This is a genomic window from Streptomyces sp. NBRC 110028 (assembly GCF_001417735.1).
Lineage (GTDB): Bacteria > Actinomycetota > Actinomycetes > Streptomycetales > Streptomycetaceae > Streptomyces.
This window is the reverse complement of the sequence record NZ_BBUZ01000024.1, coordinates 577,045-633,863: the sequence shown is the minus strand read 5'-3', so window position 1 is coordinate 633,863 and position 56,819 is coordinate 577,045. Positions and strand designations below refer to the sequence as shown.

Below are 56,819 nucleotides of genomic sequence, written 5' to 3'. Positions count from 1 at the left end.
AGAACCTCGCGGACGCGCTCGCCGCCCTGGAGGGCGAGGGGCTGCCGCTGCCGCGCGTGGACAAGCTGCGGCACTACTTCAACCATCCCGGCTTCGTCCGGCCCATGGTGGACGCGACGCTCGCCGCGCTCGCCGAGCTGCCCGAAGGGGTGCGGGCGGGGGCGCACCTTGCCTTCACCACCCACTCCATCCCGACCGCCGCCGCGGACACCTCAGGCCCGGTCCCGGAGCACGGCGAGGGCGGTGCGTACGTCGCCCAGCACCTCGACGTCGCCCGGCTGATCGCCGAAGCGGTGCGCGAGGAGACCGGCGCGGTGCATCCGTGGCGGCTGGTCTACCAGTCCCGCAGCGGCGCCCCGCACATCCCCTGGCTGGAGCCGGACATCTGCGACCACCTTCAGGAGCTGCACGGCGAAGGGGTGCCCGCCGCGGTGATGGTCCCGGTCGGCTTCATCTCGGACCACATGGAGGTCACGTACGACCTGGACACCGAGGCGGCCGCCAAGGCGGCCGAGCTGGGCCTGCCGGTCGCCCGGGCCTCGACCGTGGGCGCCGATCCGCGGTTCGCGGCGGCGGTGCGCGAACTGCTGCTGGAGCGCGCGGCCACCGAGCGGTTCGCCGCCGGGGACGGCCCGGCGCCCGAGCGCTGTGCGCTGGGCGCGCTGGGCCCCAGCCACGACGTGTGCCCGGTGGGCTGCTGCCCGGCCCGCTCGCCGCGGCCCGCCGCCGCCGGGGCCGACTAGGGGGTGTCTTGCGGGTCAGGCCAGGCGTCGGGAGCCCGGCATGATCCACAAGACACACCCTGGGCCATCCGGGCCGTCACACGCGCAGACGCAGTACACACGGGGCAATCCGCTAAGGAGCACGATGACCGACTCGCTCAACGCCGAACTGCTCGATCTGGCCCTGGAGGCCGCCCGCAGGGCCGGGGACCTGCTGCGGGACGGCCGCCCGGCCGACCTCGGCGTGGCCGCCACCAAGTCCAGCCCGATCGACGTCGTCACCGAGATGGACGTCGCCTCCGAGAAGCTGATCACCGACTTCCTCGCCACGCACCGCCCGGAGGACGGGGTGCTGGGCGAGGAGGGCGCGAGCAGCGAGGGCAGCAGCGGCGTCCGCTGGGTGATCGACCCGATCGACGGCACGGTGAACTACCTCTACGGCCTCCCGTCCTGGGCGGTCAGCATCGCCGTCGAGCGGGACGGCGAGCCGGTCGTCGGAGTGGTGGCGGCGCCGATGCGCGGCGAGACGTACCACGCCGTGCTCGGCCAGGGCGCGTACGCGAACGGAGAGCGCGTGCGGGTGCGCCCCGCGCCCCCCTTCGAGCAGGCGCTGATCGGCACGGGCTTCGGCTATGTGCGCGAGCGCCGCATCGGGCAGGCCAGGGTCCTCAACGAGCTGGTGCCCCAGGTGCGCGACATCCGGCGTGGCGGATCGGCCGCCATCGACCTGTGCGACGTGGCCTGCGGGCGGCTCAACGCGTACTACGAGCGCGGGCTCAACCCCTGGGACTACGCGGCCGGCGCCCTCATAGCCCGCGAGGCGGGCGCGCTCACCGGCGGACGGCCGGGCGTACCGGCCTCGACGGAGCTGACCATCGCCGCCGCCCCGGGGCTCTTCGAGCCGCTGCGAGACCTGCTGGAGGAGCTGGGCGCCTGGCACGACTGAGCCGGGACCCCGCGCACGCGAAGCGCCCCGGTGGCCAGGAGGACACCGGGGCGCTTCGGCGTGGATTGTGCCGGTCGTGCTCGGGAATCGGTGTACCGGAGCTGGATCGGTCTCCGTCACACCGGGTGATCAAACAAGCGGATCAAGCGGCGCTTACTTCCACACCATGCTCGGCGGCGAGCCGACGGAGGTCTTCCAGCTCCGCCAGCTCCACGTCGGCGAGGAAGTCGTCACCCGTCTCACGGGCGCGGCTGAGGTCGGTCTTGGTGGTCTCTATACGCTGCAGAATGCCTGCGGTGAACGCGTCCATGGTGCGCCCCCTCGTCGTGGGTCGGTGGCACGGGGGTGTGCCGACGGCGGGAGCGATCACGTATGTGAATCCCTGAGGGTGGCAGCGGCATCAATGGATAGCCACATACAGGGCGTGATCGCGGGGTGTGCAGTCGTCCTCCCCACCCCACTCGGAGCGGAAACCTCCGGCACCAAAAGTTTCTCAACGATCTTGGAATGACGTTGAAGCGATCGTGAAGTGGGCCCTGGGACCCCCGGGACCTCTTACCGCCGGTTTATGAGACTTCGAGGCAGGATGGAGGCGCCGAACGCTCATCGAGTTCGGCGAGATCACGCCCGCTGCGGCGCATGAGAGCCCACCGCGGCCCACCAAGCCGCCGCGGCCACGAGGGAAGGACGAACGACGTGCGTGTACTCGTCGTCGAGGACGAGCAACTGCTCGCCGACGCGGTGGCCACCGGACTGCGCCGGGAGGCCATGGCCGTCGACGTCGTGTATGACGGTGCCGCCGCCCAGGAGCGCATCGCCGTCAACGACTACGACGTCGTGGTCCTCGACCGTGACCTGCCGCTCGTCCACGGTGACGACGTGTGCCGCAAGATCGTCGAACTCGGCATGCCCACCCGCGTCCTGATGCTCACCGCCTCCGGCGACGTCAGCGACCGCGTCGAGGGGCTGGAGATCGGCGCCGACGACTACCTCCCCAAGCCCTTCGCCTTCAGCGAGCTGATCGCCCGGGTGCGGGCGCTCGGCCGCCGTACCACCGTCGCCCTGCCGCCGGTCCTGGAGCGGGCCGGGATCAAGCTGGACCCGAACCGCCGCGAGGTGTTCCGGGACGGCAAGGAGATCCAGCTGGCCCCGAAGGAGTTCGCGGTGCTGGAGGTCCTGATGCGCAGCGAGGGCGCCGTGGTCTCCGCCGAGCAGCTGCTGGAGAAGGCCTGGGACGAGAACACCGACCCGTTCACCAACGTCGTCCGGGTGACCGTCATGACGCTGCGCCGCAAGCTCGGCGAGCCCGCGGTGATCGTCACCGTCCCCGGCTCGGGTTACCGGATCTGACCGGGCATGGCCACGACTCCGCTCCCGCCGGCGGCCCCGCCCAAGCCCAGCTGGGACCCGCAGCACACCTCGCCGCCCAACCCCTGGCTGCGCCCCACCATCCGGATACGGCTCACCCTGCTGTACGGCGGGATGTTCCTGATCGCCGGTGTGGTGCTGCTGACGATCATCTATCTGCTGGCGGCGGACGCCATCCGCCGGGGCAGCGAGTTCCCGCTGCAGATCGTCCGGATCGACTACAAGCCCTCCGACACGTGCCATCTGCCCAGTCAGGGCAACAACGACGCGTTCAACCGGGCCGTGGCCCAGTGCATGTCCCAGCAGCGCGACTTCGCCCTGGACGGGCTGCTGCGCCGCTCGCTGCTGGCGCTGCTGGGGCTGGCCGTGGTGGCGTTCGCGTTCGGCTACGCCATGGCCGGGCGGGTGCTCTCGCCGCTGGGCCGCATCACCCGTACGGCGCGTCAGGTGGCGGGCTCGGACCTGTCACGGCGGATCGAGCTGGACGGCCCGGACGACGAGCTGAAGGAGCTGGCGGACACCTTCGACGAGATGCTGGAGCGACTGGACCGGGCGTTCACCGCGCAGCAGCGGTTCGTCGCCAACGCCTCGCACGAGCTGCGCACCCCGCTGGCGATCAACCGCACCCTGCTGGAGGTGCAGTTGTCCGATCCGCAGGCGTCCCCGGAGCTGGTCCAGCTCGGCAAGACGCTGCTGGCCACCAACGAGCGCAGCGAGCAGCTGGTGGAGGGTCTGCTGCTGCTGGCCCGCAGCGACAACGAGATCGTGGACCGCAAGCCGGTGGATCTCGCCGAGGTCGCCTCCCAGGCCCTGGAACAGGTCCGCTCCGAGGCCCAGGCCAAGGGCGTGGAGATCCGGGGCGACCGGGCGGCCGCGGTGGTCCAGGGCAACGGGGTGCTGCTGGAGCGGATCGCGCTGAACCTCGTGCAGAACGCGGTGCGCTACAACGTCGAGGACCACGGCTGGGTGGAGGTGACCACCGAGGTGCGGCAGGGCCAGGCGCTGCTGGTGGTCGCGAACACCGGGCCGGTGATCCCGGCGTACGAGATGGACAACATCTTCGAGCCCTTCCGCAGGCTGCGCACCGAGCGCACGGGCAGCGACAAGGGCGTGGGCCTGGGGCTGTCGATCGCCCGCTCCGTGGCGCGCGCCCACGGCGGCCGCATCGCGGCCGAGCCGCGGGAGGGCGGCGGCCTGGTCATGCGGGTGGTGCTCCCGGTCTGAGCGCGGAACGGCGGAACGGCGAAACGGCGAAACGGCGAAACGGCGAAATGCTGAAAGGGGGAGTACCCTCGTGGGGTGTTCGCTTTGGGCGGAATTTTCGTGATCCGCCCACCGCCAGTATCGTGTGTGATCGATCACATGGGCGATTTTCAAGCCATACACTCTGCGTGATCGTGCCGGTTGCCGGAAAGCCGTAAAATCCGGGTTTTCAGGCACCGTGATCACGGGAAGTACACGTCATGGCGCATGAGAGTGCGACATTCGGACCGTGTACGGTCCCGATGGCCATCCAACCCGATCACCTCTTCAGGGGTGCGGTTGGGTGTCGATTGAGTAACAGACCTTGATGTGAGGCAAAATCTCCGCCTCAGGTCGGGCACAAGTCCGGCCTCTCACGCGTTACGAGCGCTGAGACACCGCAGACACCCAGAGGGGGAGAGCGACATGGCAACGGATTACGACACCCCACGCAAGACCGACGATGACGTCAACGAGGACAGCATCGAGGAACTCAAGGCCCGCCGGAACGACAAGTCGGCGTCCACCGTCGACGTCGACGAGTTCGAGCAGGCCGAGGGCTTGGAGCTGCCCGGCGCGGACCTCTCCAACGAGGAGCTGTCCGTGCGGGTGCTGCCCCGCCAGGCCGACGAGTTCACGTGCATGAGCTGCTTCCTCGTGCACCACCGCAGCCAGCTGGCCGCCGAGACCAAGAACGGCCAGCCGATCTGCCGCGACTGCGCGGCCTGAGCCGCAGGCCAGGCGTGGACGCGGAGTCCGGCGACGGGGACGAGGCGACGCATGTCGAGCGAGGCCGGGTGGCCTCGCTCGTGGTCGCCCTCGGCCGCGGCGTCCGGCGGAGCGGTGGCCGTGCCAGGGCGGGGGTGTACGCGGTCGCCGACCGGATCGCGGCGAACGCGCCGCGCATTCCGGTCCGCGACCTCGCGGCCCTGCGCAAGCAGTTCCCCGGGCTCGGCCCGGAGGAGATCGCGGACAAGCTGGTGGCCGGTGCGGCGAACGCCACCTCCACCGTGGGCGCGGGCGTCGGTGCCGCGGCGATGCTGCCGACCCCGCCCGCCATGCCCGCCGAGCTGGCCGCCGAGATCGTCGGTGTGGCGTCCATAGAGTTCAAGCTGATCGCCGAGCTGCACGAGCTCTACGGAGTGCGGGCGCCCGGGTCCGTGCGGCAGCGGGCCGCCATCTATCTCGGCGCGTGGTCCGAGGAGCGGGGTGTCGACCCCACTGTCCCGGCCGGCGTCAATGCCGCGCTGCACGTCCAGATGAAGCGCGAGCTGCGCCAGCGGGTGCTGAGACGGAGCTTCCGGAATCTGCCGGTCCTCGCGCCCTTCATGGTCGGCGCGGCCGTCGGCGCCTCGATGAACCGGCGCGACACCAAGAGACTCGCGCGCAAGATCCGCAAGGACCTGCGCGACCGCCAGGTGCCCTGGGACGCCCTCCCCCCGTCCCCGGACGCCCCCGGCGAACCGCCCGGCACCAACGTGCCCGGACAGCACACCTAGGACGCCTCCTCAGGCGCGTACGGCCGTCAGGGCCGCGGCCAGTCCCTCGGGGTCCCGGGTTGAGACGTACACGTACGGTGTCGGATCCTGCGGATCGGTGACCTCGACCCGCAGCGCGGTCGGGATGTAGCTCCGCAGCAGCATGTAGGCCCGTGGATCGGCCTTGTACGTCCGCCAGGCGGCCGCCTCGGCGGCGTCCAGCACCTCGGCGGCCCCGAGCGCCGACACCGGGATCCTGGCCTCTCCCGCCACCAGCGAGCCCGCCACCACCCGCACCCGGGCCGAGCCGTACGAACTCACCACCACGCAGGCCAGCGCCGCGCCGCCGATCAGGCCGCCGAGCATCGGCAGCGTGCCGAGCGGCAGCAGGGCCAGCGCCGTGCCGACCCCGATCAGAATCGCGATGAACCACCATGAACGGGGCGCGGTGAGACGTTCGTCGTAGGGCTGCATGCGTATCAGCTTGGCATGGCCGCCTGCCCGGGCATCTCTCGCGGGTAAGGTCAGCCGTTGTGAGTGGAAGAACGACAGCGCTGAAGCCGCCGGACGGCGCCACGGCACCCGTGCGCCACCCCGACGCGCCCGCGCCCGGGGAGCCCCTCGGCGCGCACTACGAGCAGTGCTTCGGCTGCGGCGAGCAGAGCGGCGGCCTGCGCTTGCGGGCGCGGGCGGGCGAGGGCGTCGGCCTCACCGCCGAGTTCACCGTGGACGCCGCCCACCAGGGCGCGCCCGGCCTGGCCCACGGCGGGGTGCTGACCGCCGCGCTGGACGAGGCGCTGGGGGCGCTGAACTGGCTGCAGCGTGTGATCGCGGTGACCGGGCGGCTGGAGACGGACTTCGTCCGGCCAGTGCCCGTCGGCACCGTGCTGCACTTGGAGGCACGGGTGACCGCCGTGCACGGCCGCAAGATCTACTGTGCGGCCACGGGCCGCATCGGGGGTCCCGAGGGGCCCGTCGCGGTGCGCGCGGAGGCCCTCTTCATAGAGGTGCGGGTCGACCACTTCATCAAGAACGGCCGGCCGGAGGAGATCAACGCGGCGCTCTCCGACCCGGATCAGGTGAAGGTCGCGCGCGCATTCGAGGTGAATCCGTGACTCCCGTACCGGTGGACGTGTTGATCCGCAGGGTGGACCCCCAGGTGCCGATCCCGGGGTATGCCCACCCGGGGGACGCCGGCGCCGATCTCGTCACGACCGAGGCGGCGGAGCTGGCCCCGGGGGAGCGCGCGGTTCTGCCCACCGGAGTGTCTATCGCGCTCCCGGAGGGGTATGCCGCCTTCGTGCATCCGAGGTCCGGACTCGCCGCCCGCTGCGGGGTCGCCATGGTGAATGCCCCGGGGACCATCGATGCCGGGTACCGTGGAGAGATCAAGGTGATCGTGGTCAACCTGGACCCGCGCGAGAGCGTGCGGTTCGAGCGCTACGACCGGATCGCCCAGATGGTCGTCCAGCAGGTCGAGAAGGTGCGCTTCCAGGAGGTGGCGGAGCTTCCCGGGTCGGCGCGGGCCGAAGGGGGCTTCGGGTCCACCGGCGGTCATGCCGCCGTGGACGGCACAACGGGTGGGAATGGATACGCTTCGGTCGGTTCCGACCGGGAAGGACGATGACGTGTTCGGACGTCGCCGCAAGCGCAGCGAGGAGGACGTCGAGTCGCTCGACGTGACCTCCGAGGAGTTGGCCGAGGACGCGGAGGACGCGGCGGGCCTCGTCGACGACGAGGGCGACGCGGAGGCTCCCAGGGTGAGCCTGCCCCCCGCGCCGCGCCCCGACGGCCCGTGGGACGTGTCCGAGGTGCGGGAGCCCGGCGAGGGCCGGGTGGACCTCGGCGGCATGTTCGTGCCCGGTGTCGAGGGCATGGAGCTGCGGGTGGAGGTCGCGGGGGACGCGATCGTGGCCGCGACCGTGGTGCTGCGGGACAGCGCCGTGCAGCTGCAGGCGTTCGCCGCGCCGAAGAAGGAAGGCATCTGGACCGAGGTGCGGGACGAGATCGCCACTGGCATCACCCAGCAGGGCGGTGTGGTGGACGAGGTCGAGGGCCCGCTCGGCTGGGAGCTGCGGGCCCAGGTGCCGGTGCAGCTGCCGGACGGCAAGAACGGCGTCCAGGTGGTGCGCTTCATCGGCGTCGACGGGCCGCGCTGGTTCCTGCGCGGGGTGATCTCCGGGCAGGGCGCCGTGCAGCCCGAGACCGGCAGCCTGCTGGAGGCGATCTTCCAGGACACGGTCGTGGTGCGCGGCGAGGGCCCGATGGCCCCGCGCGACCCGATCGTCCTCAAGCTGCCGAACGACGCGCAGATGGTGCCCGACGGGGTGCAGCAGGAGGAGGCGCAGGGCTCGCGGTTCGCGGGCGGCGCCGACCGGCTCCAGCGCGGTCCCGAGATCAGCGAGGTGCGCTGACCGGAGGCCGCGCCGAGCGCATGAGGCCAGGTCCGAAGGGGCCCGGGGAGACTTCCCGGGCCCCTTCGATTTTTTTCGCACCGCGTTGAACACGCGTGCCGCCCGGGGCGTATTGATGGGCGAGAGACCCCCGGCGCGCCCGCGGCAGTGGAAGAGCGGGCGCGAGGGGGACACCCCCTGTCCGACCTCAACGAGGTGAGTGATCAATGTCCCGAGGCCTTCCGTTACTTCACCGTCGGCGGATTGTGGTCGCCGGTGTGATCGGCGGTATTACCTGTGCGTCCGTCGCGGTGGGAGCCGCCATGGCAGGTCAGGACGACAGCAGCGACACGGGGAAGGCGTCGGTCAAGGCCGCGTCCTCCATCAGCTGCCCCGCCGTGGAGGGATCCCTGCCGGAGATTCCCGCGGAAGCCAAGGCGGAGGTGGACCGCAACCTCGCCCTTCTGGACACCCAGCTCGCCGAGGCGAACAAGCGGCTGAGCACCAGTCAGGGCGAGGGCGGCCCGAACTTCGTGCAGAACGCGATCCTCGGTCCGCTGGCGGACAAGCGGAAGTCCACCCTCGATCGCATCGCGACCTCCATCGGGCGCCGGGCCGAGAAGCCGACCGGCCTCGACGCGCTCGCCGAGTGCACGCTGTCCGGCGGCGACGCCGGTGGTGCCGGGGCGGGAACCGGGGCGGCCCCGACGGCCGCCGCGAGCGCCGCGGCCTCGGCCGACCCTGCGGCGGAGTCCGGCGCCGGTGCGGACACCGGCGCCGGTTCCGGTCAGACGATCAGCTGCCCGGACGTCGCCGGTCAGGTCGGCAACGTACCGGCCGCCGCCCAGGCGGAGGTGGACCGCAACCTCGCGCTTCTGGACACGCAGCTCAGCGAGGCGAACAAGCGGCTGAGCACCAGTCAGGGCGAGGGCGGCCCGAACTTCGTGCAGAACGCGATCCTGGGCCCGCTGGCGGACAAGCGGAAGTCCACGATCGACCGCATCAAGATCTCATTCTCCCGTCAGGGCTCGACCGCCCCCTCCGGTCTTGACGCTCTGGCGGGCTGCTCGCTCGCATCCGGCTGAGTCCCCGGCGTAAGGCTCGGCTGATGTGAGCGTTCTACCGGTGGGCCGTACTTTTCTCTGCGGAGTACGGCCCACCGGCTATGTCGCGTCGTGCGGGCACCCCTGGGCGTCAGGGAGGCGTCAAGAGGGTGCTCGCCGCCGTAAGGGAGCCGTCAACGGCGGCTCCGGCCCCCCGAACACGGGTTTTGCTCTAGAGGTCAGCTCTCCACCGATCCTCTAGGAGCCCACGATGGCCGATCTGGCCTTCGTCGTTGCCACGCTCGCGGTGTTCGCGCTGGTGGCCCTCGTCGCCAAAGGGGTGACGAAGCTGTGACCGCCGAGAACGTCGTCGGCCTGGTCGTGGCCGTCGCGCTGCTGGGCTATCTGGTCCTCGCCCTCCTCTTCCCCGAGCGGTTCTGAGGGCGTCATGAGTTCAGAACTCGCCGCGGTGCTCCAGCTCGCCGCGCTCATCGGCGCGCTCGCCCTGGTGTACCGGCCGCTCGGCGACTACATGGCGGCCGTCTACCGCTCCGGGAAGCATCTGCGCGCCGAGCGGTGGATCTACGCCTGCGTCGGCGCCGATCCGGACACCCGGATGCGCTGGCCCGCGTATCTGCGCGGAGTGCTCGCCTTCTCCGGCGTCAGCGTCCTCTTCCTGTACCTGCTGCAGCGCCTCCAGGGCGCCCTGCCGCTGTCCTACGGCTTCTCCTCGATCAGCCCGGCGCAGGCGTTCAACACCGCCGCGTCCTTCGTCTCCAACACCAACTGGCAGTCCTACGCGGGCGAGCAGTCCATGGGCCATGTGGTGCAGACGGCCGGGCTCGCGGTGCAGAACTTCCTGTCCGCCGCCGTCGGCATCGCGGTGGCCATCGCGCTCGTCCGGGGCTTCGCCCGCTCCCGCACCGGCGAGCTGGGCAACTTCTGGGCCGATCTGGTGCGCACCGTCGTACGCGTCCTGATCCCGATGGCGGTGATCGCCGCGATCGTGCTGGTCGCGTGCGGCGCGATCCAGAACTTCGCGGGCATCCACGAGGTCGGGCAGCTCACCGGCGGCACCCAGCAGACGAACGGTGGCGCGGTCGCCTCGCAGGAGGCCATCAAGGAGATCGGCACCAACGGCGGCGGCTTCTTCAACGCCAACTCCGCCTACCCGTTCGAGAATCCGAACGCCTTCACCAACCTCTTCGAGATCTTCCTGATCCTGGTCATCCCGTTCTCGCTGACCCGCACCTTCGGCGTGCTCGTCGGGAACGTCCGGCAGGGGTACGCGATCCTCGCCGCCATGGGCCTGATCTGGCTCGGCTTCACGGCGCTGATGATGTGGAGCGAGTTCCACCACGGCGGCCCCGCGCTCCAGGCCGCGGGCGGCGCGATGGAGGGCAAGGAGCAGCGGTTCGGCGTCGGCGCGTCGTCGATCTTCGCGACGAGTACGACGCTGACGTCCACCGGCGCGGTGGACGCGATGCACTCCTCCCTGACCGGCTTCGGCGGCGGCATCGCGCTGCTGGGCATGATGCTCGGCGAGATCGCCCCCGGAGGAGTGGGCTCCGGCCTCTACAGCATGCTCGTCATGGCCGTGATCGCGGTCTTCATCGCGGGGCTCATGGTCGGCCGTACGCCCGAGTACCTGGGCAAGAAGATCGGGGCCCGCGAGATCAAGCTCGCCGCCTGCTCCATCCTGGTCACCCCGGCACTGGCGCTCTCCTTCACCGCCCTGTCCGTGGTGCTGTCCAGCCCGCAGCACTCGATCCTCAACACCGCGGGGAACGCGGCGGGCCACAGCGGGGCGCACGGCTTCTCCGAGGTGCTGTACGCCTTCACCTCCGGCGCCAACAACAACGGCTCCGCCTTCGCGGGCCTGAACGCCAACACCGACTGGTACAACACCACGCTGGGCCTCGCGATGCTGCTCGGCCGCTTCCTGCCGATGGTCCTCATCCTGGCGCTGGCCGGTTCGCTCGCCGAGCAGAAGCCCGTCCCCGAGACGGCGGGCACCCTGCGCACCGAGAAGCCGCTCTTCGCGGGGCTGCTGGTCGGCGCCGTCCTGATCATCACCGGCCTCACCTACTTCCCGGCCCTGGCCCTTGGCCCGATGGCGGAGGGACTCTCATGAGCACGACCACACCCGTGCGCCCCGCCCCCGGCGGCGAGCGCCCGCACAGCCACGACGCGGGCGGCGGCCGGGTCTCCGGTGGCCTCTTCGACCCCCGCCGGCTCCTCACCTCGCTGCCGGACGCCCTCCGGAAGCTCGACCCGCGCGTGATGGCGAAGTCCCCGGTGATGTTCGTCGTGGAGATCGGCTCGGTGCTCACCACCGTGCTGGCCGCGCTGAACCCGGGCGACTGGTTCGGCTGGGCGATCACGGTCTGGCTCTGGCTGACCGTGATCTTCGCCAATCTCGCCGAGGCCGTCGCCGAGGGCCGGGGCAAGGCCCAGGCCGACACCCTGCGCAAGGCCAAGACCGACACCGAGGCCCGGCGGCTCGCGGCCGCCGGCGAGGAACGGGTGCCCGGCACCGCGCTGTGCGTCGGCGACCTCGTGGTCTGCGAGGCGGGGGAGGTGATCCCGGGCGACGGCGATGTCGTCGAGGGTGTGGCGTCCGTCGACGAGTCGGCCATCACCGGGGAGTCGGCGCCGGTCATCCGCGAGTCCGGCGGCGACCGGTCCGCGGTCACCGGCGGCACCAAGGTGCTCTCCGACCGCATCGTCATCAAGATCACGACGAAGCCCGGCGAGACCTTCATCGACCGGATGATCAGACTGGTCGAGGGCGCGGCCCGGCAGAAGACCCCCAACGAGATCGCGCTCAACATCCTGCTCGCCTCGCTCACCATCGTCTTCCTGCTCGCCGTCGTGACCCTCCAGCCGTTCGCGATCCACGCGGGCGCCGAGCAGACGATGGTCGTGCTCACCGCGCTGCTGGTCTGCCTCATCCCCACCACCATCGGCGCCCTCCTCTCCGCCATCGGCATCGCGGGCATGGACCGGCTGGTGCAGCGCAACGTCCTGGCCATGTCCGGCCGCGCGGTGGAGGCGGCGGGCGACGTGTCGACGCTGCTGCTCGACAAGACCGGCACGATCACGCTCGGCAACCGGCAGGCCGCCGAGTTCGTCCCCGTCGGCGGGGCCACCGAGGAGGAACTGGCGGACGCGGCCCAGCTGTCCTCGCTCGCCGATGAGACGCCCGAGGGCCGCTCCGTCGTCGTCCTCGCCAAGGAGGCGTACGGCCTGCGGGCCCGCCACGAGGGCGAACTGGGCCACGCCGCGTTCGTCCCGTTCACCGCCCAGACCCGGATGTCCGGCGTCGACCTGGACTGCACCAGGGTCCGCAAGGGCGCGGCCGCCGCGGTCACCGGCTGGGTGGCCGAGCGCGGCGGACGGGTCTCGGACGACGCCCGGGAGAAGGCCGACGCGATCTCGGCGGCGGGCGGCACCCCGCTGCTGGTGGCCGTCGAGGACGAGCGGGGCGCGCGCGTCCTCGGCCTGATCCACCTCAAGGACGTCGTCAAGGAGGGCATACGGGAGCGGTTCGACGAACTGCGCCGGATGGGCATCAAGACCGTGATGATCACGGGCGACAACCCGCTGACCGCCCGGGCCATCGCGGACGAGGCGGGGGTGGACGACTTCCTGGCGGAGGCCACCCCCGAGGACAAGATGGCGCTGATCAGGCGCGAGCAGGCGGGCGGCAAGCTGGTGGCGATGACCGGAGACGGCACGAACGACGCCCCGGCGCTCGCCCAGGCCGATGTCGGCGTGGCCATGAACACCGGCACCTCGGCCGCCAAGGAGGCCGGGAACATGGTCGACCTGGACTCCGACCCGACCAAGCTGATCGAGATCGTGGAGATCGGCAAACAGCTGCTGATCACCCGGGGCGCGCTGACCACCTTCTCGATCGCCAACGATGTCGCGAAGTACTTCGCGATCATCCCGGCGATGTTCGCGGGCGTGGCGGGCTACACGGGCCTGGACGCGCTCAACATCATGCGTCTGGCCTCGGCCCAGTCCGCGATCCTGTCGGCCGTCGTCTTCAACGCGCTGATCATCGTCGCGCTGGTGCCGCTCGCCCTCAAGGGCGTGCGCTACCGCCCGATGAGCGCCGACCGGATGCTCCGCCGCAACCTCGCCCTCTACGGCCTGGGCGGGCTCATCGCCCCGTTCCTCGGCATCAAACTCATCGACCTGCTCATCTCCCTCATACCGGGCATCGGGTGAATCGAGACCATGACCCTTCCTCACGGCACGGCACGCTCCACCGCCCGGCTTGCGGGCGCCGCCCTGCGCGCACTGCTCGCCCTCACGGTGCTCTGCGGGGTGCTCTATCCGCTCGCCGTCACCGGGATCGCGCAAGCCGCCTTCCCGCACCGGGCGAACGGCTCCGAGGTCCGGGCGGACGGCAGGACCGCGGGCTCCGCGCTCATCGGCCAGACGTACACCCTGGACCGTAAGGACAAGGCCGGGAACCCGCTGCCGGACCCGAAGTACTTCCAGCCCCGCCCCTCGGCCGCGGGCACCAACACCGTCAACACCCAGTACGAGATCACCGTCTCGGGCGGGTCCAATCTCTCCGCCGACAGCACGGTGCTGCTCCAGCAGATCAAGGAGCGCCGCGCCCGCATCGCCGCCTTCAACGGGGTCGCGCCCGGCGCCGTACCCCCCGACGCGGTCACCGCCTCCGCCTCCGGCGTCGACCCGGACATCTCGCCCGCGTACGCCGCCCTCCAGGTGACCCGGGTGGCCCGGGCCAACGCGCTGCCGCGCGCCGAGGTCGCACGGCTGGTCGGGAACCACACCGACGGCCGCGCCCTCGGCTTCCTCGGCGAGCCGCGCGTGAACGTGCTGGAGCTGAACATCGCGCTCCACCAGCTGGAAAAATGAGCGAACGGGGAAAATAGGGGCATGGGACGCGGCAAGCTTCGGATCTACCTCGGCGCGGCGCCGGGCGTCGGCAAGACCTACGCGATGCTGTCCGAGGGGCACCGGCGGGCCGAGCGGGGCACGGACCTCGTGGTCGGCTTCGTGGAGCACCACGGCCGCCGCCGCACCGAGGTGATGATGGCCGGCCTGGAGGAGGTGCCGCGCCGGGAGCTGGAGTACCGGGGCGGCACGTTCACCGAAATGGACGTGGACGCGGTGCTCGCCCGCCGCCCCGGCGTCGCGCTCGTCGACGAACTGGCCCACACCAACGTCCCCGGCTCCCGCAACGCCAAGCGCTGGCAGGACGTCGAGGAGCTGCTGAAGGCCGGGATCGACGTCGTCTCCACCGTCAACATCCAGCACCTGGAGTCGCTGGGGGACGTCGTCGAGTCGATAACGGGCGTACGGCAGCGGGAGACCCTGCCCGACGAGGTGGTGCGCCGCGCCGACCAGATCGAGCTGGTCGACATGTCGCCCCAGGCGCTGCGCCGCCGGATGGCGCACGGCAACATCTACGCGTCCGACAAGGTCGACGCCGCGCTGTCCAACTACTTCCGGCCCGGGAACCTCACCGCGCTGCGCGAGCTGGCCCTGCTGTGGACCGCCGACCGGGTCGACGAATACCTCCAGCAGTACCGCGACGAGCACAGCATCCGCTCCACCTGGCAGGCGCGCGAGCGCATCGTCGTCGGGCTCACCGGCGGCCCCGAGGGGCGCACGCTCATCCGGCGCGCCTCCCGGATGGCGGCCAAGGGCTCCGGCAGCGAGATCCTGGCCGTCTACATCGCCCGCAGCGACGGACTCACCTCGGCCTCCCCGAAGGAGCTGGCGGTCCAGCGCACCCTGGTCGAGGATCTGGGCGGCACCTTCCACCACGTCATCGGGGAGGACATCCCCGGAGCGCTGCTGGAGTTCGCGCGCGGTGTCAACGCCACCCAGATCGTGCTCGGCTCCAGCCGCCGCAAGGCGTGGCAATACGTCTTCGGGCCGGGGGTGGGCGCGACCGTCGCCCGGGACTCCGGGCCCGACCTGGACGTGCACATCGTCACCCACGAGGAGGTCGCCAAGGGGCGCGGACTGCCCGTCGCGCGCGGGGCCCGGCTCGGCCGCGCCCGGCTGATCGCGGGCTGGCTGGTGGGGATCGCCGGGCCCGCCCTGCTCACCCTGGTGCTCACCGGCACGGGCGCCACGCTCACCGCGGACGCCGGTCCCGGCTTCGCCAACGAGGTGCTGCTGTTCCTCTTCCTCAACGTGCTGGCGGCCCTGCTGGGCGGAATGCTGCCCGCCCTCGCCTCGGCGGCCGTCGGATCGCTGCTGCTCAACTACTACTTCACCCCGCCCACCCACACCTGGACCATCGCCGATCCCGAGAACATCGTCGCCATAGTGATCTTCGTGGCGGTGGCGGTCAGCGTCGCCTCCGTCGTCGACCTGGCCGCGCGCCGCACCCACCAGGCCGCGCGGTTGCGCGCCGAGTCCGAGGTGCTGTCCTTCCTCGCGGGCAGCGTGCTGCGCGGGGAGACCAGCCTGGAGGCGCTGCTGGAGCGGGTCCGCGAGACGTTCGGCATGGACACGGTGGCCCTGCTGGAACGGGAGGGCGATGTCGCGCCCTGGACGTGCGCCGGCAGCGTCGGCGGCACCGCGGGCGCAACCCCGCCGGAGCGGCCCGAGGACGCGGACGTGGACATGCCGGTCGGCGACCACATGGCGCTCGCGCTGTCCGGCCGGGTACTGCCCGCCGAGGACCGCCGGGTGCTGGCCGCCTTCGCCGCCCAGGCCGCCGTCGTGCTGGACCGGCAGCGGCTGGTGGGGGAGGCGGAGCGGGCCCGCGGGCTGGCCGAGGGCAACCGCATCCGCACCGCCCTGCTCGCCGCCGTCAGCCACGATCTGCGCACCCCGCTCGCGGCCATCAAGGCGGCCGTGTCGTCCCTGCGCGCGGACGACGTGGCCTGGTCGGCGGAGGACGAGGCCGAGCTGCTGGCGGGCATCGAGGACGGCGCCGACCGCCTCGACCACCTGGTCGGCAACCTGCTCGACATGTCCCGGCTGCAGACCGGCACCGTCGCCCCCCTCATCCGGGAGATCGACCTGGACGAGGTGGTGCCGATGGCGCTCGTCGGCGTGCCCGAGAGCGACGTCACCCTGGAGATCCCCGAGGACCTGCCGATGGTCGAGGTCGACCCGGGGCTGCTGGAGCGCAGCGTCGCCAACATCGTCGAGAACGCGGTGAAGTACAGCCCGCGGGACCGGCCCGTGCTGGTCTCCGCCAGCGCCCTCGGCGAGCGGGTCGAGTTGCGCGTCGCCGACCGGGGCCCCGGTGTGCCGGACGCCGCGAAGGACCGTATCTTCGAACCCTTCCAGCGCTACGGGGACGCCCCGCGCGGCTCCGGGGTCGGTCTCGGACTCGCCGTCGCCCGCGGCTTCGTGGAGACGATGGGCGGATCGCTGGCCGCCGAGGACACGCCGGGAGGCGGGATGACCATGGTGCTGACCCTGCGGGCCGCCCCCGGCAGCCCGGCGCACGACCCACACGGCACAACGGAAAGGCAGGCCGTCAGATGAACCGGGTGCTCGTGGTGGACGACGAGCCGCAGATCGTACGGGCCCTCGTGATCAACCTGAAGGCGCGCAAGTACGAGGTCGACGCCGCCGGGGACGGTGCGACCGCCCTGAAGCTCGCCGCCACCCGCCACCCCGATGTGGTCGTGCTGGACCTGGGCCTGCCCGATATGGACGGAGTGGAAGTGATCAGGGGGTTGCGGGGCTGGACCCGCGTCCCGATCCTCGTCCTCTCGGCCCGCCAGACCTCCGACGAGAAGGTCGAGGCCCTGGACGCGGGGGCGGATGACTACGTCACCAAGCCGTTCGGCATGGACGAGCTGCTGGCCCGGCTGCGCGCCGCCGTGCGGCGCGCCGAGCCGTCGGGGCCGTCGGACGCGGCCGTGATCGTCCAGACCGAGGGGTTCAGTGTCGACCTGGCCGCCAAGAAGGCGCACCGGGACGGCCGCGACGTGCGGCTGACGCCCACCGAATGGCATCTGCTGGAGGTGCTGGTGCGCAACGAGGGCCGCCTGGTCAGCCAGAAGCAACTGCTCCAGGAGGTCTGGGGACCGTCGTACGGCACCGAGACCAACTACCTGCGCGTCTATATGGCGCAGTTGCGCCGCAAGCTGGAGAACGACCCCGCGCATCCGCGGCACTTCATCACCGAGCCGGGGATGGGGTACCGCTTCGAGCGGTGAGCGGTGGAACGGGTGTCCGGCCGGAGGTCCGGGGGTTGCCCCCGGGGGACGCTGTATCACCGAGCCGGGGATGGGGTACCGCTTCGAGCGGTGAGGCGGGGGCTCACCGGTACGCTGACGGTATGAGTTCCGTACCCCAGCCCCTCGGGAAGCGTGACAAGCCGGTCGGCCGCTTCCGGCGGATGATCGACCGGCTGTCCAGCTCCCAGGAGGAGTTGCACTCCGCCGAGCTGCAGCAGGACGCGGAGGACGCGGGCTGCACGAAGATCGGCGACTGTGGCGACCGACAGATCGTCAAGGTGACGGGTACACTGCGCACGGTCACGCTGCGGCCGCGGGCCGGAGTGCCCGCGCTGGAGGCAGAGCTGTTCGACGGCACTGCCGCCCTCGACGTCGTGTGGCTGGGCCGCCGCTCCATCATCGGCATAGAACCGGGCCGCAAGCTGATCGCCACCGGCCGGATCTCCATGAGCCACGGGCGCCGGGTGCTGTTCAATCCGAAGTACGAACTCCGACCGCTCGGACAGGAGTAGCCGGTGACGTCTGATGACAAGACGACCCCGACCGATCACCAGGACGCCGCCGACGCGCGGAGCAGGGCGGCGGCGGACACCGCGCTCCTGGAGGCGTTCGGCGGGGTGCGGGGCATGGTGGACACCACCGTCCCCGGGCTGGTGTTCGTCCTGCTGTACACCATCAAGCGCGACATCCACCTGGCCGCGATCGCCGCGCTCGGCCTGACCGTGCTGCTGGGGCTGACCCGGCTGGCGCGCAAGGAGACGCTGAAACACGCCTTCAGCGGGGTCTTCGGGGTCGCGTTCGGCGCGATCTTCGCGATGATGTCCGGCGACGCCAAGAACTTCTACCTGCCGGGCATGCTCTACACGCTCGGCCTGGCGATCGCGTACGTCCTTTCGGCCATCTTCCGCTATCCGCTGATCGGCGTGCTGCTCGGGCCGATGCTCAAGGAGAACCTCTCCTGGCGCACCCGCAACCCCGGCCGGTTCCGCGCGTACACCCGGGCCACCTGGGCGTGGGGGCTGATCCTGCTCGCCAAGTCGGCGATCCTCTTCCCGCTCTACTGGTGGGGGGACGTCACCCAGCTCGGCTGGGTGAAGGTGGCGCTCGGCATTCCGCCGTTCCTGCTGTGCGTCTATCTGACGTGGATCTTCCTCGCCAAGGCCCCGCCGCCGATCGACGTCATCGCCGAGATGGAGGCCGAGGAGAAGGCGGAGCGGGAGCGCGAGCGCGCCAAGCGGGAGACCGCGCAGGCCGAGCGGATCGTCGAACCGCTGCTCTCGGAGTGGACCGACCAGATCGTGGACGAGGCCCGCGGCGAGTCGGCCGACCGCCGCCCGCCCCGGCACTGATCACCACGAAGCCCCGGGCTTCCCGTGAAGGGACGCCCGGGGCTTTCGCTTCGTTGCTAGCCCGCGTCGCTAGCCCGCGTCCTGGCGCTGGACCGACAGCAGCGCCTCCAGCTGCTCCTCGCGCGCCTGGGCCGCGACGAACAGCAACTCGTCGCCCGCCTCCAGGACGTCGTCCTTGTTCGGCGTCAGCACCCGGGTGCCCCGGATGATCGTGACCAGCGTGGTGTCCTCCGGCCACTCCACGTCGCCGACCCGGGTGCCGACCAGAGCCGCCTCCGGCGGCAGCGTCAGCTCCACCAGGTTCGCGTCGCCGTGGCTGAAACGCAGCAGCCGCACCAGATCACCGACGCTCACCGCCTCCTCGACCAGCGCCGACATCAGCCGTGGCGTGGAGACGGCGACATCGACGCCCCACGCCTCGTTGAACAGCCACTCGTTCTTGGGGTTGTTGACCCGGGCGACCACCCGCGGCACCGCGTACTCGGTCTTGGCCAGCAGGGACACGACCAGGTTGACCTTGTCGTCCCCGGTGGCCGCGATGACCACGTTGCATCGCTGCAGCGCCGCCTCGTCCAGCGAGGTGATCTCGCACGCGTCGGCCAGCAGCCATTCGGCCTGCGGCACCCGCTCCACCGAGATGGCGGTCGGCGCCTTGTCGATGAGGAGGACCTCGTGCCCGTTCTCCAGCAGCTCGCCCGCGATGGAGCGCCCCACGGCGCCCGCTCCGGCAATGGCAACCCTCATCGTGTCTCCTCGTTCGCCCCGCCGCGCCAGTGGCTGATGTCACTGCCGCCCGCACGGCGCAGAAGTGCGGCTTTCGCCGTAGGGTGCGGCCCGGCGGCCGTGCGTGCGTCGCTCACCGAGCACCCTCCTCAGGTCCCTCGTCGAAGGCCGCTTCGACCTTCTCGACCTCATCGGTGCGCATCATCACATGCACCAGGTCGCCCTCCTGGAGCACCGTCTGCGAGGTGGGCAGCATGGCCTCACCGAGCCGGGTCAGGAACGCCACCCGCACCCCGGTCTCCTCCTGCAGCTTGCTGACCTTGTGCCCCACCCACGCGGGGGAGGTGTGCACCTCGGCGAGCTGCACCCCGCCGCTCGGATCCCGCCACAGCGGCTCCGCGCCGGACGGCAGCAGCCGCCGCAGCATCTGGTCCGCGGTCCACCGCACGGTGGCCACGGTCGGGATGCCCAGGCGCTGGTAGACCTCGGCGCGGCGCGGGTCGTAGATCCGGGCGGCGACGTTCTCCACGCCGAACATCTCGCGGGCCACCCGGGCCGCGATGATGTTGGAGTTGTCGCCGCTGCTGACCGCCGCGAAGGCCCCGGCCTCCTCGATGCCCGCCTCGCGGAGCGTGTCCTGGTCGAATCCGACGCCGGTCACCCGGCGGCCGCCGAAGCCCGCGCCGAGGCGGCGGAAGGCGGTGGGGTCCTGGTCGACGACCGCGACCGTGTGTCCCTGCTGCTCCAGGGTCTGGGCGAGCGCCGCGCCCACCCGGCCACAGCCCATGATCACGATATGCATGCGTCTTACCCCGCACTCCTGATGACCGTGCTGACCTGCGCAAACACCCTGCTCACATCTTCCTTCCAGGACCTACGGGGTGACAGCGGGGCAAGGGGCCCCGATGCCGGTGCCGCACGGCGACGACAGGTCGTCCGCCACGGCGTCTGTTCCCACCGTATCCATACCCATGGGGCGATTCCCTGCCCGAGTGCACCCGGCCGGGAGGAAACACGGCGCGCCGGCGGTCCGGCGGCTACCGTGAAGGGACGTGAAGGGAGGGGGCGGGCGTCGGCGGCCGCGCCAGGGGGGCTCCCTCATCTTCGCCCAATATCCAGGACCTTCACTGAACCCTTACGGGAATGGACAATAGGGTCCGGGGAGTTCGAACTTTGTTACGCCCGTCGGACACTTGGTCACGGCGTGGCTAAGATGATCGCCGTATTCCGTTCCCGGACGGGACATCAGGGCACTGAATCGTTCCCTCCACGCCCGCGTTCTCTGCACGAGGTTCCTGATGACAGATCACATACCGGAGGCGGTGACCTGGTGCCTGGCCGGCGTCCTCCTTGTCGTTCTGGTGCTTCTGATGCGCCAGCGGCGGATCACCGCCGGAGTGCGCAGGCGTAACGCCACGCTCGAGGACAACCTGCGCTCCCGCGACGAGGAAGTGCGGCACCTGGTCGACGTCCGGCTCCCGGCGATCGCGGACGTGCTGAGCCAGCCCGCCCCGCTGCCCGGGCTGCGGGACGAGAAGCTGGCCGGGACCGCCTACGCGCAGAGCCTGCACGCGGTCATGGAGCACTTCGCGCGCGCGGTGGACAAGGCACAGTCGCGGGCCGACGCCTCCGCCAAGGCCGCGCTCAAGGCGTCGATGCGCGCCCTCCAGGGCCTCGCCAATGAACAGCAGGTGGCGATCTCGGAGATGCAGGACCGGCACGACAACCCCGACGTGCTGCGTGACCTGCTGGAGATCGACCACGCCAACGCGCAGTTCGGCCGCCGTGCCCAGGCCATCGCCGTGCTGTGCGGCTCCTGGCCCGGCCGTCAGCGCACCGCCTCCCCGATGACCGATGTGGTCCGGGGTGCCAAGTCGCGCATCCGCGACTACCGGCGGGTCCAGGTGCACGCCCTGATCGACATCGGCGTGGCGAGCCGCGCGGTGGAGCCCGTGGTGCTCGCGGTCGCCGAGCTGCTGGACAACGCCGCCCGGCACTCCCAGCCCAACACCAACGTCGAGGTCAGCCTGCAGCCGGTGCACAACGGCGCCTGCATCGTGATCGACGACGCCGGGGTCGGCATGGACGGCCTGGAGGTCCAGCGGGCCGCCGGGCTGCTGTCCGGCCAGCGCGCCGTGGACGTCTCGCGGCTGGGCGACCCGCCGCAGTTCGGCTTCGCCGTGGTGGGCCTGCTCGCCGCCCGGTACGGCTTCAGCGTCTCGGTGGACACCCGGTCCCCGTACGGCGGTGTGCGCGCCGTCCTGTTCCTCCCCAGCGCGCTGCTCACCCACATCGACGCGGAAGCGCCCGCCGCCGCGCCCGCGGCCCAGGGTGCGGGCGAGGCCGAGTTCGCCGCCCCGCTGCGTACCCTCCCGTCCCGCGCGAACCGCCGCAGGGCCGCGGCCCAGACCCCCGCCGCGCCCCAGACCCCCGCCGCGCCCCAGGCGCCCGCCCCGGCCCCGGCGGCGGCTCCCGCCCCGGCGCCCTCCGCGGGGCCCGGGCAGCCGCCGGCGGACGACGAGGCGACGCGCGTGTACGGGGAGACCGAGGGCGGGCTGCCCAAGCGCCGCCGCCGCAGGCCCACCGCCGCCCCACCGGCGGACGATTGGCCCACCGCACCCGGACCGGGATCCGGCGCCCCCGAAACCGACACGGGTCCGCACCGTATCCGCTCGGCCGAAGAGACCGCCAAGCGCATGGGCGCGTTCGCGCGCGGTACGCGCTCGGGCCGTGGCGTCACACCGGATGTCGCCCCTCACACTGAAGAAGGGAATCGCCAGGCATGAACGACCACATGAACAACGAGCTGGGCTGGATGCTCGACGAGGTGGTCAAGATGCCGGAGGCACGGCACGCGATCCTGCTCTCCGCCGACGGGATGCTGCGGGCGCACTCCAAGGGCATCGCGCGTGACGAGGCCGAGCGCCAGGCCGCCGCGCTCTCCGGACTGCAGTCGATCAGCCGCAGCACCTCCGAGTTCTGCGACCGTGACGAGACGCCCTGGCAGCAGACGCTGGTGGAGTTCGTGGGCGGCTACGTCTTCCTGATCGCCGCCGGCCCCGGCGCCTACCTGGCCGTCTCGGCCACCGAGAACGTGGACATGGAGGCGGTCAGCTACCGGATGCAGAAGCTGGTCGACCGGCTGGGCAAGGAGCTGACCAGCCCGCCGCGGCAGGGCGCGGCCTGGCAGGGGATCGGCAGCCCCGCATGAGTCCGGGCAGGCGCGAACGAGGATTGGTGCGGCCGTATGTCGTGACCGACGGCCGTGCCTACCCGAGCCGCAACACCTTCGACCTGGTGACCCTGGTCATGGCCCACCCCGACCGGCCGCTCGCCGGTCTCAGCCCGGAGAAACGGGCGGTCATGGAACTCTGCCTCGGCGGCGCGCTGTCGGTCGCCGAGGTCTCCGGCTATCTGGAGCTGCCGGTGAGCGTCACCAAGGTCCTGCTGGGCGATCTGGTCGACAGCGGCCACATCAGCACCCGTGCCCCCATCCCGCCCGCCGAACTCCCCGAGACCCAACTGCTCCAGGAGGTGCTCGATGGACTCCGCGCTCGCCTCTGACCGGGATGCGGTCTATCTGCCCCAGACCGTACGGACCGCGGCCAAGCTGCTGGTCGTCGGACACTTCGCGGTCGGTAAGACGACCTTCGTGGGCTCACTGTCCGAAATCCGCCCGCTGCGCACCGAAGAGACGATGACTCAGGCCGGCGCGCTCATCGACGACCTCGCGGGCATCGAGGAGAAGACGACCACCACCGTCGCCATGGACTTCGGCCGGCTCACCCTCAGCGAGTCCCTGGTCCTGTACCTCTTCGGCGCGCCCGGGCAGCAGCGCTTCACCCGGATGTGGAAGGACATGACGCGCGGCGCGCTGGGCGCGCTGGTGCTCGCCGACACCCGGCGGCTGGAGCAGTCCTTCCAGGTGATGGCCGTCCTGGAGGAGCAGGGGCTGCCGTACGCCGTCGCCGTCAACCACTTCGACGGAGCGCCCCGCTTCGCCGAGACGGAGGTCCGGGAGGCGCTCGATCTGCTGCCCGAGACCCCGCTGGTCACCTGTGACGCCAGGGACCGGACCTCCTCCACCCACGCGCTGATCGCCCTCGTCCAATATCTGCAGGCCCGCCACATCCGTAGCGCTCAGGAGAATGTGTGACCGACCGTTTCGCCGCCGCCGGACCCGTTCCACCACCGGTCTGCCCCGCTCGCACGGGCGCCACCGGAGTCGTGGGCAGCCGCGGCACGGTGCCGATGTACGGGCCCGACTTCGCCGCCGACCCGCACGCCGCCTACGAGCGGATGCGCACCGTCCACGGGCCGATCGCGCCGGTGGAGCTGTCGCCCGGGGTCTACGGCTCGCTCGTCACCAGCTATCAGCTCGGGCTCGAGGTCCTGCGCGACACCGAGCGGTTCGCCAAGGACCCGCGCGGCTGGCGGGCGGTGCACGACGGGACCGTCCGGCAGGACAGCCCGGTCGCCCCCATGATGATGTACCGGCCGAACGCCCTGTTCGCCGACGGCGAGGCACACGCCCGGCTGCGCGGGGCGATCACCGACAGCCTGGACCGGGTCGACCCGCACGCGCTCAGCGAGTACGTCGAGCGCAGCGCGGAGACGCTGATCGACGCCTTCGCCTCCCGGGGCGAGGCCGATCTGCTCATCGAGTACGCGTCGGTGCTCCCGCTGCTCGTCTTCAACCAGCTCTTCGGCGCGCTCGCCGCGGACGGCCCGAAGCTGGTCGAGACCATGATGAAGCTCTTCGACAGCGGCGAGGAAGCCGCCCAGGCCAACGAGGACCTGCTCCGCTGGATCTCGGGCCTGGTCGCGAGCAAGCGCCAGCAGCCCTCGGCCGACGTCACCTCCTGGCTGATCGCGCACCCCGCGCAGCTGGCCGACGACGAGCTGATGCAGCAGATCCTCCTGTTGATGGCGGCCGGCACCGACCCCGAGCAGAACCTGATCGCCAACTCGCTGCGCCTGCTGCTGTCGGACGACCGCTTCGCCGGTGAGCTGTCCGGCGGCAGCATGCCCGTGGAGGACGCCATCGACGAGGTCCTGTGGAACGACCCGCCGATGGCCAACTACGGCACCCGCTTCCCCCGTTACGACTGCGATGTCGCGGGCGTACGGCTGCGCAAGGGCGAGCCGGTGCTCGTCAGCTACGCCGCAGCCAACCACGAGGCCGCCATCGCCTCCGACCGGCGATCCGGCAACCGGGCCCATCTGGCGTGGAGCGCCGGTGCCCACCGCTGCCCCGCGGAGCGGCCCGCCCGAGTGATCGCCACCGTCGCCATCGAGCGACTCCTCGACCGTCTCCCGGACATGGAGCTGGCCGTCCCCGTCGAACAGCTGACGTGGCGGACCGGGCCCTTCCACCGCGCCCTGGCGTCCCTGCCGGTGCGCTTCCCCGCCCAATTGGCGACTCACGCCGAGCCATTCGCAGCCTCCGCACCCGCGTCAGCCCGATCCGACGAGAAACCTGGAGACACCGCATGGAATCCCGTCCCATCGTCCTCGATCCCACCGGCCGAGACATCGTCGGAGAGGCAGCCCGAGTCGCCGCAGGCGGCGAAGCGACGCTTGTTGAGCTTCCTCACGGCGTGGTGGCGTGGGCAATAAGCACCCAGAGCACGCTCAAACGGCTGCTGACCGACCCCCGCGTCTCCAAGGACCCCCGCCAGCACTGGCCGGCGTGGATCAACGGTGAGATCTCGCAGGAGTGGCCGCTGATCACCTGGGTCGCCGTGGAGAACATGTTCACCTCCTACGGCACCGACCACCGGCGGCTGCGCACCCTGATCTCCAAGGCGTTCACCGCGCGGCGCACCGCCGCCCTGCGGCCGCGCATCGAGGAGATGTGCGCCGACCTGCTGGACACGCTGGCCGCCACCGAATCGGGCGAGGTGGTCGACCTGCGCGACGCGTACGCGTACCCGGTGCCCATCCAGGTGATCTCCGAGCTGTTCGGGATGGACGACGAGCACCTGGTGGCGCGGATGCGCCGGGTCGTCGACAGCATCTTCCACACCTCCGCCACCCCGGAGGAGGTCACCGCCACCTACACCGAGCTGTACTCGGTTCTCGGCGAGCTGGTGGCCACCAAGCGCGAGAACCCGGGCGACGACCTGACCAGCGGGCTGCTCGCGGTGCGGGGGGAGGGGGACGACGCCAAGCTCAGCGAGAAGGAGCTGACCGACACCCTCGCCCTGTTCCTCTCGGCCGGTCACGAGACCACCGTCAATCTGCTGGACAACGCCATCCACGCGCTGCTCACCCGGCCCGAGCAGCTCGAACACGTCCGGGCGGGGCGGGCCACCTGGGAGGACGTGGTCGAGGAGACACTGCGGTACTCCGCCCCGGTCGCCAACCTGCCGCTGCGCTACGCCGTCGAGGACATCGAGCTGGACAGCGGCGTGGTGCTGCGCAAGGGCGACGCGATCGTCGCCGCCTACGCGGCCGCCGGGCGTGACCCTCAGGTGCACGGCGAGGACGCGGACCGGTTCGACGTGACCCGGAACCTCAAGAACCACCTCGCCTTCGGCCACGGCGTCCATCTGTGCGTCGGCGCGCCGCTGGCCCGGCTGGAGGCCATGATCGCGCTCCCGGCGCTGTTCGAGCGGTTCCCTCGACTCTCGCTCGCGGTCGGGCAGGACGCGCTGGAGCCGGTGGAATCCTTCATTTCCAACGGCCACCGCACCCTGCCGGTCCGGTTGTCCTGACCGCCGTGGCGGCCGCCCCGCCGCCCGCCCGGCCCCGTGCGGGCGGGCGGGTGGGCGGGCGCCCCGCCCACCCTTTACGATCCTCTGCGTGTCCAAACTGACCGACCTCCCGAAACGGATCCTGATCGGGCGGGCGCTGCGCAGCGACAGGTTGGGAGAGACCCTTCTCCCCAAGCGCATCGCGCTCCCCGTCTTCGCCTCCGACCCCCTGTCCTCCGTCGCGTACGCGCCCGGGCAGGTGATGATCGTCCTTTCCGTGGCGGGTGCGTCGGCCTACCACTACTCTCCGTGGATCACGATCGCGATCATCGTGCTCATGTTCACGGTGGTCGCCTCGTACCGCCAGAACGTGCACGCGTATCCCAGCGGAGGCGGTGACTACGAGGTCGCCACCACCAACCTCGGCCCCAAGGCGGGCCTCACGGTCGCCAGCGCCCTGCTGGTCGACTACGTGCTGACGGTGGCCGTGTCGATCTCCTCCGGTGTGGAGAACCTCGGCTCCGCCGTTCCCTTCATCGTCCAGCACAAGACGCTCGTCGCGATCGCGATCATCCTGCTGCTGACCCTGATGAACCTGCGCGGGGTCCGCGAATCGGGCAAGCTCTTCGCGATCCCCACGTACGTCTTCGTCGGCGGCGTCTTCGTGATGATCCTCTGGGGCGCCTACCGCGGGCTCGTCCTCGGCGACGACATGAAGGCCCCCACCGCCGGTTTCGAGGTCCACGCCGAGCAGACCGGGCTGGCCGGTTTCGCGCTGGTCTTCCTGCTGCTGCGCGCCTTCTCCGACGGCTGCGCCGCGCTCACCGGCGTCGAGGCCATCAGCAACGGGGTGCCCGCCTTCCGCAAGCCCAAGAGCCGGAACGCCGCGACGACGCTGGCGCTGATGGGCGGGCTCGCCGTCGCCATGTTCGTCGGCATCATCACCCTGGCGCTGGTCACCAACGTCAAGATGGCCGAGGACCCGGCCCACGACCTGTTCAAGAACGGCGTCGCGCTCGGCTCCGGATACACCCAGAATCCGGTGATCTCGCAGGTCGCGGCCGCCGTCTTCGGCGACGGCTCGTTCCTGTTCGTGGTGCTCGCCGCGGCCACCGCGCTGGTCCTGTTCCTGGCCGCCAACACCGCGTACAACGGCTTCCCGCTGCTCGGGGCGATCCTCGCCCAGGACCGCTACCTGCCGCGCCAGCTGCACACCCGCGGCGACCGGCTCGCCTTCTCCAACGGCATCGTGCTGCTCGCCTCCGCGGCCGCCGTCCTCGTCTACCTCTACGGCGCGGACTCGACCCGGCTGATCCAGCTCTACATCGTCGGCGTCTTCGTCTCCTTCACCCTCAGCCAGACCGGCATGGTGCGGCACTGGAACCGCCACCTGGCCACCGAGCGCGACCCGGCCACCCGCCGCCGCATGATCCGCTCCCGCGCGATCAACACCTTCGGCGCCTTCTTCACCGGGCTGGTCCTGGTCGTCGTGCTGCTCACCAAGTTCACCCACGGCGCCTGGGTGGCGCTGCTCGGCATGGCCGTCTTCTACGTCACCATGACCGCGATCCGGCGCCACTACGACGGCGTCTCCGAGGAGCTGGCCGCGGCCGACGAGCAGCAGGACGAGGAGGAGGTCCGCCCCTCCCGGGTGCACTCCATCGTCCTGGTCTCCAAGATCCACAAGCCGACCCTGCGCGCCCTGGCCTACGCCAAGCTGATGCGCTCCCACCGGCTGGAGGCGCTGAGCATCAACGTCGACCCCGCCGAGACCAAGGCGCTGCAGTCGGCGTGGAGCGAACGCGGCATCGACGTCCCGCTGAAGATCCTCGATTCGCCGTACCGGGAGATCACCCGGCCGGTCATCGACTACGTCAAGGGGCTGCGCCGGGAGAGCCCGCGCGATGTGGTCTCCGTCTACATCCCCGAGTACGTGGTCGGCCACTGGTACGAGCACCTGCTGCACAACCAGAGCGCGCTGCGCCTCAAGGGCCGGCTGCTGTTCACCCCCGGCGTGATGGTGACCTCCGTGCCCTGGCAGCTGGACTCCTCGGAGCTGGCCCGCAAGCGCGCCCGCAAGCGCGCCGAGTGGAACGCTCCGGGCGCGGTGCGGCGCGGTCCCGTGGCGCCGCCGCGGCCGAAGGGCGAGCGCAAGGCCGAGAAGGCGGCCGTCCGGACGCCGGGGCGGTAGCCGCCGCCCCTTTGCGGGGAGCCGGGGTGCGGGGACGTAGACTGGTGGGCTGCTGTCGCCGTACCCCCACCCCCTCTGGAGCCGAACCCGCCATGCAAAGTGAACCCAAGGCGTCGCTGGTCGGCGAGGAGTACGAGGTCGAGGTCGGCCCGGTGGCGCACGGCGGCCACTGCATCGCCCGGACCGCCGAGGGCCAGGTGCTGTTCGTACGCCACACCCTGCCCGGCGAGCGGGTCGTCGCCAGGGTCACCGAGGGCGAGGAGGGCGCACGCTTCCTGCGCGCCGACGCGGTCCGGGTGCTGGACGCCGCCAAGGACCGGGTCGAGGCGCCCTGCCCGTTCTCCGGCCCCGGCCGGTGCGGCGGCTGCGACTGGCAGCACGTCGCCCCCGGTGCCCAGCGCAGGCTCAAGGCCGAGGTGATCACCGAGCAGCTCCGGCGGCTGGCCGGACTCACCCCCGAGGACGCCCGCTGGGACGGCACCGTCGAACCCGCCCCCGGCGACAAGGTGTCCCGCGGCGAGGTCCCGGCCTGGCGCACCCGGCTGCAGTACGCGGTGGACGCACAGGGCCGCCCGGGGCTGCGCCGCCACCGCTCGCACGAGGTCGAGCCCGTCGACCACTGCCTGATCGCCGCGCCCGGGGTCACCGAACTCGGCATCGAGAAGCGGGAATGGCCGCAGATCGAAACCATCGAGGCCATCGCCGCCACCGGTTCCTCCGACCGTCAGGTCGTCCTCACCCCCCGCCCCGGCGGCCGGCTGCCCATCGTCGAACTCGACCGCCCGGTCTCCGTCCTGCGCGTCGGCGAGTCCCGCGGCCGCGAGCGGCACCGCCTCGTGCACCGCGTCCACGGCCGCCCCTTCGTCCGCGAGCGCGCCGCTGACCGCACCTGGCGGGTCGGCGAGGGCGGCTTCTGGCAGGTCCACCCCAAGGCCGCGGACCTGCTGGTCGAGGCCGTCATGCAGGGCCTGATGCCGCGCAAGGGCGACACCGCGCTCGACCTCTACTGCGGCGTCGGCCTCTTCGCGGGCGCCCTCGGCGAGCGGGTCGGCGAGCGCGGCGCGGTGCTGGGCATCGAGTCGAGCAAGCGCGCGGCCGACGACGCCCGGCACAACCTCCAGGACCTGGACCGGGTCCGCATCGAGCACGGCAAGGTCGAGCAGGTGCTGCCCCGCACCGGCATCTCCGAGGCCGACCTGATCGTCCTCGACCCGCCCCGCGCGGGCGCGGGCAAGGACACGGTCGCCCACCTCGCGACCCTGGGCGCCCGCCGCATCGCCTACGTGGCCTGCGACCCGGCGGCCCTCGCCCGCGACCTCGCCTACTTCCGCGACGCGGGCTACGTACCGCGCCGCCTGCGCGCGTTCGACCTGTTCCCGGTGACGCACCACGTGGAGTGCGTGGCGGTGCTGGAGCCGGCGGGGAAGGGCGTCTGACCTTCGGGCATCTATTTGGGGGCGTTTCGAGGGGGCCCGTTCGCCTGTCATGGCCTTGTCGGGACCCCGCTGACGCGGCCTGTCGTTGCCCCGATTCGAGTAAGTGAAGTTGGACGATTTCTGTCGAGGTAGAGTTAGACAAGCCGTATCGGATCAGGGCGAGGGAGAGCGCCGGTGGCCGAGAGCATGCTTGCCAAGCCCGACGATGTGGTCGACCGTGATCGTGAGTGGGATCTGCTCACCGAGTTCGTCACCGACCCGGATCCTGCGATGCGCCTCGGGATCGTGTCGGGGCGCAGGCGGCACGGAAAGTCGTATCTCCTGCAGGCACTGTCGGAGCGGGTCGGTGGTCTGTACGTCACCGCGGTGCGGGAGGAAGGACGGCTGCCGGCGATCCGGCGGTTCAGCGACGCCATCGCGGCCCACGCGAGTCTGCGGCCCGGCACGCTGTGGTTGACGGACTGGCGTGAGGTCCTGTCCAACGCCCTTGATGTCACCGCGCGTTCACAGACTCCGCTGCTGGTGATCGACGAGTTGCCGTATCTCCTCCAGCACTCTCCTGAGATCCCCGGCCTGCTGCAGCAGCTCTATGACGAGCGCCAGCGGGGCACCAGGCCCGGGCCCGGGGCGCGGGTGATCCTGTGCGGGTCCGCGATGAGCGTCATGCACGAACTGCTGTCGGGGACGAAACCGTTGCGCGGCCGCGCGGTGATCGATCTGAGGCTGGGGGCCTTCGACTACCGGGCCAGCCGTGCGTACTGGCAGATCGACGACCCGCTGACCGCCCTGCAGGTCCACGCCGTCCTCGGTGGCGCTCCTGGTTACCGGCCGGTGGCGGCCCGCCCGCACCCGAACGACGGCTTCGCCTCCTGGCTTGCGCGGACGCTCCTGGACCCGGGGCGGGCGGTGTATTCGCGGACGGAGACGGAGTATCTGCTGCGCGAGGACCCGCGGATCACCCAGCACACCCTCTACTACGACATCCTCACCGCGATCGCCCAGGGTGCCTCCACGCCCACCAAGATCGGGGCGGCGCTGGAACGACAGCGCAACGCAGTCACCCACCCGCTCGACGTCCTGGAATCCACCAGCTATGTCCAGCGCGAGCAGGACATCCTGCGTCCCCGCCGCCCCGTCATCACCCTGGCCGACCCCATCATCCGCTTCAACCAGCTGATCACCCTGCCGCAGGCAGCCACCGTCGAGCAGGGCTTCGCCGAACAGGCATGGCAGGCCGCCGCACCGACCTTCAACTCCAAGATCCTCGGCCCGCACTTCGAGGACCTCGCCCGCACCTTCACTCGCCGGTACGCCCACACCCTGCTTCCTGGCGGCCTGCCCGGCCCGGTCGGTACCACCGAAGTGGCGGACCCCGCGGCCCGCACCAAGCACGAGGTCGACGTCATCGCCCTGGCCCTGGGCGAGCGCCCGCGGGCCCCCCGGGCCCGGATCGCCCTCCTCGGCGAGGCCAAGGCCACCGCCGCCCGTCGCGGCACCGGCGACCTGCAACGCTTGGAACGCATCCGCACCCTGCTCACCGACCAGGGCTACGACACCACGGGCACCGCCCTGGCTCTCTTCTCCCTGCATGGGTTCTACCCGGACCTGATCGAGTCCGCGGCCGGCCGCGACGATCTGCTCCTGGTCGACCTGCCGGGCCTCTACGGGATCCGCTGACCTCGAGCATGGGCTGGCCAGCCGTGCCTGTCGCAGAACGACGGTGGAGACCGGGACGGCGATCGTCATGGGGCCGGCGCGGTGACGCATAGCCCGACGGCTGGCACACCTGTGATGCGAAAACTTCACTGACACAAGGTGTCAGCGAACCTCTGGACAGTGGTGCCATGATCCTCAGCCACCACTCCCGCCGCGCCGAGCGGCTGCTCGTGCCCGCTGCCTTCGCCACCGCTCTCGGCAACAATGTCCAGCTCATCGTCGGGTTCGCTGCTCATGATCAGGGAGCAGCGGACCATGATGGCTGTCGGCTGGCTGTTCATCGCCGTCGCCGGGCCACAGGCGCTGCTGTCGCCGTTCTTCGGCCGACTGGCCGACCGCTTCGACCGGCGAGCTCTGTGGATCGGCTGCGATGTCACCAGCGCGGCGCTGGCCCTCGGACTACCACTGTGGCTGGCCTGCGGTGGTGCCCCGGGGGCCGGACTCTACAGCGCCAATCTGGCGCTCGCCACGGTCGGTGCCCTGTTCTTCCCGGCCAGCTCCGCGCTGATCAAGGAACGGATTCCTGCGGGCAGGCTGCGGCGGTTCAACGCCCGCTACGAGATGGGGACCCAGGCAGGGATGCTGCTGTCGGCGGCTCGGCGGGCTGTGCGTCCAGGCGTTCGGTGCCGTGCCGCTGCTGGTGTTCAACGCCGGAACTTTCATGGTCTCGGCGCTCTGCGTCGCTGCGGTGGGGCGTTGCCCGGACCGGGCGCCGACGGCCACCGTCACCTGGGAGCAGGCGCCGGCCCGGGCGGTTACGCGTGAGCCGCTGCGGATGCGCCGCTTCATCCTGCTCTACGCCCAGGGGAGCGTGGTCGTCACGGTCTTCAACGCTCTGTTGCCCACCGCCGTGATCGGTGAACTCCACTTGGGAGCGGGGACGTTCGGTGTCGTGGATGCCCTCGGGTGCCTCGGTTTCCTGGTGGCCGCCGGTGCCTACCGGATTGTCAGCAGACACAGTGGGGACCTTCGCATCGCCGTCGTAGGCTTTCTGCTCTGCGATGTCTGCCTGGTGCTGCAGAGCCAGTTCGGGATCGCCGGATACCTCGTCGGGGTGCCACTGGGCGCGTTCTTCTTCGGCCAGGCCCGGATCGCCTCCCGCACCATGCTGATGGCCTCGGCCGACGATGCCTCGGTGGGCAGGGCCTTCGGACTGGCGAATGGTGGCGGGCTGGCGGCCACGGTCGGGGTGATGTTCCTGGTCGCGATGGTCACCGACCACAGTGACACGCGCTACGGCTTCGTAGTCCTGGCCACCCTTGCGCTGCTGGGAACCCTGTCCGCCGGACTGCTGCTGAGGCCGCCGGCCCCCGCCCGGCCTGATGTGTCCGCTGGTCGGTACCGGTCGAGCACGGCCGCCGCCGTCTCCGCGATCTTGCAGCGTAGCTCCTCGGGGCCGAGCACCTCGATGTCCGGCCCCAGTGACAGCAGTATGGGCACCGCCAGGTCGACCGATTCCAGCGGTACCGTCGCTGTCACCCAGCCGTCGCCGTCCGGCGGACCTGCCGAAGCTTCGACGGCGAGGACCAGTGCCGCGTCCAGGCGGTCCGGCAGTGCGGTGAGCAGTGCCGGAGCGATCCGGAGGGAGGCCTGAAGCCGCAGCCTGCGGGCGTCGTAGGCGGTGAGGTAGTCCTGCCAGTGGGCGGTCAGGTCGAAGCCGTCGGGGCGCTCGAAGCCGTCCTCCCCGACGGTCAGGCGGAGGATCGACGACACCCGATAGGTCCGCACCGTGCCGTCTACCGCTGCGACGAGGTACCAGACGCCCGCCTTGAGGACCAGGCCGTAGGGGTCGAGTTCGCGCTCGACCTCCTGCGGCTCGGCCCAGCGGCGGTAGCGCACCTGGATTCGCCGCTGGTTCCACACGGCATGGGCGAGCGCTACGAGAGCGGGTGGGGAGTTTTGTTCCCGGTACCAGCCGAGAGCGTCGAGGTGGAAGCGCTCCCGGATCCGATCGGCTCGGTCCCGCAGTGGGGCCGGGAGCGCCGCAGCCAGTTTCAGCTGTGCCGCCGCGAGCACCTCGCCCAGTCCCAGGTCGTCCGCCGCACCGGGCAGCCCGGTCAGGAACAACGACTCGGCCTCGGCGGCGTGCAGTCCGGTGAGCTGGGTCCGGTAGCCGCCGAGCAGCTGGTAGCCGCCACGGTGCCCGGCGTCCCCGTAGACCGGAATGCCCGCACTGCTCAGTGAGTCGATGTCCCGGTAGACGGTCCGGGTCGAGACACCCAGCTCCTCCGCGAGCTCGTCGGCCGTCAGCCTGCCCCGGTTCTGCAGCAGGAGAACGAGGGAGAGGAGCCGGGCCGCGCGCATGAACCGATCATTGCAGCTCCGGGCTCTTGTCGGGTTCGGATGTTGCCAGTCGAGGAAGCCCTGGAGTGCGGTTGGGTTCCGGGGTTGCCGGGCGGCCCGGCGTCACTCGCCGATCGGCGACTCCGCGACGCAGCCACCGGCGTCGATCAGGCTTTCGTTCTTCTCCTCGGCGATGACCTCGCCCTCGTGCAGGATCTTGCAGCTCACCGTGGAGTCGGTGGAGACCGGCAGCACCGACGACGGCATGATGCCCCGCAGCGTCACCGTCTTCTTCCAGGGCAGCGTGGGCTTCTTCACCGTCGCCGTCTTGGGGTTCATGGCCTTGCCGCCGCCCCCGTTGAACTCGATCGAGTCCACGTTCTTCCCCGTCACCTCGTAGGTGACCTCGTACGTCTGGTCCACCACCTTGTCGACGGTGTCGACGGCCTTCTCCTCCGTGCAGGCGGCGAGGCCGAGCACGAGGCCGGTGAGGGCCACGGACACAGCGGTGGTACGTATGGTGCGATTCATGCGAAATCCCCCCGGATCTCATCAAGCAGACGCCGCAGCTCACCCAATAGACGGGCAAGTCCCGTTGATGGTTGTGCAGTTGGGGCCCGCGGCCGGCAGTCGTCGCCTACGGTTCCTGGAGGGATGTCTTCGCGGCGTCCACGAAGTCCGTGAGGGCGGCCCAGAACGGGCTGTAGGCGTCGTCGAAGCGGCGTATCGCCTCGGGGTCGTCGGCGGCCATGGCCTCCAGCGAGCGGTGGAATCGGCCGGTCGACTTCTGGAGTTGGCGGGCCGCCTCGCCCGCGGCGGAGGGGCCCTCCAGCTCGACCACGCGCGCACAGTGCCGCAGCTTGCCGTAGTGGTCGCGCTCGCGGTTGAGCATGTCGTCCAGCAGGTCGGCGCGGCGGCGGAATTCGCCGCTCCGTTGGGCCTCGGAGATCTCCCAGTAGAACTCGCCCATGCGGTGCACCTGCTCGATCAGTTCGAGGTAGGCGGTCCGCCTGCTGTCGCGCAGCCGCTCCGCCTGCTGGGCGCGGGCGGCGGTGTCGGCCTGGATCTGGGCGGCGCGGGTGTTGCCGCGGCTGGTGACCCAGCTGGCCAGGACGGCGGTGCCGCCGGTGAGGGCGGCGATCCAGAAGGTGCTGTCGGTCATCGTGGAGATCCCCCGTTGCCGCTCCGTTCCACTGTGCGTCCTTCCCACCGGTCATCTTCGGCCACCATCGCCATCCCCCGATGGTAGGAAGATACGGAAGGAGTAACGGTTCGGCGGTATGCGCCACAGATATGTTCCGGGCATGAGCGCATCCGGGCTGCGGCCCGCCGTGACCGAGTTGAGGCTGTCCGCCTTCAAGTCCCATCGACGTGCGGTCTTTTCCCTGGGGCCGCTGACGCTGTTCGCCGGGCCGAGCGGAAGCGGCAAGTCCGGTGTTCTGGAGGCGTACGGGGCGCTCGCGCGCCTGGCGGGCGGCGCCCGGCTCGCGGAGGTGTTCCGCGAGCCGGCGTCGTACATCCCGCGCCGGGCGCGGCCGGACCGGCAGGGGCGGCGCGGCTTCCGCATCGGGTGCACGGTGGACGGCCCGGTCGGGCCGGTGCGGCTCGATGTCGCCGTACAGGCCGAGCCCGAACTGCGCATCGTGGGCGAGCGGTTGACGGGGGCGGGGGAGACGCTGCTGGAGACGGCGCTGCGCGACCCGGAGCGGCGATGCGTGCAGGCCGCCTGGCACACGGCGGGGGCGGTCGCGGTGACCCGGGCTCCGCTGCCCGACGACCGGCTGGCGACCTCGGTGCTGCCCCTGCGGGTGGCGGGCATCACCGAGGGGCAGCGGCTGGCGCTGGCCGCCGCGGAGCAGGTGGTGATCGCGCTGCGCTCGGTGTTCCCGTGCGATCCGCGGCCGGATCGGATGCGGGCGCCGGCCGCGCCGCGTGACGGGCGGCTGCGCGGGGGCTGCGAGAACCTGGCGGCGGTGCTGCGGCGCACCAGCCGGGAGTGCGGATCCCGGCACGCGGCGCTGGTCGCGGCGGTGCGGGCGGGGTGCGCGGGGCCGGTGGAGGGCCTGGTGACCGAGGGCGCCGGGGGAGGCGGGGTGCGGGCCCTGGTGGAGCAGGGGGAGCTGGGCGCGATGCCCGTGGAGCGGCTGGGCGACGGGGAGTTGCGCTATCTGGCGCTCGCGCTGGTGCTGCTGACCGGGCCCGGGGTGCTGGCGATGGACCCGGCCGCGGACGTCCTGCCCGCCCGGCAGGTGCTGACGGTGCTGGCGGACGGTTTCGACCGCTGCCTGGACCGGCGGCAGGCGCGGGAGCTGCTGGGGGTGGCGGCCCGGATGTGCGCACGGGGGCACATCCGGCTGGTGGGGACGGTGGGGGACGTGACGGGGGCGGTCGGGGACGCCCCCGTCACGGTGGTAAACCTGGAGCGTGAGCGAGTCTGTTGAACCTGAGTCCGGTGTGCCTTCCGCCGCGTGTCCCGCCGCTGGTGAGCGACGGTCCGACGACCTTGATGTGGCGGGCCTGCAGCGCAGGCTGGCGGCCTTCGCGGCGGTGCGCGACTGGCAGCGCTACCACACCCCGAAGAACCTGGCGGCGGCGCTGAGCGTCGAGGCGTCGGAGCTGGTGGAGATCTTCCAGTGGCTGACGCCGGAGGAGTCGGCGCGGGTGATGGAGGAGCCGGGGAGGGCGGCCCGGGTCGAGGACGAGGTCGCCGACGTGCTGGCGTATCTGCTCCAGTTCTGCGAAGTGCTGGGGATCGACGCGCTCGCGGCGCTGGCCGCGAAGATCGACCGAAACGAGGGCCGGTTCCCGGTCGGGGGCCCTGAAAGCCCCATTCGTCACTCTCAGTAGTGATGAAGTTATCCACAACGCAACTGTTGTCAACAGATTCCTGAATTCCCCTAGCTTTTCGGCCTGTTAGTCATCACTCTGGGTAGTGGAGGAGTGACGGGTGCGGAAAGTCCGTTGAGAGGGGTTCGGGGCATGGACGCGATGCGGCTGATCGGTGTCACCCGGCACGCCCTGGCGAAGGCCGGGGGCGTGCACGACATCGTGGCCGAGGCCTGGCAGGTCCAGGCGCTGGCGGAAGCGGTCGGCGGATACTTCATGGTGAGCGGCCCGGCGGCGGCGCGAGCGGAGGCGCGCGGCCTGTGCGAGGCGGGTGGCAGGGCGCGCGGGGCGCTGTTCCACCCGGCGCTGCACCATCCCGCGCTGCGCGGCGCGGGGTTACGGGCGGCTCAGATGTCGGAGGTGCGGGACCCCAGAGGCGTGCTGCTGGCGCTGGGGGATCTGCTCGCGGAGGCGGGATTCGCGCTGGTGGGCGTCGCCTCCAGCACGGAGGAGGAGGCGCTGTACTGGCAGTGCGTGGAGGCGATCGACGCGGCGGACGAGGCCAGGGACCGGGTCCACGGGATGCTGAGGCACCTCACGGAGCTGGAGTGGGGTGGGGAGTGGGGTGGTGCGGCGTGAGAAGGCAGGATGGGGGCCATGGATCTCCGCATTTTCACCGAGCCCCAGCAGGGGGCGACCTACGACACTCTGCTGTCCGTCGCGAAGGCCACCGAAGACCTCGGCTTCGACGCCTTCTTCCGTTCGGACCACTATCTGCACATGGGGGATGTCGACGGGCTGCCGGGCCCGACCGACGCGTGGCTCACCCTGGCCGGGCTGGCCCGCGAGACCAAGCGGATCCGGCTGGGCACCCTGATGACCGCCGCCACCTTCCGGCTGCCGGGCGTCCTCGCGATCCAGGTCGCGCAGGTCGACCAGATGTCGGGTGGACGGGTCGAGCTGGGCCTGGGCGCCGGCTGGTACGAGGAGGAGCACACCGCGTACGGCATCCCCTTCCCGAAGCAGAAGTTCGCGCGGCTGGAGGAGCAGCTGGCCATCGTCACCGGCCTGTGGAAGACGCCGGCCGGCGAGACGTTCAGCCATGACGGTGCGCACTACCAGCTCACCAACTCGCCCGCGCTGCCCAAGCCCGCCCAGGACCGGGTGCCGGTGCTGGTCGGCGGCCAGGGGCCGACCCGCACCCCGCGGCTGGCCGCGCGGTTCGCGGACGAGTTCAACATGCCGTTCGCTTCGGTCGAGGACAGCCAGGCCCAGTTCGGCCGGGTGCGGGCGGCCGCCGAGGAGGCCGGGCGCAAGGGCGACGACCTGGTGTACTCCAACGCGCTGGTGGCCTGTGTGGGCAAGGACGACGCCGAGGTCGCCCGGCGGGCCGCGAAGATCGGCCGCGAGGTCCCGGAGCTGAAGGAGAACGGGCTGGCGGGATCCCCGGCCGAGGTCGTCGAGAAGATCGGCCGCTATGCGGAGGCCGGGGCGTCCCGGGTCTACCTCCAGATTCTGGACCTCGACGACCTCGACCACCTCGAGCTGATTTCATCCCAGGTCCAGGCCCAGCTGGGCTGACCGCCGGCCGGCCGGTCCCGCCGGCCACCGGTCCGACCGACCCGTCGGCCCGCCCCGGCTGTCGGGCCGACCGAGCCCCATGGCTCACCGAACCACCAGGAGTACCCGTGATGTCCCTCCCGCCCACGCCACTGGCCACCGCTCTGGAAGGCGCGCCGCTCGTCCTCGACGGCGGGCTGTCCAACCAACTGGAGGCACAGGGCTGCGACCTGTCCGACGAGCTGTGGTCGGCCCGGCTACTCGCCGACGACCCGGGGCAGATCGAGGCGGCGCACGCCGCGTATGTGCGGGCGGGCGCACGGGTGCTCATCACCAGCAGCTACCAGGCCACCTACGAGGGCTTCGCCCACCGGGGCGTGGCGCGCGAGGACGCCACGGCGCTGCTGGGCCGCAGCGTCGAGCTGGCGCGCGGCGCGGCCGGGCAGGCTGCCGACCCGGCCGCCCCGGTGTGGGTGGCGGCCTCCGTGGGGCCCTACGGGGCGATGCTGGCCGACGGCAGCGAGTACCGGGGCCGGTACGGGCTGAGCGTGGCCGAGCTGGAGCGGTTCCACCGGCCGCGGATCGAGGCCCTGGTGGCGGCCGGGCCCGATGTGCTCGCGCTGGAGACGGTGCCGGACGCCGACGAGGCGGCGGCCATGCTGCGGGCCGTCGAGGGCTGCGGGGTGCCCGTCTGGCTGTCGTACAGCATCGCGGGAGAGACCACCCGGGCCGGGCAGCCGCTCCGGGAGGCGTTCGCCCTCGCCGCCGGGAACGAGCAGGTGATCGCCGTCGGCGTCAACTGCTGCGAGCCGGGCGACGCGGACCGGGCCGTGGAGATAGCGGCCGAGGCCACCGGAAAGCCGGTGGTGGTGTATCCGAACAGCGGAGAGGAGTGGGACGCGGCGGCCCGGAGCTGGCGCGGGCGGTCGACCTTCGACCCGGCGCGGGTCAAGGCGTGGCGGGATGCCGGTGCGCGGCTCATCGGCGGCTGCTGCCGGGTGGGGCCGGACCGGATCGCCGAGCTGGCGGGCGTTGTGGGAAACCATTAGGTGAGGGGGCGTTCACCCGGCGATACTCGGACGGGTGTTCTTGACGATAACCACCACCGGCACCAGCGAGCGCCCCGCGACCGACCTGGGATTTCTGCTGCACAAGCATCCCGACAAGGCGCAGCGGTTCTCGACCTCCCACGGCACGGCGCATCTGCTCTACCCCGAGGCGGACGCCGAGCGCTGCACGGCGGCGCTGCTGCTGGAGGTCGACCCCGTCGCGCTGGTGCGGCGGGGCCGGGGCAAGGGGCGGGGCGGCGCGCCCGACTCCGCGCTCGCCCAGTACGTCAACGACCGTCCGTACGCGGCCTCCTCGCTGCTGGCCGTCGCGCTGAGCACCGTCTTCTCCAGCGCCCTGAGGGGACAGTGCAAGGCGCGGCCCGAGCTGCCGGAGCGGCCGCTGCCCCTGCGGATCGAGGTGCCCGCCCTGCCCGCGCGCGGCGGCGCCGCCCTGGTCGAGCGGCTCTTCGCGCCGCTGGGCTGGGCGGTGACGGCCGAGCCGGTGCCGCTGGACGAGCGGTTCCCGCAGTGGGGCGACTCGCGGTACGTACGGCTGGTGCTGGAGGGCGAGCTGCGGCTCGCCGACGCGCTGCGCCATCTGTATGTGCTGCTGCCGGTGCTGGACGACGCCAAGCACTACTGGGTCTCCCCGGACGAGGTGGACAAGCTGCTGCGGTCCGGCGAGGGCTGGCTTGAGCACCACCCCGAGCAGCGGCTGATCACCAACCGCTATCTGGCCCGCCGCTGGTCGCTGACCCGCAGCGCGATGGAGCGGCTGGAGCTGGCGCGGCTCGCGGAGACGGACGACGCCGAGGTGGAGGAGATCGACAACGCGGTGGAGGACCCGGCCGCCGAGTACGCGCCCGACCGCGCCGAGCAGGAAGGACAGGCGGAGCAGGCGGAGGAGCCGGAGCGAGGGGAGCGAGGGGGAGTGGAGCCGGAGGAGGAGAGCGCACCGCGGCCGGTGTCGCTGGCCGTGCGGCGGCGCGAGGCGATCCTCGACGCCCTGCGGGGCGCCGGGGCGTCCCGGGTGCTGGATCTCGGCTGCGGCCAGGGCCAGTTGCTGGGCGAGCTGCTCAAGGACGCGCGGTTCACCGAGATCGTCGGTGTCGATGTGTCGATACGCGCGCTGAACGAGGCGGCGCGGCGGCTGCGCCTGGACCGGATGCCCGAGCGGCAGTCGGCGCGGCTCAAGCTGACGCAGGGCTCGCTCGCGTACACCGACTCCCGGCTGACCGGCTATGACGCGGCGGTGCTCAGCGAGGTGATCGAGCATGTGGATCCGTCCCGGCTGCCCGCCCTGGAGTACGCGGTGTTCGGCGCCGCCCGGCCCACGGCCGTCGTGGTGACCACGCCCAACGTCGAGTACAACGTGCGCTGGGAGTCCCTGCCCGCCGGGCAGGTCCGCCACCCCGACCACCGCTTCGAGTGGACGCGCGAGGAGTTCCGCGACTGGGCGCGGGGAGTCGCCGAACGGCACGGCTATGCCGTGGAGTTCCGCCCCGTCGGCCCCGAGGACCCCGAGGCCGGCCCGCCGACCCAGCTCGCGCTCTTCCGGCAGGACGGCGGCGAAACCCAGACGACGACCACGACGACCAGCACGACGACCCCATCCAAGGAGGCCGCCGCATGACCGACACCACGACGCTCGACCGGCGCAGCCTCGGAGTGCCCGACCTGTCCCTCGTGGTCCTCGTCGGCACCACCGGCTCGGGCAAGTCCACCTTCGCCCGGCGCCACTTCCTGCCCACCCAGATCGTCTCCTCCGACGTCTGCCGGGGTCTGGTCTCCGACGACGAGAACGACCAGAGCGCCACGTCGGACGCCTTCGACCTGCTCCACACCATCGCGGGCAAGCGGCTGGCGGCCGGGCGGCTGACCGTGGTCGACGCGACCAACGTCCAGCCCGAGGCCCGCCGCGCCCTGATCCAGCTGGCGCGCGAGCACGACGTCCTCCCGGTCGCGATCGTCCTCGACATCCCCGAGGGCGAATGCGCGCGGCGCAACGCGGCCCGCCCCGACCGGGCCGGCATGCCCTCCCACGTCATCCCCCGTCAGCGCCGCGAACTGCGCCGCTCCCTGAGGTCCCTGGAGCGCGAGGGGTTCCGCAAGGTGCACATCCTGCGCGGCGCCGAGCAGGTCGAGGCCGCCGAGGTCGTCACCGAGCGCCGCTACAACGATCTGCGCCACCGCACCGGCCCGTTCGACATCATCGGCGACATCCACGGCTGCCGCTCCGAGCTGGAGACCCTGTTGGGCAAGCTCGGGTACGCTCTGCGCCGCGACGAGCGGGGCCGCCCGGTCGACGCCGTCCACCCCGAGGGGCGCACCGCCGTCTTCCTCGGCGACCTCGTCGACCGCGGTCCGGACAGCCCCGGGGTGCTGCGCCTGGTGATGGGCATGGTGGCCTCCGGGGCGGCCCTGTGCGTGCCCGGCAACCACGAGAACAAGCTCGTCCGCTACCTCAAGGGCCGCAAGGTCCGGATCGCCCACGGCCTCGCCGAGACGGTCGAGCAGCTGGACCGCGAGCACGCCGCGGACCCGGAGTTCGCCGACCGGGCGCGGGAGTTCATCGAATCGCTGGTCAGTCACTACGTGCTGGACGGCGGGGCGCTGGTGGTCTGTCACGCCGGGCTGCCCGAGAAGTACCACGGCCGCACGTCGGGCCGGGTGCGGTCGCACGCGCTGTACGGGGAGACGACCGGTGAGACCGATGAGTTCGGGCTGCCGGTGCGCTACCCATGGGCCGAGGACTACCGCGGCCGCGCCGCCGTCGTCTACGGCCACACGCCCACCCCCAGGGCGTCCTGGTTGAACAACACCCTCTGCCTGGACACCGGTTGTGTCTTCGGCGGCCGGATGACCGCGCTGCGCTGGCCGGAGCGCGAGATCGTGGACGTCCCGGCCGAGCGCGTCTGGTACGAGCCGGTCAAGCCCCTGGGCGACGAGGCCCCGGACGGCACCGACGGCCGTCCGCTCGACCTGGCCGATGTGCGCGGCCGCCGCGTCGTCGAGACCCGGCACATGGGCCGGATCGCGGTCAAGGAGGAGAACGCGGCGGCGGCGCTGGAGGTCATGAGCCGCTTCGCCGTCGACCCGCGGCTGCTCCCCTACCTCCCGCCCACCATGGCGCCCGCCGCCACCTCCGCCGAGGACGGGTACGTGGAGCACCCGGCCGAGGCGTTCGCCGCCTACCGGGCGGACGGGGTGCGCCAGGTGATCTGCGAGGAGAAGCACATGGGCTCCCGGGCGGTGGTGCTGGTCTGCCGCGACGAGGGGGTGGCGAAGGAGCGCTTCGGGGCGCCCGAGGGCGTATCCGGCATGGTGTACACCCGCACCGGGCGGCCGTTCTTCGACGACCCGCGCCTGGCCGAGGCCGTCCTCGACGGGGTGCGCGGCGGCATCGGGGGCGCCGGTCTGTGGCAGGAGCTGGAGAGCGACTGGCTGCTGCTGGACGCCGAGTTGATGCCGTGGTCCCTCAAGGCCGCTGGGCTGCTGCGCAACCAGTACGCGGCGGTGGGCGCGGCCTCGGGGGCTGTCTTCCCGGGGGTGCTCTCGGCGCTGGAGGGCGCGGCGGCGCGTGGCGTCGAGGTGTCCGCGCTCCTCGACAAGCAGCGCGGACGGGCCGTGGACGCGGCCGCGTTCACCGAGGCGTACCGGCGTTACTGCTGGCCGGTCGACGGGCTGGGCGGCATACGGATGGCGCCGTTCCAGATCCTGGCCGCCCAGGGCCGCAGCCTCACCGCGCTCCCGCACGACCGACAGCTCGCCCTGATCGACCGCATGATCGAGGCGGAGAAGCCGGGCCCGGACGGCGGCCCCCTGCTGGCCCCCACCCGCCGCCTGGTCGTCGACACCGAGGACGACGCGTCGGTGGCCGAGGGCGTCGCCTGGTGGCTGGAGCTGACGGAGGCGGGCGGCGAGGGCATGGTCGTCAAACCCCTCCAGGGCTTCGTCCGCAAGGGCGACGGCCGGCTGGTCCAGCCGGGCGTCAAATGCCGGGGCCGGGAGTATCTGCGGATCGTCTACGGCCCGGAGTACACCCGCCCGGAGAACCTGGACCGGCTGCGTCAGCGCCACCTCGGCCACAAGCGCTCGCTCGCCCTGCGGGAGTACGCCCTGGGGCTGGAGGCGCTGGACCGGCTGGCGGACGGCGAGCCGCTGTGGCGGGTGCACGAGGCGGTCTTCGCGGTGCTGGCCCTGGAGTCGGAGCCGGTGGACCCACGGCTGTAGCGGAGGGCGGCGGGCCGGGCGGGGTCACCTGGGCGGCGGCCCCGCCCGGCCCGCGGCCCCCGGATCAGACGGTGGCTGGTGCCGCCGACTCCCGGGCCCGGAACGCGCGGCGGTAGTCATGCGGGGGCACCCCCACCGCACGCGTGAAGTGGCGCCGCAGATTGGCCGCCGTCCCCAGCCCGCACAGCTCCGCGAGGCGGTCCATGGGGAGATCGCCGCCCTCCAGCAAGGCCCTGGCCCGTGCGATGCGCTGGGCCCGTAGCCAGCGCAGGGGCGTCGTGCCGGTGGTGGCCTCGAAGCGGCGGGCCAGGGTGCGGGGGCTGGTGTGGGCGTGGTGTGCCAGGTCCGCGAGGGTCAGCGGTTCCGCGAGGTGTTCGGTGGCCCAGTGCAGCAACGGGGCGAGCGAGTCGTCGGCGCGCTCCGGCAGCGGCGCCTCGATGTACTGGGCCTGGCCGCCGGGCCGGTGGGCGGGGGCCACGAGCTGCCGGGCCACGGTGTTCGCCGCCTCGCTGCCGAAGTCCTCGCGCACCAGGTGCAGGCACACGTCGATGCACGCGGTCGAGCCCGCCCCGGTGAGGACGTCTCCGTGGTCGACGTACAGCACCGACGGATCGAGGCGTACGGCCGGATAGCGCTCGGCGAACAGGGCCGCGTACATCCAGTGGGTGGCCGCCGTCCGGCCGTCGAGCAGCCCGGTCGCGGCGAGGGTGAACGCGCCCGAGCACAGCGACACGATGCGCGCGCCGCGCCCGTGTGCCTCGCGCAGCGCGTCGATCAGTTCCCCGGGCGGGTCGCCGCGTACATCGGCGGAGGCCGGGACGATCACCGTGTCGGCGCTGACCAGCTCCGCCGCCCCGTACGGCGTGTGGGCGGCGAACCACGAGCGGGTGGCCACCGGGCCCCCGGCCTGCCCGCCCGACGGACCGATCGCGCAGACCCGCAGGTCGTACCAGTCGTCGGGGACTTCTGGACGGTCGGTGCCGAAGACATGGCAGGGAACGGCCAGATCGAAGATCGGCATGCCTTCGGTGACCGCGAGGGCTATCGAATGGCGCATGGCAAGAATGTAGCGTGTGCTGTCGTTCTTGCCGCTCGTTGCGGACGACCGCACCGCCGATGCTGGATGGGCATGACGATCCCTTCCCCGAAGGCACCGGGGAGTGGTGCGCCCACTCCTGGGTCCACTCCTGGGTCCGTTCCTGGGTCCACTCCCAGTACGCCCCCGAATTCGCGGCGCTGGCTGATCCTCGCGGTCGCGTCGGTGGCCCAGTTCCTCGCCGTGCTCGACGTGATCGCGGTCAACATCGCCTTCCCCGCGATCGGCGCCGACTTCCGCTCGGTCACCACCGCGCAACTGTCCTGGGTACTCAACGCCTACGCCATCGTGCTCGCGGCGCTGCTGGTCCCGGCCGGGAGGCTGGCCGACGCGATCGGCGGCCGGCGCTCGTTCCTGACCGGCATGGTGCTGTTCGGGGTGGCCTCGGTCGCCTGCGGGGCGGCCCCCGGCCTCGGCGCGCTCGTCGCGGCACGGGTGGCGCAGGGCGCGGCGGCGGCCGTTCTGGTGCCCACCTCCCTGGCCCTGGCGCTGCCCGCCTTTCCGCCGCGCGAACGGCCCACGGCGGTCGGCGTATGGACGGCGGTCAGCGCGGTCGCGGCCAGTTCGGGACCGGTGGCGGGCGGTCTGCTCGCCGCCTCCGACTGGCGGTGGATCTTCCTGATCAACGTGCCCGTGGTGCTGGTCGCCTGGGCGGCGGGCCTGCGGCTGCTCCCACGCCGCGCCCCGGCGCACGGCGAGCGCCGCCGCCTCGACCCGCTCGGCACCCTGCTGGTGCTCCTCGCCATCGGAGCGCTGACCACCGCCTGTGCCGAGGCCCCGGACTGGGGTTACCGCGCACCGGCCACCCTCGGTTTCCTGGCCGCGGGCGTGGCGACCGGCGGGCTGGCGGTGGCGCACATGCGGCGCCACCCGGACCCGGTGGTGGATCCGGCGCTGTTCCGGACCCGCGCGTTCACCGCCGCCACCCTCGGCCTGTTCACCTACTTTCTCGCCTACGCGGCGATGGTGCTGGCCTCGACCCTCCTCTTCACCGGCGTCTGGGGCTGGTCCACGGTCCGCGCGGGCCTGGCCATCACGCCGTGGCCGCTGGCGGTGTTGGTGGTCTCGGTGCTGTCAGGACGGTTCGTACGGGCTCTGGGGGAGCGGCGCGCCGCCGTGCTCGGCGCGCTGTGCTTCGCCGCCGGGCCGGTGTGGTGGCTGCTGTTCGCGGACGGCGACGGCGGGCACTACGCCGCGGGGTTCATGCCGGGGCTGGTGCTCACCGGGATCGGCGCGGGGCTCTACCAGCCGGTCATGTTCGCGTCCGCCGGGCTGCTTCCGGCCCGTCAGCTGTCCCTCGGCTCGGGCGTGCTGATGATGTCCCGGCAGGGCGGCTCGGCCCTGGGCGTGGCGGCCCTGGTCGTGATCACCGGTGGTGTCGCCCGGCCGGACGCGGGGGTGCTGCACGGGGGCTGGGTCTTCGCCGCGGTGACCGCCGTGCTCGCCGCCATCGCGGCGACGGCCCTTCGCGGGGGCGCCGGCTCCGACGGACGGGCGGGGGATTGCAGAGGTGTTCGAACGGATTCCGCCGCAGGTCCGTCCGTGGACACCGGTTCCGGCCGCCCCATTGACGTGCCCGTGCCACCTGCCTAGCGTGCTCGTCATCCCATCGGTTCTCCGCAACCTGACGAGCCACCAGCGAGGCGGGAGGGCGGATGAGTCTCTTCGAGGACGGCCGGCCCTTTCTGCACGCGCTTCCCGCCGATGACCGGCGCGCGCTGCTCACGCTCGGCAGCCCGCGGACGTACGAACCCTCCGAGGTCGTCCTGCGCGAGCACGACCGCACCACCTTCGTCGTCGCGATCGTCTCCGGCTGGGCCACCGTCTCCGTGGAGACCGAGCGCGGGGTGCGGCTGATCCTGGCGCTGCGCGGCGCGGGCGAGGTGGTGGGGGACCAGGCCGCGGTGGACCACGGCTCGCGCAGTGCCACCGTCACCGCGCTGGGCCGGATGGAGGCGGTCGTGGTCTCCGGCGACCGGTTCCGCGCCTATCTGGCCGCGCGGCCGGTCGCCACCGTATTGATCATGCGCCAGTTCAGCTCCCGGCTGCGCAGCTCCGACGGCGAACGGCGCTCCCTCGCCTCCGAGAAGGTGCTCCAGCGGCTGGCCGCCCGGCTGGTCGAGATCGCCGAACGCACCGGGCACACCGGTCCCGGCGGGGCCATCGCCGTCGATCTGCCGCTGCCGCAACACGACATCGCCGCCGCCGTGGGCTCGACCCGGGAGGCCGTCGCCAAGGCGTTGCGGCTGCTGCGCGACCAGGGCGTCGTACGGACCGCCTCGCGCCGCTTCGAGGTGCGGAACATCGGACTGCTGCGGCTGCTGGCCGAGGGGCGTGCGACGGGGGAGCACATCCCAGCGCGCCCCTGCGAATGAGCGCGGGCGCGCACGCCCCGCGAGTGCGCGCGACTGTGTAAACGGCTACAGCCCCCGCCCCGCGCCCGGCCCATTCTGGTGGTGGCACAGGTGAACGGGACCGTGTGCGACGGGGGTGCACACGGCCCAGTGCCTGGCACCGGAGAAGGGCGGCGGGGCGGATCGGGGGAGAGGCTTCGCCGCCCGCTTCCGGGCCTGCCTCCAAGGACGCCACCCCCGAGGAACGTACGAGGACCCACGGGGACCACGGCATGAAGGACGGCGGGCGATGAGCGGACCGGACGACATCGGCATCCCGGCGGAACCGGGCCCGCGGCGGCTGGACATCCCGAGGGGCGGTCCGCTGGAGGGCGCGGGGGAGGCGGGTGGCGCCCGCACGGCGCGCGAGGCGCGCGCGCATCTGCGCCTCACCGACTGCCCGCCGCGCCCGCCGGGCGGGGACGAGCACCGTCCGCTGCCCGAAGGGCCGGTCGCCCGCGAGGAGCTGGCGCGGCTGCGCCGGGTCTACCGGCCCGTCCCCGGTTACGCCGCGATGCGGGAGCGGCTGCGCCGCACCCACCTCCTCGCCCTGTGCGGCGAACCCGGCACCGGCCGTGCCTGGACCGGGCTCGCGCTCCTGGCGGACCTGACCGAGGGAGACGGCCCGACCGAGGGAGAGGCCGAGGCGGCGGGCGGTGGCGTGATCCGGCTCGGGCCGGGCGCCGCCCCCACCGCGCAGCGGACCGAGCGCGGCCACGGCTACCTCCTCGAACTGCCCGCCGACGACACCGACCCCGGCCCCCTCCTGGACCGGCTGCGCGCCCACTTCGCCGAGCGCGAGGCGTTCGCCGTCGTCCTGGTCGCGGACGGCCCGGCCGCCGACCGGCTGCTGAGCGCCCGCCGCCACGCCGTACCGTACGAACCCCCGGACGCCGCCGAGGTGCTGGACCACCAGCTGTCCGACCTGCTCGCGGACAAGCCCGCCGAGCTGCTGGACCTCGCCCGCGCCACCGCCGCCCGCCCCGATGTGGCCGAAGCGCTCGGCCTGGACGAGCCGCGCCCCGGCGAGGCCGCCCGGCTCGCCGGGCACCTCGCCGCCCACGCCGAGGGCCGGCTGTCCGACGAAGGGCTGCGGGAGCGCTGCCGGGCCTTCGCCCCGGACCAGGCCCGCGCGTGGTTCGACGGCGCGGGCCGCCCCGGCACGCTGCCCGCCGCGCTGCCCGCCCTGCGTACGGCGGCGCTGCGGATCGCGCTCGCCGTCTTCAACGGCTCCGCGCACAGCCTCACCGCCGAGGCCGCCGAACTGCTGACCTGGGAGCTGGCCGTCACGCTCGACCCGCAGTACGCGCCCGGGCGCCAGCTGTTCGCCGCTCGCCCCGGCGCGGGGCTCGCCGCGGCGCGCGCGGTGTGCGGCGACGGCGTGGAGGACCTGGGCGACGCGTCGGTCCCGGTCCGCGCCGTCCGGTTCCAGGGGCGGCGGCTGGCGTCCGCGGTGCTGTACGAGGCGTGGGACGGCCACCACAACGTCCGCGGCCCGATGGCCCGCTGGCTGCGCGCCCTGTGCGACGATCCGCGCCCCCAGGTGTGGGTGCGCGCGGCGGTCGCCGCGGGCGTGCTCTGCGCCCGCGACTATCTGTACGGCTTCGTCGAACTGCTGCTGCCGCTGGCCCGCGCCGACAGCCCGGTGCAGCGGATGGCGGCGGCCACCGCGCTCGCCGAGGCGGCCCGCGACGAGGGCGTACGGCCCGCCGTGGACGGCCTGCTGCGCGGCTGGGCGCTCGGCGACGACGAGCATGAGCGCGAGACGGCGGTCCTCGCCCACGGCTACGGCCTCGCGGCGGGCTCGGTCCGGGCGTCCCTGGAGGAGCTGGCCCGGCTGGCGCACGAGGACGACGGCCGGATCACCTCGTACAGCGTGCTGCGGCTGCTGGCCGGGACGGAACCGGAGGCCGTGCTCGCCGGGCTCACCCACTGGCTGCACGACACCCGGCGGCCGCTCCGGGACCTGGCGCTGCTGACGGTGCTGCGCGCCGTCACCACCCGGACCTCCCATCTGTGGGGGCTGGGCGAGGTGCCGGAGCTGGAGCCGTACACCGCCTGGCCGCTGGCCACCGCGCTGCTGGCGGCCCGCCCGGGCAGCGCACCGCAGCTCGCCGAACTGCTGCGGGCCGCCCTGACCTGGGCCCGGTCGGCGACCGCGGCCGAAGACGCGCTGGTCGGCTGGATCCGGCGGGGCGCCCGCGACGACCGCCAGCTGGCGGTGTTGTACGGCTTCCTGCCCCGGCTGGCGCACGACGGTGACGAACCGCTCGACGTACGGGCGGCCACCCGGATCCGGGAGGTGCTGGAAGCGCTGTGAGGAGAGGGACGTCGATGGTGAAGGACACGGAGTACACCCAGGACACGGAGTACACCCAGGACACGGGACCCATACGGAACACGGAGCACTCGCAGGACACGGGCGGCGACCCGGCCCGGCCGCCGGTGGGCGCCGTACGCACCCAGCGCGCCCTGCGCGAGGCGCTGCGCCACGGCGGCGACGCCCTCCCCGCGGCACTGCGCGAGGCCGACGACGGGCTGCTGCTGAGCGCGCTCGACGCGGGGCTGCCCGCAGACCGGGCCACCCGCGTCGTCGTCGAGCTGGTGCGCCGCGCCCCAGAGCGCGGGCCACGGCTCGCCGACGCGGTCTGCGAGAAGGTGCTGATCGCCCACCTCTACCTCGATCAGCCGGGCGGCGGCGACCGGCTTCGGGTACGCAACGCGCTGATGCTGTACGAGGGCCTGGTGCGCCCGTACGCCGACCGGGGCGCCGTGCCCGAGCTGATGGCGTGCGTCCTGCCCGGGCTGTGGGCGGCGGGCGACGGCGCGGGGCGCGAGGTGGTGCGCCGGATCGTCGCCGCCCGGCAGGTCACCGGCTTCGGGGAGAAGGGCTGGAAGGCGCTGTTCGGCGGGCTGGCGGAGGAGTGCCGGGAGCATGAGGGGTGCCGGGAGCGCGCGGAGGCCGGCCCCCGTGCCGCCCGCCGGTCCGCCACGTGGCCCGGCCGCCGCCGCGGCCCCGAGGACGGCGGCGGCCGTATCGATCTGCAGCCCGGTCAGCTGTGGGTCTCGGCCCTGCTGGGCTTCCTGGCCGTGGCCCTGGTCCTGATCGTCATCCTGGCCGCGGTCTGACGGGGGCGGTCTGACCGGGGCGGTCAGGCCGGAGGGTCCGGCCGGGGCCTCGGCCACGACTTGTGTCGCGGGACATCCGCGGCGGGCCCGGAACGGCGAAGATGGAATCATGGGATTCCATGTGGACTCGGAGGCCGGGCGGCTGCGCCGCGTCATTCTGCACCGTCCCGACCTGGAGCTGAAGCGGCTCACCCCCTCCAACCGGGACGCGCTCCTCTTCGACGACGTCCTGTGGGTGCGCCGGGCCCGTCAGGAGCACGACGGATTCGCGGACGTGCTGCGCGACCGGGGCGTCGAGGTCCATCTGTTCGGTGACCTGCTGGCCGAGAGCCTGGCCCTGGCCGAGGCGCGGTCCCTGGTGCTGGACCGGGTCTTCGACGAGAAGGAGTACGGCCCGCTGGCCACCGACCGGCTGCGCGCGGCGTTCGACGAGCTGACCGCCCCGGAGCTGACCGAGGCGCTGATCGGCGGCATCACCAAGCGGGAGTATCTGGCGCGGTTCCCGGAGCCGGTCTCCATCCGCTTCCACGCCATGGAGCCCGACGACTTCCTGGTGAACCCGCTGCCCAACCACCTCTTCACCCGGGACGCCTCCGCCTGGGTGTACGACGGGGTGGCCATCAACGCGATGCGCTGGCCGGCCCGCTGGCACGAGACGGTGCACTACGAGGCCGTCTACCGCCACCACCCCCTGTTCGCCGACGAGGACTTCCACGTCTGGTCGGAGGGCCAGGCCGCGTACCCCTCGACGATCGAGGGCGGCGACGTGCTGGTGCTCGGCAAGGGCGCGGTGCTGATCGGCATGAGCGAGCGGACCACCCCACAGGCGGTGGAGATGCTGGCCCATCGGCTCTTCGAGGCCGGTTCCGCCCGTACGATCGTGGCGCTCGACATGCCCAAGGGGCGCGCCTTCATGCACCTCGACACGGTGATGACGATGGTCGACGGGGACACCTTCACCCAGTACGCGGGGCTCGGGATGCTCCGCTCGTACACCATCGAGCCGGGCGCGGGCGGCCAGGAGCTGAAGGTCACCGACCATCCGCCGGAGCACATGCACCGCGCCATAGCCGCGGCCCTCGGCCTGGACGCCATCCGGGTGCTCACCGCCACCCAGGACGTGCACGCGGCGGAGCGCGAGCAGTGGGACGACGGCTGCAACGTGCTCGCGGTCGAGCCGGGCGTGGTCGTCGCCTACGAGCGGAACGCGACGACCAACACCTTCCTGCGCAAGCGCGGTATCGAGGTCATCGACATCCCGGGCAGCGAGCTGGGCCGGGGCCGGGGCGGGCCGCGCTGCATGAGCTGCCCGGTCGAGCGGGACGCCGTGGAGTCGTAGCCGTGGTGCCGTAACGGCGGGATCACCCCCGCGCCTCCGTATATATACAGCTGCTCGTATATGCTTCCATGGTTCCGGTCGGAGTGATGTGCGCTGCGACCACGCCCACCCCGTCCGACCGCTCGACCCGCTCGACCGCCGCGATATAGGAGCCCACCCATGGCGATTGACCTCACCGGCCGCCACTTCCTCAAGGAGCTGGACTTCACCGCGCAGGAGTTCCGGCACCTGGTCGACCTGTCGGCCGAGCTGAAGGCGGCCAAGCGCGCGGGCGCGGAGACGCGTCGGCTCCAGGGCAGGAACATCGCCCTGATCTTCGAGAAGACCTCCACCCGCACCCGCTGCGCCTTCGAGGTCGCCGCCGCCGACCAGGGCGCCTCCACCACGTACCTCGACCCGACCGGCTCGCAGATCGGGCACAAGGAATCGGTCAAGGACACGGCGCGGGTGCTCGGCCGGATGTACGACGCGATCGAGTACCGCGGACACGGTCAGGGCGTCGTCGAGGAGCTGGCCGCCCACGCCGGAGTGCCGGTCTACAACGGCCTCACCGACGAGTGGCACCCCACCCAGATGCTCGCCGACATCCTCACCATGACCGAGCACAGCACCAAGCCGCTGGACCGGATCGCCTACGCCTACCTCGGCGACGCCCGGTACAACATGGGCAACTCCTACCTCGTCACCGGCGCCCTGCTGGGCATGGATGTCCGGATCGTCGCGCCCAAGCTGCTGTGGCCGGACAACACGATCGTGGAGCTGGCGCGTCAGATGGCCGAGGCCTCCGGCGCCCGCATCACCCTCACCGAGGACGTCTCCGAGGGCGTGCGCGGGGCGGACTTCATCGCCACCGACGTCTGGGTGTCCATGGGCGAGCCCAAGGAGGTGTGGGACGAGCGGATAGCCCTGCTGGGGCCGTACGCGGTGACGATGGACGTGCTGCGCGCCACCGGCAACGACGCCGTGAAGTTCCTGCACTGCCTCCCGGCCTTCCACGACCTGGGCACCGACGTGGGCCGGGAGATCCACGAGCGGCACGGGCTGACCGAGCTGGAGGTCACCGAGGAGGTCTTCGAGTCGGAGCACTCGGTCGTCTTCGACGAGGCGGAGAACCGGATGCACACCATCAAGGCGGTGCTGGTCGCGACGCTCGGCGCGTAGCCGAAGCCGTCACCCCTCCGTGGCCTCCTGGGCTTCCGCCGGGGGCAGTGTGAACCAGACGGCCTTGCCGTAGGGGGTGGGGCGGTAGCCGGTGTCCGCGCTGAGGGCGCGGATGAGCAGCAGTCCGCGTCCCCGTTCGGCGAGGGCGTCGGGTCTCTTCGGGCCCTCGGGGCGGCCCGGGCCGTCGGACTCGCGCACGTCATCGCGCACGCCGTCCCGTACGGCCTCCCGCGGGCCGTCCGGACCGTGGCCGTCCGGACCGTGGCCGTCCGGACCGTGGTCGTCCGGACCGTGGTCGTCCGGTCCGCCGAACCCGCCGGGCGGAGTGGGGTCCATGTCGTGCACCTCGACCTGCCAGCCGCCGGTCGGCACCAGCTCCACCACCAGCTCTATCGGCTCGTCCCCGGCCGTGTGCTGCACGGCGTTGGCGACCAGCTCGGCCGTCAGCAGCTCCGCCGTGTCACCGTCCACGGGGGCGCCGATGTCCGCCAGCGTGTTGCGGATCAGCGCACGGGCCAGCGGCACCGCGGCCGTGGTGTGCGGCAGTGCGAAGCGCCAGGTGGCGGCGCGGGTGGGATCGGGCAACGTACTGGTCCAGTCGGTCGACGGGGAGGAGGGACACCGCAGCCCTTGACGGTATGAAGCGGACGATAGTGCCGGAAGGGGCCATGGACCACTCTTGGGAGGACTTATGTCCTCCCCGATCACACATCCGCCCTATCGCGCACTCGTGACGACGGTCACGTACCGGTGATAACTTCAAAGGGCAGGCACCAGGCAGACCCAGCCGTCCGGCTGAAGGAGGCCATGGCCCCCATGAGTCCGTTCACCGGTTCCGCGCCCCGCACCGAGGACTGGCGGCATCTGCGCCTCACCCTCGACCAGGGCGTCGCCACCGTCACCCTCGCCCGCCCCGAGAAGCTCAACGCGCTCACCTTCGGCGCCTACGCCGATCTGCGCGACCTCCTCGCCGAGCTGGCCCGCGACGGCTCCGTACGCGCCCTGGTGCTCGGCGGTGAGGGCCGCGGCTTCTGCTCCGGCGGCGACGTCGACGAGATCATCGGCGCCACCCTCGCCATGGACACCCGCCGGCTGCTCGACTTCAACCGGATGACCGGGCAGGTGGTCCGCGGCTTGAGAGAGTGCCCCTTCCCGGTGGTGGCCGCCGTGCACGGCGCCGCCGCGGGCGCGGGCGCCGTCCTCGCGCTCGCCGCCGACTTCCGGGTCGCCGACCCGTCGGCCCGCTTCTCCTTCCTCTTCACCAAGGTCGGGCTCTCCGGCGGCGACATGGGCGCCGCCTATCTGCTGCCCCGCGTGGTCGGGCTCGGCCACGCCACCCGGCTGCTGATGCTCGGCGAACCGGTCCGCGCCCCCGAGGCCGAGCGCATCGGACTGATCAGCGTGCTGGCCGACGAGGGACAGGCCGGGACGCAAGCGGCGGCGCTCGCCCGGCGGCTGGCCGATGGCCCCTCCCTCGCCCTCGCCCAGACCAAGGCGCTGCTCACCGCCGAACTCGACATGCCGCTGTCCGCCGCGATCGAGATGGACGCGTCGACCCAGGCGCTGCTGATGACCGGCGCCGACTACGCCGAGTTCCACGCCGCGTTCACCGCCGGCCGCGCCCCCCGGTGGCAGGGCCGATGACCACGGCGCCCGCCCCCTCTCCCGGCCGCCCCCTGCGCATCGCCGTCGTCGGCGGCGGCCCCGGCGGCCTCTACGCGGCGGCTCTGCTCGCCCGTCTCGACCCGCGGCGCGAGATCACCGTCTGGGAGCGGGGCGGCCCGGATGAGACCTTCGGCTTCGGCGTCGTCCTCTCCGACGAGACCCTCGGCGGCATCGAACACGCCGACCCGGCCGTCTACGCCGCCCTCCGCGACGCGTTCGTCCGTTGGGACGACATCGACGTGGCCCACCGCGGCCATGTGCTCACCTCCGGCGGCCACGGCTTCGCCGCCCTCGGTCGCCGCCGGCTGCTGCGCATCCTCCACGAACGCTGCCAGGCCCTCGGCGTACGGCTCCGCTTCCACACCCAGGCGCCGCCCGCCGAGCAGCTGTCACGCACGTACGACCTGGTCATCGCGGCCGACGGGGCGGGAAGCGCCACCCGCCAGGCCCACGCCGACGCCTTCCGCCCCCACCTCACCACCCACCGCTGCCGCTACATCTGGCTCGCCGCCGACATCGCCCTGGACGCCTTCCGCTTCGAGATCGCCGAGACCGGACACGGCGTCATGCAGCTCCACGGCTACCCGTACGAGCCGGACGCCAGCACCGTCATCATCGAGACGCGGGAAGAGGTGTGGCGACGGGCCGGACTCGACCTGTGCACCGAACGCGAGTCCACCGAGCGCTGCGCCGAGCTCTTCGCCGACGCCCTCGGCGGCCACCCCCTGCGCGGCAACCGCTCCCAGTGGACCGCCTTCCGTACGGTCGTCAACGAGCGCTGGTCACACGGCAACACGGTCCTCATCGGGGACGCGGCGCACACCGCCCACTTCTCCATCGGCTCCGGCACCAAACTCGCCGTCGAGGACGCCCTCGCCCTGGCCGCCGCCCTCGACGAACACCCCGCCCTGCCCGACGCGCTCGCCGCGTACGAGGCCGAACGCCGCCCGGTCGTCGAATCCACCCAGCGCGCGGCCCGCGCCAGCCTGGAGTGGTTCGAGAACCTGGAGCTGTATCTGGACCAGCCGCCCCGCCAGTTCGCCTTCAACCTCCTCACCCGCAGCCGCCGCGTCACCCACGACAACCTGCGGCTGCGCGATACGGAATTCGTCGAGACGGTGGAGCGGGAGGCCGCCGTTCCCGCCGCCACCCCGCCCATGTTCACCCCCTTCCGCCTCCGTGGCCTCACCCTCCGCAACCGCGTCGTCGTGTCCCCCATGGACATGTACTCCGCCGCCCACGACGGAACCCCCGGCGACTTCCACCTCGTCCACCTCGGCGGCCGGGCGCTCGGCGGGGCCGGGCTGGTGATGACGGAAATGGTCTGCGTCAGCCCGGAGGGCCGTATCACCCCCGGCTGCACCGGTCTCTACACCGACGCCCACGAAACCGCCTGGCGCCGTGTCACCGACTTCGCCCACACCCACGCGCCGGGGGTGGCCGTCGGCGTCCAGCTCGGCCACAGCGGACGCAAGGGCTCCACCCGGCTGATGTGGGAGGGCATCGACCTCCCCCTCCCGCACGGCAACTGGCCCCTCGTCGCGCCCTCGCCCCTCCCGTACCGCCCCGGCGTCAGCCAGACCCCGCACGCCCTCGACGCCACCGGACTCGCCGCCGTCCGCGACCAGTTCGTCCGCGCCGCCGAACGCGCCGTCCGCGCGGGCTTCGACCTCCTCGAACTCCACTGCGCCCACGGCTATCTGCTCTCCAGCTTCCTCTCCCCGCTCACCAACCACCGCACCGACGGCTACGGCGGCTCCCTCGACGCCCGCCTCCGCTACCCCCTGGAGGTCTTCGACGCGGTCCGCGCCGTCTGGCCCGGCGACCGACCCATGACGGTCCGCGTCTCCGCCACCGACTGGGCCGACGGCGGCACCACGGCGGACGACGCCGTCGCCATCGCCGCCGCCTTCACCGCCCACGGCGCCGACGCCATCGACGTCTCCACCGGCCAGGTCGTCCCCCACGAGACCCCCGACTTCGGCCGCTCCTACCAGACCCCCTACGCCGACCGCGTCCGCAACGAACTGGGCGTCCCCGTCATCGCGGTCGGCGCCATCTCCTCCTGGGACGACGTCAACTCCCTCATCCTGGCGGGCCGCGCCGACCTCTGCGCCCTCGCCCGCCCCCACCTCTACGACCCCCACTGGACCCTGCACGCCGCCGCCGACCAGGACTACACCGGCCCCGCCGCCCCCTGGCCCCTCCCGTACCAGGCGGGCAGCCGGAAACCCCCCACCGGCCGCACCGACGCCCCCCGGCCCCGGCTCGCGCTCCAGAACCTCACAGGGGACCGAGCAGGGCGGTGCTGAGCCCGCACAGCGCTGTGATCAGGTCCCGGCCCAGGACCCGCCACGAATCCACCGCCGCGGCGGGGTCGATACGGCCGTTCGCCAGGTCGTACTCCAGCTCGGCGAAGGCGTGCGCCGAGAGCTGGCGCACCATGGCGGCGTGCCGGGCGAAGAGATCGGGGCGGATGTCGCCCCGGCGGATGGCGCCGATCTCGTCCAGGAGACGCAGGGACGGGCTGTCCAGATGCTCCCGCAGGACGTAGTCGCGGAACACCGGTTCGACGA

At 72.2% G+C, this 56,819-nt stretch carries 54 protein-coding genes and 1 pseudogene (2 of these 55 only partly in view); 44 read left to right on the top strand and 11 right to left on the bottom strand.

What is annotated here, in order from left to right; translation table 11 throughout:
* Together ASC60_RS12030 and ASC60_RS12025 are read left to right on the top strand one after the other, a co-directional pair.
* On the top strand, positions 1-743 hold the 3' portion of the coding sequence (locus tag ASC60_RS12030) for a ferrochelatase (protein WP_055549769.1). It extends 397 nt beyond the left edge of the window; the window shows 743 of its 1,140 coding nt (coding positions 398-1,140); its start codon lies off the left edge, out of view; its stop codon occupies positions 741-743.
* Between the two features lie 124 nt (positions 744-867).
* The gene (locus tag ASC60_RS12025) at positions 868-1,668 is read left to right on the top strand and encodes an inositol monophosphatase family protein (RefSeq protein WP_055549767.1); all 801 of its coding nucleotides are present in this window, start codon (positions 868-870) and stop codon (positions 1,666-1,668) included.
* Positions 1,669-1,810: 142 nt separating this feature from the next.
* On the opposite strand, the gene ASC60_RS42170 is transcribed toward ASC60_RS12025, so the two are convergent.
* Positions 1,811-1,978, bottom strand: coding sequence for a hypothetical protein (locus ASC60_RS42170; RefSeq protein WP_199830928.1), 168 nt, complete (start codon positions 1,976-1,978; stop codon positions 1,811-1,813).
* A gap of 386 nt (positions 1,979-2,364) precedes the next feature.
* On the opposite strand from ASC60_RS42170, the gene ASC60_RS12020 reads away from it, so the two are divergent.
* From ASC60_RS12020 to ASC60_RS12005, 4 genes are all read left to right on the top strand, one after another.
* A complete protein-coding gene (locus ASC60_RS12020; protein WP_055549765.1) occupies positions 2,365-3,018 on the top strand; it encodes a response regulator transcription factor in 654 nt (217 codons plus the stop codon).
* A gap of 6 nt (positions 3,019-3,024) precedes the next feature.
* Positions 3,025-4,260, top strand: coding sequence for a cell wall metabolism sensor histidine kinase WalK (locus ASC60_RS12015; RefSeq protein WP_055549763.1), 1,236 nt, complete (start codon positions 3,025-3,027; stop codon positions 4,258-4,260).
* A 444-nt stretch (positions 4,261-4,704) separates the two neighbouring features.
* Positions 4,705-5,007, top strand: coding sequence for a DUF4193 domain-containing protein (locus tag ASC60_RS12010; RefSeq protein WP_009714537.1), 303 nt, complete (start codon positions 4,705-4,707; stop codon positions 5,005-5,007).
* A gap of 14 nt (positions 5,008-5,021) precedes the next feature.
* The gene (locus tag ASC60_RS12005; protein WP_055549761.1) at positions 5,022-5,777 is read left to right on the top strand and encodes a hypothetical protein; all 756 of its coding nucleotides are present in this window, start codon (positions 5,022-5,024) and stop codon (positions 5,775-5,777) included.
* A 9-nt stretch (positions 5,778-5,786) separates the two neighbouring features.
* On the opposite strand, the gene ASC60_RS12000 is transcribed toward ASC60_RS12005, so the two are convergent.
* Positions 5,787-6,230, bottom strand: a complete 444-nt coding sequence (locus ASC60_RS12000; RefSeq protein WP_055549759.1) for a DUF3093 domain-containing protein — start codon at positions 6,228-6,230, stop codon at positions 5,787-5,789.
* Positions 6,231-6,289: 59 nt separating this feature from the next.
* Between ASC60_RS12000 and ASC60_RS11995 the strand changes: the two genes are divergently transcribed.
* The 12 genes from ASC60_RS11995 to ASC60_RS11940 all read left to right on the top strand — a co-directional run bounded on the left by ASC60_RS11995 (position 6,290) and on the right by ASC60_RS11940 (position 18,745).
* Positions 6,290-6,871 carry a PaaI family thioesterase gene (locus ASC60_RS11995; protein ID WP_055549757.1) on the top strand — a complete coding sequence of 194 codons (582 nt, stop codon included), beginning with the start codon at positions 6,290-6,292 and terminating at the stop codon, positions 6,869-6,871.
* Positions 6,868-7,383, top strand: a complete 516-nt coding sequence (gene dut, locus ASC60_RS11990; RefSeq protein WP_079038332.1) for a dUTP diphosphatase — start codon at positions 6,868-6,870, stop codon at positions 7,381-7,383. The genes ASC60_RS11995 and dut overlap by 4 nt, the downstream gene beginning before the upstream one ends.
* Position 7,384: 1 nt before the next feature.
* Positions 7,385-8,170, top strand: a complete 786-nt coding sequence (locus tag ASC60_RS11985; RefSeq protein ID WP_055549754.1) for a DUF3710 domain-containing protein — start codon at positions 7,385-7,387, stop codon at positions 8,168-8,170.
* Between the two features lie 206 nt (positions 8,171-8,376).
* Positions 8,377-9,234, top strand: a complete 858-nt coding sequence (locus ASC60_RS11980; protein ID WP_079038331.1) for a hypothetical protein — start codon at positions 8,377-8,379, stop codon at positions 9,232-9,234.
* Between the two features lie 309 nt (positions 9,235-9,543).
* Entirely contained in the window at positions 9,544-9,633 is a 90-nt protein-coding gene (kdpF, locus tag ASC60_RS11975; protein ID WP_037817630.1) for a K(+)-transporting ATPase subunit F, read from the top strand.
* A gap of 7 nt (positions 9,634-9,640) precedes the next feature.
* Complete coding sequence (kdpA, locus tag ASC60_RS11970) at positions 9,641-11,326, top strand: potassium-transporting ATPase subunit KdpA (protein ID WP_055549752.1); 1,686 nt, start codon at positions 9,641-9,643, stop codon at positions 11,324-11,326.
* The gene (kdpB, locus tag ASC60_RS11965; RefSeq protein ID WP_055549750.1) at positions 11,323-13,431 is read left to right on the top strand and encodes a potassium-transporting ATPase subunit KdpB; all 2,109 of its coding nucleotides are present in this window, start codon (positions 11,323-11,325) and stop codon (positions 13,429-13,431) included. Before kdpA ends, kdpB begins: the two co-directional genes overlap by 4 nt.
* A gap of 9 nt (positions 13,432-13,440) precedes the next feature.
* On the top strand, positions 13,441-14,094 hold the full coding sequence (kdpC, locus tag ASC60_RS11960; RefSeq protein ID WP_055549748.1) for a potassium-transporting ATPase subunit KdpC: 654 nt from the start codon (positions 13,441-13,443) through the stop codon (positions 14,092-14,094).
* A gap of 21 nt (positions 14,095-14,115) precedes the next feature.
* A complete protein-coding gene (locus ASC60_RS11955; protein ID WP_055549744.1) occupies positions 14,116-16,695 on the top strand; it encodes a sensor histidine kinase KdpD in 2,580 nt (859 codons plus the stop codon).
* Entirely contained in the window at positions 16,692-17,375 is a 684-nt protein-coding gene (locus ASC60_RS11950; RefSeq protein WP_055549742.1) for a response regulator, read from the top strand. The genes ASC60_RS11955 and ASC60_RS11950 overlap by 4 nt, the downstream gene beginning before the upstream one ends.
* A gap of 122 nt (positions 17,376-17,497) precedes the next feature.
* Positions 17,498-17,908 (top strand): OB-fold nucleic acid binding domain-containing protein, encoded by a 411-nt coding sequence (locus ASC60_RS11945; protein WP_079038330.1) that lies wholly within the window; start codon positions 17,498-17,500, stop codon positions 17,906-17,908.
* Positions 17,909-17,911: 3 nt separating this feature from the next.
* Positions 17,912-18,745: a DUF3159 domain-containing protein gene (locus tag ASC60_RS11940; protein ID WP_055549740.1), complete on the top strand. Its 834-nt coding sequence runs from the start codon at positions 17,912-17,914 to the stop codon at positions 18,743-18,745.
* Between the two features lie 69 nt (positions 18,746-18,814).
* Here ASC60_RS11940 and ASC60_RS11935 read toward each other — a convergent pair whose 3' ends face one another.
* Both ASC60_RS11935 and ASC60_RS11930 read right to left on the bottom strand, forming a co-directional pair.
* Entirely contained in the window at positions 18,815-19,489 is a 675-nt protein-coding gene (locus ASC60_RS11935; RefSeq protein ID WP_055549738.1) for a TrkA family potassium uptake protein, read from the bottom strand.
* A 112-nt stretch (positions 19,490-19,601) separates the two neighbouring features.
* Entirely contained in the window at positions 19,602-20,270 is a 669-nt protein-coding gene (locus tag ASC60_RS11930) for a TrkA family potassium uptake protein (protein ID WP_055549736.1), read from the bottom strand.
* A gap of 496 nt (positions 20,271-20,766) precedes the next feature.
* On the opposite strand from ASC60_RS11930, the gene ASC60_RS11925 reads away from it, so the two are divergent.
* The 9 genes from ASC60_RS11925 (at position 20,767) to ASC60_RS11890 (ending at position 31,470) form a co-directional block, all read left to right on the top strand.
* Entirely contained in the window at positions 20,767-22,254 is a 1,488-nt protein-coding gene (locus ASC60_RS11925) for an ATP-binding protein (RefSeq protein WP_055549734.1), read from the top strand.
* Complete coding sequence (locus ASC60_RS11920) at positions 22,251-22,679, top strand: roadblock/LC7 domain-containing protein (protein ID WP_055549732.1); 429 nt, start codon at positions 22,251-22,253, stop codon at positions 22,677-22,679. Before ASC60_RS11925 ends, ASC60_RS11920 begins: the two co-directional genes overlap by 4 nt.
* Positions 22,676-23,032 carry a DUF742 domain-containing protein gene (locus tag ASC60_RS11915; RefSeq protein WP_055549730.1) on the top strand — a complete coding sequence of 119 codons (357 nt, stop codon included), beginning with the start codon at positions 22,676-22,678 and terminating at the stop codon, positions 23,030-23,032. The genes ASC60_RS11920 and ASC60_RS11915 overlap by 4 nt, the downstream gene beginning before the upstream one ends.
* Entirely contained in the window at positions 23,010-23,624 is a 615-nt protein-coding gene (locus ASC60_RS11910; protein ID WP_055549728.1) for an ATP/GTP-binding protein, read from the top strand. Before ASC60_RS11915 ends, ASC60_RS11910 begins: the two co-directional genes overlap by 23 nt.
* On the top strand, positions 23,621-25,087 hold the full coding sequence (locus ASC60_RS42775; protein WP_234356902.1) for a cytochrome P450: 1,467 nt from the start codon (positions 23,621-23,623) through the stop codon (positions 25,085-25,087). Before ASC60_RS11910 ends, ASC60_RS42775 begins: the two co-directional genes overlap by 4 nt.
* Positions 25,069-26,187 (top strand): cytochrome P450, encoded by a 1,119-nt coding sequence (locus ASC60_RS11905; RefSeq protein ID WP_234356901.1) that lies wholly within the window; start codon positions 25,069-25,071, stop codon positions 26,185-26,187. The genes ASC60_RS42775 and ASC60_RS11905 overlap by 19 nt, the downstream gene beginning before the upstream one ends.
* Before the next feature lie 88 nt (positions 26,188-26,275).
* Positions 26,276-28,357 (top strand): APC family permease, encoded by a 2,082-nt coding sequence (locus ASC60_RS11900; RefSeq protein ID WP_055549724.1) that lies wholly within the window; start codon positions 26,276-26,278, stop codon positions 28,355-28,357.
* A 92-nt stretch (positions 28,358-28,449) separates the two neighbouring features.
* On the top strand, positions 28,450-29,793 hold the full coding sequence (locus ASC60_RS11895; RefSeq protein WP_055549722.1) for a class I SAM-dependent RNA methyltransferase: 1,344 nt from the start codon (positions 28,450-28,452) through the stop codon (positions 29,791-29,793).
* Positions 29,794-29,979: 186 nt separating this feature from the next.
* Positions 29,980-31,470, top strand: a complete 1,491-nt coding sequence (locus ASC60_RS11890) for an ATP-binding protein (protein ID WP_370592908.1) — start codon at positions 29,980-29,982, stop codon at positions 31,468-31,470.
* A gap of 125 nt (positions 31,471-31,595) precedes the next feature.
* Here the strand turns inward: ASC60_RS11890 and ASC60_RS42165 are convergent, their stop codons facing one another.
* Positions 31,596-31,745, bottom strand: a complete 150-nt coding sequence (locus ASC60_RS42165) for a hypothetical protein (RefSeq protein ID WP_199830927.1) — start codon at positions 31,743-31,745, stop codon at positions 31,596-31,598.
* Between the two features lie 19 nt (positions 31,746-31,764).
* On the opposite strand from ASC60_RS42165, the gene ASC60_RS42160 reads away from it, so the two are divergent.
* Both ASC60_RS42160 and ASC60_RS44005 read left to right on the top strand, forming a co-directional pair.
* Positions 31,765-32,274, top strand: a complete 510-nt coding sequence (locus ASC60_RS42160; protein WP_199830926.1) for an MFS transporter — start codon at positions 31,765-31,767, stop codon at positions 32,272-32,274.
* Positions 32,171-32,821: pseudogene (locus tag ASC60_RS44005) on the top strand (MFS transporter); the annotation flags it as partial. The gene ASC60_RS42160 and the pseudogene ASC60_RS44005, both read left to right, overlap by 104 nt.
* On the opposite strand, the gene ASC60_RS11880 reads toward ASC60_RS44005, so the two are convergent.
* From ASC60_RS11880 to ASC60_RS11870, 3 genes are all read right to left on the bottom strand, one after another.
* Entirely contained in the window at positions 32,743-33,813 is a 1,071-nt protein-coding gene (locus tag ASC60_RS11880; protein ID WP_055549716.1) for a YafY family protein, read from the bottom strand. The pseudogene ASC60_RS44005 and the gene ASC60_RS11880 sit on opposite strands and share 79 nt — an antisense overlap.
* Before the next feature lie 102 nt (positions 33,814-33,915).
* Positions 33,916-34,323, bottom strand: coding sequence for a hypothetical protein (locus ASC60_RS11875; protein ID WP_055549714.1), 408 nt, complete (start codon positions 34,321-34,323; stop codon positions 33,916-33,918).
* Positions 34,324-34,429: 106 nt separating this feature from the next.
* Entirely contained in the window at positions 34,430-34,954 is a 525-nt protein-coding gene (locus tag ASC60_RS11870; protein WP_055549712.1) for a hypothetical protein, read from the bottom strand.
* A 142-nt stretch (positions 34,955-35,096) separates the two neighbouring features.
* Between ASC60_RS11870 and ASC60_RS11865 the strand changes: the two genes are divergently transcribed.
* The 7 genes from ASC60_RS11865 (at position 35,097) to ASC60_RS11835 (ending at position 43,460) form a co-directional block, all read left to right on the top strand.
* The gene (locus ASC60_RS11865) at positions 35,097-36,233 is read left to right on the top strand and encodes an AAA family ATPase (protein WP_055550071.1); all 1,137 of its coding nucleotides are present in this window, start codon (positions 35,097-35,099) and stop codon (positions 36,231-36,233) included.
* A 13-nt stretch (positions 36,234-36,246) separates the two neighbouring features.
* Entirely contained in the window at positions 36,247-36,639 is a 393-nt protein-coding gene (locus tag ASC60_RS11860; RefSeq protein ID WP_079038329.1) for a nucleotide pyrophosphohydrolase, read from the top strand.
* Positions 36,640-36,771: 132 nt separating this feature from the next.
* A complete protein-coding gene (locus ASC60_RS11855) occupies positions 36,772-37,257 on the top strand; it encodes a DUF6099 family protein (protein ID WP_055549708.1) in 486 nt (161 codons plus the stop codon).
* Positions 37,258-37,275: 18 nt separating this feature from the next.
* On the top strand, positions 37,276-38,199 hold the full coding sequence (locus tag ASC60_RS11850; protein WP_055549706.1) for an LLM class F420-dependent oxidoreductase: 924 nt from the start codon (positions 37,276-37,278) through the stop codon (positions 38,197-38,199).
* A gap of 110 nt (positions 38,200-38,309) precedes the next feature.
* Positions 38,310-39,227, top strand: coding sequence for a homocysteine S-methyltransferase (mmuM, locus tag ASC60_RS11845; protein ID WP_055549704.1), 918 nt, complete (start codon positions 38,310-38,312; stop codon positions 39,225-39,227).
* A gap of 34 nt (positions 39,228-39,261) precedes the next feature.
* Positions 39,262-40,860, top strand: coding sequence for a 3' terminal RNA ribose 2'-O-methyltransferase Hen1 (locus tag ASC60_RS11840; RefSeq protein WP_055549702.1), 1,599 nt, complete (start codon positions 39,262-39,264; stop codon positions 40,858-40,860).
* Positions 40,857-43,460 (top strand): polynucleotide kinase-phosphatase, encoded by a 2,604-nt coding sequence (locus tag ASC60_RS11835; RefSeq protein ID WP_055549700.1) that lies wholly within the window; start codon positions 40,857-40,859, stop codon positions 43,458-43,460. The genes ASC60_RS11840 and ASC60_RS11835 overlap by 4 nt, the downstream gene beginning before the upstream one ends.
* Before the next feature lie 64 nt (positions 43,461-43,524).
* Here the strand turns inward: ASC60_RS11835 and ASC60_RS11830 are convergent, their stop codons facing one another.
* Entirely contained in the window at positions 43,525-44,517 is a 993-nt protein-coding gene (locus ASC60_RS11830) for a helix-turn-helix domain-containing protein (RefSeq protein WP_055549698.1), read from the bottom strand.
* 204 nt (positions 44,518-44,721) lie between these two features.
* On the opposite strand from ASC60_RS11830, the gene ASC60_RS11825 reads away from it, so the two are divergent.
* From ASC60_RS11825 to argF, 6 genes are all read left to right on the top strand, one after another.
* Positions 44,722-46,149, top strand: coding sequence for an MFS transporter (locus tag ASC60_RS11825; RefSeq protein ID WP_234356900.1), 1,428 nt, complete (start codon positions 44,722-44,724; stop codon positions 46,147-46,149).
* A 62-nt stretch (positions 46,150-46,211) separates the two neighbouring features.
* Entirely contained in the window at positions 46,212-46,931 is a 720-nt protein-coding gene (locus tag ASC60_RS11820) for a Crp/Fnr family transcriptional regulator (RefSeq protein ID WP_055549696.1), read from the top strand.
* Between the two features lie 268 nt (positions 46,932-47,199).
* Entirely contained in the window at positions 47,200-49,269 is a 2,070-nt protein-coding gene (locus tag ASC60_RS11815) for a hypothetical protein (protein WP_055549694.1), read from the top strand.
* Positions 49,270-49,283: 14 nt separating this feature from the next.
* Complete coding sequence (locus ASC60_RS11810) at positions 49,284-50,078, top strand: hypothetical protein (RefSeq protein ID WP_055549692.1); 795 nt, start codon at positions 49,284-49,286, stop codon at positions 50,076-50,078.
* A gap of 109 nt (positions 50,079-50,187) precedes the next feature.
* Positions 50,188-51,417, top strand: coding sequence for an arginine deiminase (locus ASC60_RS11805; protein ID WP_055549690.1), 1,230 nt, complete (start codon positions 50,188-50,190; stop codon positions 51,415-51,417).
* Between the two features lie 159 nt (positions 51,418-51,576).
* Positions 51,577-52,578, top strand: a complete 1,002-nt coding sequence (gene argF / locus ASC60_RS11800; RefSeq protein ID WP_055549688.1) for an ornithine carbamoyltransferase — start codon at positions 51,577-51,579, stop codon at positions 52,576-52,578.
* Between the two features lie 9 nt (positions 52,579-52,587).
* Here the strand turns inward: argF and ASC60_RS11795 are convergent, their stop codons facing one another.
* Complete coding sequence (locus tag ASC60_RS11795) at positions 52,588-53,163, bottom strand: ATP-binding protein (RefSeq protein ID WP_055549686.1); 576 nt, start codon at positions 53,161-53,163, stop codon at positions 52,588-52,590.
* Between the two features lie 231 nt (positions 53,164-53,394).
* Here ASC60_RS11795 and ASC60_RS11790 point away from each other — a divergent pair, with 231 nt between their 5' ends.
* Together ASC60_RS11790 and ASC60_RS11785 are read left to right on the top strand one after the other, a co-directional pair.
* Positions 53,395-54,222 (top strand): enoyl-CoA hydratase family protein, encoded by an 828-nt coding sequence (locus tag ASC60_RS11790; RefSeq protein ID WP_055549684.1) that lies wholly within the window; start codon positions 53,395-53,397, stop codon positions 54,220-54,222.
* Complete coding sequence (locus tag ASC60_RS11785) at positions 54,219-56,555, top strand: bifunctional salicylyl-CoA 5-hydroxylase/oxidoreductase (protein WP_055549682.1); 2,337 nt, start codon at positions 54,219-54,221, stop codon at positions 56,553-56,555. The genes ASC60_RS11790 and ASC60_RS11785 overlap by 4 nt, the downstream gene beginning before the upstream one ends.
* Here the strand turns inward: ASC60_RS11785 and ASC60_RS11780 are convergent.
* Positions 56,527-56,819, bottom strand: partial view of a TetR/AcrR family transcriptional regulator gene (locus ASC60_RS11780; RefSeq protein ID WP_055549680.1) — the 3' portion only. The gene runs 379 nt beyond the window's last position; the window shows 293 of its 672 coding nt (coding positions 380-672); its start codon lies beyond the right edge, outside the window — the gene reads right to left on this strand; the stop codon is at positions 56,527-56,529. The two genes, ASC60_RS11785 and ASC60_RS11780, sit on opposite strands and share 29 nt — an antisense overlap.

Bases quoted from the DNA above. Each gene is read 5' to 3' on its own strand.
- ASC60_RS12010 (WP_009714537.1), top strand. From the start codon at position 4,705: ATGGCAACGGATTACGACACCCCACGCAAGACCGACGATGACGTCAAC.
- ASC60_RS11925 (WP_055549734.1), top strand. From the start codon at position 20,767: ATGACAGATCACATACCGGAGGCGGTGACCTGGTGCCTGGCCGGCGTC.
- ASC60_RS11815 (WP_055549694.1), top strand. From the start codon at position 47,200: ATGAGCGGACCGGACGACATCGGCATCCCGGCGGAACCGGGCCCGCGG.
- ASC60_RS11910 (WP_055549728.1), top strand. From the start codon at position 23,010: ATGGACTCCGCGCTCGCCTCTGACCGGGATGCGGTCTATCTGCCCCAG.
- mmuM (WP_055549704.1), top strand. From the start codon at position 38,310: ATGTCCCTCCCGCCCACGCCACTGGCCACCGCTCTGGAAGGCGCGCCG.
- ASC60_RS11870 (WP_055549712.1), bottom strand. From the start codon at position 34,954: ATGACCGACAGCACCTTCTGGATCGCCGCCCTCACCGGCGGCACCGCC.
- argF (WP_055549688.1), top strand. From the start codon at position 51,577: ATGGCGATTGACCTCACCGGCCGCCACTTCCTCAAGGAGCTGGACTTC.
- ASC60_RS11830 (WP_055549698.1), bottom strand. From the start codon at position 44,517: ATGCGCCATTCGATAGCCCTCGCGGTCACCGAAGGCATGCCGATCTTC.
- kdpC (WP_055549748.1), top strand. From the start codon at position 13,441: ATGACCCTTCCTCACGGCACGGCACGCTCCACCGCCCGGCTTGCGGGC.
- ASC60_RS11865 (WP_055550071.1), top strand. From the start codon at position 35,097: ATGAGCGCATCCGGGCTGCGGCCCGCCGTGACCGAGTTGAGGCTGTCC.
- ASC60_RS11920 (WP_055549732.1), top strand. From the start codon at position 22,251: ATGAACGACCACATGAACAACGAGCTGGGCTGGATGCTCGACGAGGTG.
- ASC60_RS11935 (WP_055549738.1), bottom strand. From the start codon at position 19,489: ATGAGGGTTGCCATTGCCGGAGCGGGCGCCGTGGGGCGCTCCATCGCG.
- ASC60_RS12015 (WP_055549763.1), top strand. From the start codon at position 3,025: ATGGCCACGACTCCGCTCCCGCCGGCGGCCCCGCCCAAGCCCAGCTGG.
- ASC60_RS11980 (WP_079038331.1), top strand. From the start codon at position 8,377: ATGTCCCGAGGCCTTCCGTTACTTCACCGTCGGCGGATTGTGGTCGCC.
- ASC60_RS42160 (WP_199830926.1), top strand. From the start codon at position 31,765: ATGATGGCTGTCGGCTGGCTGTTCATCGCCGTCGCCGGGCCACAGGCG.
- kdpB (WP_055549750.1), top strand. From the start codon at position 11,323: ATGAGCACGACCACACCCGTGCGCCCCGCCCCCGGCGGCGAGCGCCCG.
- ASC60_RS11835 (WP_055549700.1), top strand. From the start codon at position 40,857: ATGACCGACACCACGACGCTCGACCGGCGCAGCCTCGGAGTGCCCGAC.
- ASC60_RS11855 (WP_055549708.1), top strand. From the start codon at position 36,772: ATGGACGCGATGCGGCTGATCGGTGTCACCCGGCACGCCCTGGCGAAG.
- ASC60_RS11930 (WP_055549736.1), bottom strand. From the start codon at position 20,270: ATGCATATCGTGATCATGGGCTGTGGCCGGGTGGGCGCGGCGCTCGCC.
- ASC60_RS11785 (WP_055549682.1), top strand. From the start codon at position 54,219: ATGACCACGGCGCCCGCCCCCTCTCCCGGCCGCCCCCTGCGCATCGCC.
- ASC60_RS11810 (WP_055549692.1), top strand. From the start codon at position 49,284: ATGGTGAAGGACACGGAGTACACCCAGGACACGGAGTACACCCAGGAC.
- ASC60_RS11895 (WP_055549722.1), top strand. From the start codon at position 28,450: ATGCAAAGTGAACCCAAGGCGTCGCTGGTCGGCGAGGAGTACGAGGTC.
- ASC60_RS11875 (WP_055549714.1), bottom strand. From the start codon at position 34,323: ATGAATCGCACCATACGTACCACCGCTGTGTCCGTGGCCCTCACCGGC.
- ASC60_RS11820 (WP_055549696.1), top strand. From the start codon at position 46,212: ATGAGTCTCTTCGAGGACGGCCGGCCCTTTCTGCACGCGCTTCCCGCC.
- ASC60_RS12025 (WP_055549767.1), top strand. From the start codon at position 868: ATGACCGACTCGCTCAACGCCGAACTGCTCGATCTGGCCCTGGAGGCC.
- ASC60_RS42170 (WP_199830928.1), bottom strand. From the start codon at position 1,978: ATGGACGCGTTCACCGCAGGCATTCTGCAGCGTATAGAGACCACCAAG.
- ASC60_RS12000 (WP_055549759.1), bottom strand. From the start codon at position 6,230: ATGCAGCCCTACGACGAACGTCTCACCGCGCCCCGTTCATGGTGGTTC.
- kdpA (WP_055549752.1), top strand. From the start codon at position 9,641: ATGAGTTCAGAACTCGCCGCGGTGCTCCAGCTCGCCGCGCTCATCGGC.
- ASC60_RS11945 (WP_079038330.1), top strand. From the start codon at position 17,498: ATGAGTTCCGTACCCCAGCCCCTCGGGAAGCGTGACAAGCCGGTCGGC.
- ASC60_RS11805 (WP_055549690.1), top strand. From the start codon at position 50,188: ATGGGATTCCATGTGGACTCGGAGGCCGGGCGGCTGCGCCGCGTCATT.
- ASC60_RS11915 (WP_055549730.1), top strand. From the start codon at position 22,676: ATGAGTCCGGGCAGGCGCGAACGAGGATTGGTGCGGCCGTATGTCGTG.
- ASC60_RS11790 (WP_055549684.1), top strand. From the start codon at position 53,395: ATGAGTCCGTTCACCGGTTCCGCGCCCCGCACCGAGGACTGGCGGCAT.
- ASC60_RS11890 (WP_370592908.1), top strand. From the start codon at position 29,980: ATGCTTGCCAAGCCCGACGATGTGGTCGACCGTGATCGTGAGTGGGAT.
- ASC60_RS42165 (WP_199830927.1), bottom strand. From the start codon at position 31,745: ATGAGCAGCGAACCCGACGATGAGCTGGACATTGTTGCCGAGAGCGGT.
- ASC60_RS11880 (WP_055549716.1), bottom strand. From the start codon at position 33,813: ATGCGCGCGGCCCGGCTCCTCTCCCTCGTTCTCCTGCTGCAGAACCGG.
- ASC60_RS11850 (WP_055549706.1), top strand. From the start codon at position 37,276: ATGGATCTCCGCATTTTCACCGAGCCCCAGCAGGGGGCGACCTACGAC.
- ASC60_RS11950 (WP_055549742.1), top strand. From the start codon at position 16,692: ATGAACCGGGTGCTCGTGGTGGACGACGAGCCGCAGATCGTACGGGCC.
- ASC60_RS11955 (WP_055549744.1), top strand. From the start codon at position 14,116: ATGGGACGCGGCAAGCTTCGGATCTACCTCGGCGCGGCGCCGGGCGTC.